The 57,671-nt window shown below is 45.0% G+C and carries 56 protein-coding genes and 1 pseudogene (1 of these 57 running past the window's edge); 37 read left to right on the top strand and 20 right to left on the bottom strand.

From position 1 onward, the window contains the following. Positions 1-120: 120 nt before the first annotated feature. The gene (locus Q9M42_RS14450) at positions 121-483 is read right to left on the bottom strand and encodes a hypothetical protein (protein ID WP_322527167.1); all 363 of its coding nucleotides are present in this window, start codon (positions 481-483) and stop codon (positions 121-123) included. Positions 484-671: 188 nt separating this feature from the next. On the opposite strand from Q9M42_RS14450, the gene mbcS reads away from it, so the two are divergent. Together mbcS and Q9M42_RS14460 are read left to right on the top strand one after the other, a co-directional pair. Further along, positions 672-2,261 (top strand): acyl-CoA synthetase MbcS, encoded by a 1,590-nt coding sequence (gene mbcS, locus Q9M42_RS14455; protein ID WP_322527227.1) that lies wholly within the window; start codon positions 672-674, stop codon positions 2,259-2,261. A gap of 229 nt (positions 2,262-2,490) precedes the next feature. Next, positions 2,491-4,098, top strand: coding sequence for a solute:sodium symporter family transporter (locus Q9M42_RS14460; protein WP_322527168.1), 1,608 nt, complete (start codon positions 2,491-2,493; stop codon positions 4,096-4,098). A 52-nt stretch (positions 4,099-4,150) separates the two neighbouring features. Here the strand turns inward: Q9M42_RS14460 and Q9M42_RS14465 are convergent, their stop codons facing one another. Continuing rightward, positions 4,151-4,804 carry a TVP38/TMEM64 family protein gene (locus Q9M42_RS14465; protein WP_322527169.1) on the bottom strand — a complete coding sequence of 218 codons (654 nt, stop codon included), beginning with the start codon at positions 4,802-4,804 and terminating at the stop codon, positions 4,151-4,153. Positions 4,805-5,038: 234 nt separating this feature from the next. On the opposite strand from Q9M42_RS14465, the gene Q9M42_RS14470 reads away from it, so the two are divergent. The 3 genes from Q9M42_RS14470 (at position 5,039) to Q9M42_RS14480 (ending at position 8,210) form a co-directional block, all read left to right on the top strand. Then, positions 5,039-5,677 (top strand): HD domain-containing protein, encoded by a 639-nt coding sequence (locus tag Q9M42_RS14470; RefSeq protein WP_022794018.1) that lies wholly within the window; start codon positions 5,039-5,041, stop codon positions 5,675-5,677. 119 nt (positions 5,678-5,796) lie between these two features. Next, a complete protein-coding gene (locus Q9M42_RS14475; protein ID WP_322527170.1) occupies positions 5,797-6,984 on the top strand; it encodes an MFS transporter in 1,188 nt (395 codons plus the stop codon). 533 nt (positions 6,985-7,517) lie between these two features. Next, entirely contained in the window at positions 7,518-8,210 is a 693-nt protein-coding gene (locus tag Q9M42_RS14480; RefSeq protein WP_322527171.1) for a C40 family peptidase, read from the top strand. Positions 8,211-8,264: 54 nt separating this feature from the next. Here the strand turns inward: Q9M42_RS14480 and Q9M42_RS14485 are convergent, their stop codons facing one another. After that, positions 8,265-9,851, bottom strand: a complete 1,587-nt coding sequence (locus Q9M42_RS14485; RefSeq protein WP_322527172.1) for an L-lactate permease — start codon at positions 9,849-9,851, stop codon at positions 8,265-8,267. A gap of 255 nt (positions 9,852-10,106) precedes the next feature. Between Q9M42_RS14485 and Q9M42_RS14490 the strand changes: the two genes are divergently transcribed. Next, a complete protein-coding gene (locus Q9M42_RS14490; protein ID WP_322527173.1) occupies positions 10,107-10,514 on the top strand; it encodes a hypothetical protein in 408 nt (135 codons plus the stop codon). 41 nt (positions 10,515-10,555) lie between these two features. Continuing rightward, positions 10,556-10,723 carry a hypothetical protein gene (locus Q9M42_RS14495; RefSeq protein ID WP_322527174.1) on the top strand — a complete coding sequence of 56 codons (168 nt, stop codon included), beginning with the start codon at positions 10,556-10,558 and terminating at the stop codon, positions 10,721-10,723. Positions 10,724-10,808: 85 nt separating this feature from the next. Here the strand turns inward: Q9M42_RS14495 and Q9M42_RS14500 are convergent, their stop codons facing one another. From Q9M42_RS14500 to Q9M42_RS14510, 3 genes are all read right to left on the bottom strand, one after another. Continuing rightward, positions 10,809-12,284 carry a protein adenylyltransferase SelO gene (locus Q9M42_RS14500; RefSeq protein ID WP_322527175.1) on the bottom strand — a complete coding sequence of 492 codons (1,476 nt, stop codon included), beginning with the start codon at positions 12,282-12,284 and terminating at the stop codon, positions 10,809-10,811. A 196-nt stretch (positions 12,285-12,480) separates the two neighbouring features. Further along, positions 12,481-13,215 carry a YqcI/YcgG family protein gene (locus Q9M42_RS14505; protein ID WP_322527176.1) on the bottom strand — a complete coding sequence of 245 codons (735 nt, stop codon included), beginning with the start codon at positions 13,213-13,215 and terminating at the stop codon, positions 12,481-12,483. A gap of 103 nt (positions 13,216-13,318) precedes the next feature. Continuing rightward, the gene (locus Q9M42_RS14510; protein ID WP_322527177.1) at positions 13,319-14,200 is read right to left on the bottom strand and encodes an aldo/keto reductase; all 882 of its coding nucleotides are present in this window, start codon (positions 14,198-14,200) and stop codon (positions 13,319-13,321) included. Positions 14,201-14,441: 241 nt separating this feature from the next. Between Q9M42_RS14510 and alr the strand changes: the two genes are divergently transcribed. After that, entirely contained in the window at positions 14,442-15,530 is a 1,089-nt protein-coding gene (gene alr, locus Q9M42_RS14515; protein ID WP_322527178.1) for an alanine racemase, read from the top strand. Between the two features lie 52 nt (positions 15,531-15,582). On the opposite strand, the gene Q9M42_RS14520 is transcribed toward alr, so the two are convergent. Beyond that, positions 15,583-16,536, bottom strand: a complete 954-nt coding sequence (locus Q9M42_RS14520; protein WP_322527179.1) for a Gfo/Idh/MocA family protein — start codon at positions 16,534-16,536, stop codon at positions 15,583-15,585. A gap of 103 nt (positions 16,537-16,639) precedes the next feature. After that, positions 16,640-17,560, bottom strand: a complete 921-nt coding sequence (locus tag Q9M42_RS14525) for a prenyltransferase (RefSeq protein WP_322527180.1) — start codon at positions 17,558-17,560, stop codon at positions 16,640-16,642. Between the two features lie 298 nt (positions 17,561-17,858). On the opposite strand from Q9M42_RS14525, the pseudogene Q9M42_RS14530 reads away from it, so the two are divergent. Beyond that, positions 17,859-19,176: pseudogene (locus Q9M42_RS14530) on the top strand (short-chain fatty acid transporter). A gap of 30 nt (positions 19,177-19,206) precedes the next feature. Here the strand turns inward: Q9M42_RS14530 and Q9M42_RS14535 are convergent. Then, complete coding sequence (locus Q9M42_RS14535; protein ID WP_322527181.1) at positions 19,207-20,088, bottom strand: LysR family transcriptional regulator; 882 nt, start codon at positions 20,086-20,088, stop codon at positions 19,207-19,209. Between the two features lie 114 nt (positions 20,089-20,202). Here Q9M42_RS14535 and Q9M42_RS14540 point away from each other — a divergent pair, with 114 nt between their 5' ends. The 10 genes from Q9M42_RS14540 to Q9M42_RS14585 all read left to right on the top strand — a co-directional run bounded on the left by Q9M42_RS14540 (position 20,203) and on the right by Q9M42_RS14585 (position 31,409). Beyond that, entirely contained in the window at positions 20,203-20,901 is a 699-nt protein-coding gene (locus tag Q9M42_RS14540; protein WP_322527182.1) for a CoA transferase subunit A, read from the top strand. A gap of 13 nt (positions 20,902-20,914) precedes the next feature. Next, the gene (locus Q9M42_RS14545; protein WP_322527183.1) at positions 20,915-21,577 is read left to right on the top strand and encodes a 3-oxoacid CoA-transferase subunit B; all 663 of its coding nucleotides are present in this window, start codon (positions 20,915-20,917) and stop codon (positions 21,575-21,577) included. Beyond that, complete coding sequence (locus Q9M42_RS14550; RefSeq protein ID WP_322527184.1) at positions 21,574-22,761, top strand: acetyl-CoA C-acetyltransferase; 1,188 nt, start codon at positions 21,574-21,576, stop codon at positions 22,759-22,761. The genes Q9M42_RS14545 and Q9M42_RS14550 overlap by 4 nt, the downstream gene beginning before the upstream one ends. 164 nt (positions 22,762-22,925) lie before the next feature. Then, positions 22,926-24,293, top strand: a complete 1,368-nt coding sequence (locus Q9M42_RS14555) for a sigma-54 interaction domain-containing protein (protein WP_322527185.1) — start codon at positions 22,926-22,928, stop codon at positions 24,291-24,293. A gap of 226 nt (positions 24,294-24,519) precedes the next feature. Further along, the gene (locus Q9M42_RS14560) at positions 24,520-25,296 is read left to right on the top strand and encodes a 3-hydroxybutyrate dehydrogenase (protein WP_322527186.1); all 777 of its coding nucleotides are present in this window, start codon (positions 24,520-24,522) and stop codon (positions 25,294-25,296) included. Positions 25,297-25,332: 36 nt separating this feature from the next. After that, positions 25,333-26,616: a GntP family permease gene (locus tag Q9M42_RS14565; protein ID WP_322527187.1), complete on the top strand. Its 1,284-nt coding sequence runs from the start codon at positions 25,333-25,335 to the stop codon at positions 26,614-26,616. Between the two features lie 228 nt (positions 26,617-26,844). After that, complete coding sequence (locus Q9M42_RS14570) at positions 26,845-28,128, top strand: extracellular solute-binding protein (protein WP_322527188.1); 1,284 nt, start codon at positions 26,845-26,847, stop codon at positions 28,126-28,128. A 78-nt stretch (positions 28,129-28,206) separates the two neighbouring features. Then, a complete protein-coding gene (locus Q9M42_RS14575; RefSeq protein WP_322527189.1) occupies positions 28,207-29,505 on the top strand; it encodes a sugar ABC transporter permease in 1,299 nt (432 codons plus the stop codon). A gap of 5 nt (positions 29,506-29,510) precedes the next feature. Further along, positions 29,511-30,353, top strand: a complete 843-nt coding sequence (locus Q9M42_RS14580; protein WP_322527190.1) for a sugar ABC transporter permease — start codon at positions 29,511-29,513, stop codon at positions 30,351-30,353. A 33-nt stretch (positions 30,354-30,386) separates the two neighbouring features. Continuing rightward, positions 30,387-31,409, top strand: a complete 1,023-nt coding sequence (locus tag Q9M42_RS14585; protein WP_322527191.1) for a LacI family DNA-binding transcriptional regulator — start codon at positions 30,387-30,389, stop codon at positions 31,407-31,409. 129 nt (positions 31,410-31,538) lie between these two features. Here the strand turns inward: Q9M42_RS14585 and Q9M42_RS14590 are convergent, their stop codons facing one another. After that, complete coding sequence (locus Q9M42_RS14590; RefSeq protein WP_322527192.1) at positions 31,539-32,168, bottom strand: flavodoxin family protein; 630 nt, start codon at positions 32,166-32,168, stop codon at positions 31,539-31,541. 77 nt (positions 32,169-32,245) lie between these two features. After that, a complete protein-coding gene (locus Q9M42_RS14595; protein WP_322527193.1) occupies positions 32,246-32,461 on the bottom strand; it encodes a glutaredoxin domain-containing protein in 216 nt (71 codons plus the stop codon). 91 nt (positions 32,462-32,552) lie between these two features. Here Q9M42_RS14595 and Q9M42_RS14600 point away from each other — a divergent pair, with 91 nt between their 5' ends. After that, the gene (locus tag Q9M42_RS14600) at positions 32,553-33,233 is read left to right on the top strand and encodes a Crp/Fnr family transcriptional regulator (RefSeq protein WP_322527194.1); all 681 of its coding nucleotides are present in this window, start codon (positions 32,553-32,555) and stop codon (positions 33,231-33,233) included. 129 nt (positions 33,234-33,362) lie between these two features. Here the strand turns inward: Q9M42_RS14600 and Q9M42_RS14605 are convergent, their stop codons facing one another. The 4 genes from Q9M42_RS14605 to Q9M42_RS14620 all read right to left on the bottom strand — a co-directional run bounded on the left by Q9M42_RS14605 (position 33,363) and on the right by Q9M42_RS14620 (position 36,224). Further along, on the bottom strand, positions 33,363-34,028 hold the full coding sequence (locus Q9M42_RS14605; RefSeq protein ID WP_322527195.1) for a haloacid dehalogenase type II: 666 nt from the start codon (positions 34,026-34,028) through the stop codon (positions 33,363-33,365). A gap of 63 nt (positions 34,029-34,091) precedes the next feature. Beyond that, entirely contained in the window at positions 34,092-34,865 is a 774-nt protein-coding gene (locus tag Q9M42_RS14610) for an SDR family NAD(P)-dependent oxidoreductase (RefSeq protein ID WP_322527196.1), read from the bottom strand. A gap of 104 nt (positions 34,866-34,969) precedes the next feature. Next, on the bottom strand, positions 34,970-35,398 hold the full coding sequence (locus tag Q9M42_RS14615; protein WP_322527197.1) for an OsmC family protein: 429 nt from the start codon (positions 35,396-35,398) through the stop codon (positions 34,970-34,972). 163 nt (positions 35,399-35,561) lie between these two features. Next, entirely contained in the window at positions 35,562-36,224 is a 663-nt protein-coding gene (locus tag Q9M42_RS14620) for a TVP38/TMEM64 family protein (protein ID WP_322527198.1), read from the bottom strand. Positions 36,225-36,479: 255 nt separating this feature from the next. Here Q9M42_RS14620 and Q9M42_RS14625 point away from each other — a divergent pair, with 255 nt between their 5' ends. After that, the gene (locus Q9M42_RS14625; RefSeq protein ID WP_322527199.1) at positions 36,480-36,914 is read left to right on the top strand and encodes a hypothetical protein; all 435 of its coding nucleotides are present in this window, start codon (positions 36,480-36,482) and stop codon (positions 36,912-36,914) included. A 308-nt stretch (positions 36,915-37,222) separates the two neighbouring features. Then, positions 37,223-37,672: a hypothetical protein gene (locus Q9M42_RS14630; RefSeq protein WP_322527200.1), complete on the top strand. Its 450-nt coding sequence runs from the start codon at positions 37,223-37,225 to the stop codon at positions 37,670-37,672. A gap of 190 nt (positions 37,673-37,862) precedes the next feature. Here the strand turns inward: Q9M42_RS14630 and Q9M42_RS14635 are convergent, their stop codons facing one another. Together Q9M42_RS14635 and Q9M42_RS14640 are read right to left on the bottom strand one after the other, a co-directional pair. Further along, entirely contained in the window at positions 37,863-38,351 is a 489-nt protein-coding gene (locus Q9M42_RS14635) for a hypothetical protein (protein ID WP_322527201.1), read from the bottom strand. Between the two features lie 135 nt (positions 38,352-38,486). Next, positions 38,487-39,314 (bottom strand): manganese catalase family protein, encoded by an 828-nt coding sequence (locus Q9M42_RS14640; RefSeq protein WP_322527202.1) that lies wholly within the window; start codon positions 39,312-39,314, stop codon positions 38,487-38,489. Between the two features lie 390 nt (positions 39,315-39,704). Here Q9M42_RS14640 and Q9M42_RS14645 point away from each other — a divergent pair, with 390 nt between their 5' ends. Beyond that, positions 39,705-40,130 (top strand): MaoC family dehydratase, encoded by a 426-nt coding sequence (locus Q9M42_RS14645; RefSeq protein WP_322527203.1) that lies wholly within the window; start codon positions 39,705-39,707, stop codon positions 40,128-40,130. A 55-nt stretch (positions 40,131-40,185) separates the two neighbouring features. On the opposite strand, the gene Q9M42_RS14650 is transcribed toward Q9M42_RS14645, so the two are convergent. After that, positions 40,186-41,841 carry an alpha-keto acid decarboxylase family protein gene (locus Q9M42_RS14650; RefSeq protein WP_322527204.1) on the bottom strand — a complete coding sequence of 552 codons (1,656 nt, stop codon included), beginning with the start codon at positions 41,839-41,841 and terminating at the stop codon, positions 40,186-40,188. Between the two features lie 114 nt (positions 41,842-41,955). Then, positions 41,956-42,696: a type I methionyl aminopeptidase gene (gene map, locus Q9M42_RS14655; protein WP_322527205.1), complete on the bottom strand. Its 741-nt coding sequence runs from the start codon at positions 42,694-42,696 to the stop codon at positions 41,956-41,958. Between the two features lie 158 nt (positions 42,697-42,854). Between map and Q9M42_RS14660 the strand changes: the two genes are divergently transcribed. Genes Q9M42_RS14660 through Q9M42_RS14670 form a run of 3 tightly spaced genes read left to right on the top strand, consistent with a single transcriptional unit; the run spans position 42,855 to position 44,419 of the window. Continuing rightward, on the top strand, positions 42,855-43,052 hold the full coding sequence (locus Q9M42_RS14660) for a DUF255 domain-containing protein (RefSeq protein ID WP_322527206.1): 198 nt from the start codon (positions 42,855-42,857) through the stop codon (positions 43,050-43,052). An 18-nt stretch (positions 43,053-43,070) separates the two neighbouring features. Then, a complete protein-coding gene (locus Q9M42_RS14665) occupies positions 43,071-43,745 on the top strand; it encodes a hypothetical protein (protein WP_322527207.1) in 675 nt (224 codons plus the stop codon). A 44-nt stretch (positions 43,746-43,789) separates the two neighbouring features. Then, on the top strand, positions 43,790-44,419 hold the full coding sequence (locus tag Q9M42_RS14670) for a hypothetical protein (protein WP_322527208.1): 630 nt from the start codon (positions 43,790-43,792) through the stop codon (positions 44,417-44,419). A gap of 18 nt (positions 44,420-44,437) precedes the next feature. Here the strand turns inward: Q9M42_RS14670 and Q9M42_RS14675 are convergent, their stop codons facing one another. Beyond that, entirely contained in the window at positions 44,438-45,583 is a 1,146-nt protein-coding gene (locus Q9M42_RS14675) for a recombinase family protein (protein ID WP_322527209.1), read from the bottom strand. A 340-nt stretch (positions 45,584-45,923) separates the two neighbouring features. Here Q9M42_RS14675 and Q9M42_RS14680 point away from each other — a divergent pair, with 340 nt between their 5' ends. The 11 genes from Q9M42_RS14680 to Q9M42_RS14730 form a co-directional block, all read left to right on the top strand. Beyond that, positions 45,924-46,985 carry a hypothetical protein gene (locus tag Q9M42_RS14680; protein WP_322527210.1) on the top strand — a complete coding sequence of 354 codons (1,062 nt, stop codon included), beginning with the start codon at positions 45,924-45,926 and terminating at the stop codon, positions 46,983-46,985. A 143-nt stretch (positions 46,986-47,128) separates the two neighbouring features. Next, complete coding sequence (locus tag Q9M42_RS14685) at positions 47,129-48,199, top strand: hypothetical protein (RefSeq protein ID WP_322527211.1); 1,071 nt, start codon at positions 47,129-47,131, stop codon at positions 48,197-48,199. Between the two features lie 277 nt (positions 48,200-48,476). Continuing rightward, positions 48,477-48,677 (top strand): DUF255 domain-containing protein, encoded by a 201-nt coding sequence (locus Q9M42_RS14690; protein WP_322527212.1) that lies wholly within the window; start codon positions 48,477-48,479, stop codon positions 48,675-48,677. Positions 48,678-48,733: 56 nt separating this feature from the next. Beyond that, positions 48,734-50,593 carry a thioredoxin domain-containing protein gene (locus tag Q9M42_RS14695; RefSeq protein ID WP_322527213.1) on the top strand — a complete coding sequence of 620 codons (1,860 nt, stop codon included), beginning with the start codon at positions 48,734-48,736 and terminating at the stop codon, positions 50,591-50,593. Continuing rightward, complete coding sequence (locus Q9M42_RS14700; RefSeq protein ID WP_322527214.1) at positions 50,590-51,189, top strand: hypothetical protein; 600 nt, start codon at positions 50,590-50,592, stop codon at positions 51,187-51,189. The genes Q9M42_RS14695 and Q9M42_RS14700 overlap by 4 nt, the downstream gene beginning before the upstream one ends. A gap of 80 nt (positions 51,190-51,269) precedes the next feature. Further along, a complete protein-coding gene (locus Q9M42_RS14705; protein ID WP_322527215.1) occupies positions 51,270-52,007 on the top strand; it encodes a sulfite exporter TauE/SafE family protein in 738 nt (245 codons plus the stop codon). A gap of 27 nt (positions 52,008-52,034) precedes the next feature. After that, positions 52,035-52,604 (top strand): TetR/AcrR family transcriptional regulator, encoded by a 570-nt coding sequence (locus Q9M42_RS14710; protein ID WP_322527216.1) that lies wholly within the window; start codon positions 52,035-52,037, stop codon positions 52,602-52,604. A gap of 83 nt (positions 52,605-52,687) precedes the next feature. After that, positions 52,688-55,765: an efflux RND transporter permease subunit gene (locus Q9M42_RS14715; RefSeq protein ID WP_322527217.1), complete on the top strand. Its 3,078-nt coding sequence runs from the start codon at positions 52,688-52,690 to the stop codon at positions 55,763-55,765. Between the two features lie 5 nt (positions 55,766-55,770). Continuing rightward, positions 55,771-56,253, top strand: coding sequence for a DUF6884 domain-containing protein (locus tag Q9M42_RS14720; protein ID WP_322527218.1), 483 nt, complete (start codon positions 55,771-55,773; stop codon positions 56,251-56,253). Beyond that, positions 56,250-56,945 (top strand): M50 family metallopeptidase, encoded by a 696-nt coding sequence (locus Q9M42_RS14725; protein ID WP_322527219.1) that lies wholly within the window; start codon positions 56,250-56,252, stop codon positions 56,943-56,945. Before Q9M42_RS14720 ends, Q9M42_RS14725 begins: the two co-directional genes overlap by 4 nt. 153 nt (positions 56,946-57,098) lie before the next feature. Then, a protein-coding gene (locus Q9M42_RS14730; RefSeq protein WP_322527220.1) for an ArgE/DapE family deacylase crosses the window boundary here: on the top strand, positions 57,099-57,671 show its 5' end (the start). Its footprint extends 735 nt past the window's final position; only the first 573 of its 1,308 coding nucleotides appear in the window; its start codon is at positions 57,099-57,101; its stop codon lies beyond the right edge, outside the window.

Below are 57,671 nucleotides of genomic sequence, written 5' to 3' on the forward strand. Positions count from 1 at the left end.
TTTCTTTTTATCATAGCACGAAAAAAACTGCCGACAAGCTCTAAAATGAGAGTCATTGTCGACAGTCTGAGAGAGGCTCGTAAGCCTCTCTTTTTTTATTAATATTTTATTGAAAAATGATTAGCTGTTTAAATTGCCTCCGCGGACTTCCTGCAGCTGGCGGACAGCTTCAATTTGCTCATCGTTCAACTCCGCGTAGTTGCCGGCAGCGTCTAACGTTAATATAACGGACGTTCCATTTAGGGAGTATTTATTCGTAAGATCTCCGAACTGCTTGGATTCCACTTTATAATCTGCTTCTTCATACTGGTTTTCGTTCGCAAGTGCGTAAATATCAAGCTCCGGGATCATTTCGAGCATGATGGCGTCGTTGCCCATGATACTGTAGATATCATTTTGTCCTTCTACTTCGCGGACTTCAATTTCCTCGTTAGGTTTACTGATAATAATATGCATCGTGACATTCATCCTTTCTGCTTCCAAATCAATGATAGTTACCGTACAAAGATGTTCCTCTCCTGCTATAACCGTTTCCTTCTTCCCACAAACATGAAAAAAAGATAAAATCATAATTGAAATAATCAGATTTTTGCAGGCGTATAAGTAGACAGACGCTATTGTGGCACATATGATGGAAAAAGATAAAATAGTGGTAAGGGAGATGTATGATGATGATTGATGCAAATCAGCTGACACCAAATGAAACCTATAACTTAATCGAAGAAATGGAACGCTATGATTCAGATCGTCTGGCATTGAAATGGCAGGATGATAAAGGCAGCCGCCGCGAGGTTACATATCACGAACTGATCCAGCAGGCCAATCAGTATGCTAACGTACTTACTGGCCTTGGACTTTCCAAAGGTGACAAGGTGCTCGTTATGGTGCCGCGTCTCGTGGAAGCCTATGTTACTTATTACGCGTGCCTGAAAGCAGGCCTTGTGATTATTCCTTCGTCAGAGATGCTCCGGGCGGACGATATTAAGTACCGGGCCGTCCATTCCGGTTCCCGCGCGATTATTTCATACGCTCCGTACGCAGATGAAATTGACCGGATGAATCCTATGCCGGAGACACTCGAGCATAAGCTGATGATCGGGGGCAGTAAAGAGGGCTGGAGAGAGCTTGAAACAATGGCAGAGGAAGAGTCCCAAAGCTTTAACATGGTACAGACTCATCGTGATGACACTGCCTTTCTTCCGTACACGTCGGGCACCACAGGTAAGCCGAAAGCTGTTGTGCACAGCCACGGGTGGGCCTACGCCCACCTCCGGGTAGCCGCAGACGAATGGCTCGACATTCACGAAAACGATGTTGTCTGGGCTACCGCCGGACCAGGCTGGCAGAAATGGGTCTGGAGCCCGTTTTTATCTGTACTCGGCCAGGGTGCCACCGGATTTGCCTACAACGGACGTTTTGATCCGGAAACGTACCTGCAGCTGCTTCAGGATGAAAAAGTAAATGTGCTTTGCTGCACGCCGACAGAGTACCGGCTGATGGCTAAAATTGAAGGGCTCGAAAAGTATGATCTTTCAGCGATGCACAGCGCAGTATCTGCAGGAGAGCCTTTGAATGAAGAAGTCATTCAAGTGTTCCGTGACAAGTTTAATTTGCCGGTTCGTGACGGTTACGGGCAGACAGAAAGCACTCTGCTTATCGGAACGTTAAAGGGCGTTCCTGAAAAAATAGGCTCCATGGGCAAACCAATGATCGAACAGTTTATTGAAATAGTGGATGAAAACGGAAATCCTGCGAAGACTAATGAAATTGGCAATATCGCTGTGCACCGTGATCTTCCATCGCTGTTTCAGGGCTATTACAGAGAGCCGGAACGTACGAGTGAATCCTACCAGGGTGATTACTTTTTAACCGGTGACAGGGCAATGAAGGATGAAGATAATTACTACTGGTTCCAGGGACGCAGTGATGACATTATTATCAGTTCAGGGTATACGATCGGACCGTTCGAAGTAGAGGATGCACTTACAAAACACCCATCTGTCAAAGAATGTGCCGCTGTGGCAAGCCCGGATGATATCCGAGGTAACGTCGTGAAGGCGTTTATCGTGCCTAACGGCCAGGTGGAAAATGAAGAAGATTTAACGAAAGAACTGCAGAATCACGTAAAGGAAATGACTGCTCCGTATAAATATCCGCGTCGCATTGAGTTTGTTGAATCACTGCCAAAGACAAGCTCTGCAAAAATCCGCCGCGTAGAACTCCGCGAACAGGAGCGCGCGAAGGCGAACAAAGAACAATAGCTGAAACAGCCTGAATTGACTGCCCTGCAGCATATGCTGCAGGGCAGTTTTATATATTTACGAAACCTGTTTCGCAAATATATAAGATAAGGGGGAATTAAAAATATTTTTAGGAAAGCGTTTACCTTACTGATGTTTTCGGTTAGAATAAAAACAACCCCGCTGAGGGGAACGAATTGAAACAAAAATAGTAACAATTGTTTCAATTTTAGAAATACGGTGTAAGCATATGATTAAAGGGGGGCTTATTATTTTATCTCTTATTACATTTATTATTATCGTCGGGGCAATTTGGCTTTTTGCTTTTACCCGAAGCCGCTCAGTTAAAACGGACAGCGCTGAAGGGTACTTTCTTGCCGGCAGAAGTTTAACGGGTATTACGATTGCCGGAACAATTATTATGACGAATTTGTCCACAGAGCAGATTGTCGGGCAAAACGGCCAAAGCTATGCTTCCGGGATGGAAGTAATGGCCTGGGAAGTAACCTCAGCTATAGCGATTGTATTACTGGCACTTGTGTTTCTCCCTAAATACTTAAAATACGGTGTGGATACTGTTACAGATTTTATCGAAACCAGGTACGATAAAACGACGAAACGAATCGCTTCTTTTCTGTTTATTTTCACTTATATGACTTCTTTTTTACCTGTGGTATTGTACTCTGGTTCACTCGTGTTTAACCAGATTTTTGCAGTTGATCAGCTGCTTGGTGTAGAGCCCTTAACAGCCGTAGCTTTTATCGCTGGATTAACAGGCCTGATTGGCCTTCTTTACCTTTTAATGGGTGGTTTAAGGTTAAGCGCTTTCAGTGATACCGTCTATGGGATTGCTCTTTTGCTCGGTGGACTTACTATTCCTGTTCTTGGTCTGATGGCCTTAGGTGATGGTAACTTTTTCCGTGGAATGGAAACGATTCAGGCCAATACACCTGAAAAATTAAACTCTATTGGCGCTATTGATTCTTCTTATGTCCCGTGGCCGACGCTCTTTTTAGGAATGTTTTTTAATAACTTGTTTTTCTGGTGCACAAACCAGATGATTGTACAAAAAGCGCTGGCAGGAAGAAACTTAAAGGAAAGCCAGAAGGGTGCTTTATATGTAGGATTCTTTAAAATATTTGGTGCATTGTTTCTCGTGTTTCCAGGAATTATTGCGTTTAATTTGTTTGGCGGTGAACTTAGAACAGCAGATAACGCGTATCCACGTCTAGTTACTGAAGTACTGCCGCCGTCGGTGGAAGGGATTTTTGCAGCAGTCATTTTCGGTGCTATTTTAAGTTCATTTGTCGGTGCGTTGAACGCAACCGCTACTCTGTTTACGCTGGACTTTTATAAACCGCTCATTAAAAAGGATGCAAGCGACAGACAGGTAGCACGGGCTGGTAAATTAATTACGGTCATTGTAGCTTTAATTGCTATTTTAATTGCTCCGCTCATTTCGTTTGCGCCGTCGGGGCTTTACAACGTCGTTCAGTCTTTTAACGGATTATACAGTATGCCGCTGCTTGTCATTATCATACTCGGATTCTATTTCAAGTATGGTACTGCATTTGCCGCGAAAGTAACGTTTATTACTCACGTTGTGCTTTACGGTATTTTCTGGATATTCATGGATTATCATTATCTGTACGCCTTTAGCGTGTTGTTCTTTGTTGATATTCTTGTCCTATGGCTGGTAAGCCGGTGGAAGCCGCTCGACAGGCCGTTTGAGTTCCAGGAAAATATCAACAAGGTTGATATGACTCCGTGGAAGCACAGAAAGTGGGTGAGTGCAGTCATCATTATTACTGTGGTAGCAACCTACCTGCTGTTCTCTCCTATTGGTCTTGCCGGGTAACAAGAAATAGATATTGAAAGTGCTGGAGTGCCGATGAGGTGCTCCAGCTTTTCTATGGATGCAGGCCAAGCCATTTTTTAATTTTCTTTCGAAGAAAAAAGCCGGCAGTACTCAAAATGAGAAGAAGAGCGAGGACAATCCAAAGCAGAAGACGGTTGCCGGAGACAATACTCTGGCCGAACGTGCCGTATATCATCATCCCCGGGATGATACCGATCATGGTTGCAGAAATGAAGTGTGAATACTTGATTTTCGAAAAACCGGACAAGTAGCTTAGCATGCTGAATCCCATCAGCGGGAAGAAACGAAGCACAAGCACTACAAAAAAACCACGATTTTCCATCAAATATTTTATTCTGGGGTTCCAGGGGATCTGACGTTTGCTGAATATGGTTCTTCCCATGAAACGTCCGATAAAATACCCGCTAGTGGCTCCGCCGAGGGCGCCTGTCCATATAAACAGTACCCCGGGCCATATGCCGTAGGTGATACTTGCAGTAATGGATAGCAGGGAGGAAGGAAAATAAATAAAAGGGCCCAGCGTGTAGGCAAGCAGAAAAACGAAAGGCGAAATCCATCCAAACGAAGTGATGAAGTCCTGAATTTCTGTTGGACGAATGCTCAATCTGACGTTGAAAAGGTAATACAGCCCGATTAAAGAGGCAATAAATAAAAAGCCTTTGATAACATTTATACTTGAGCGCACGTTTTCCCTCCTTTGGCTGCAGAAGCGGGTAGTTTATAAAGATTAATTTTTGTGAAACAGGCGGAAATGTTTTTGCGAATTTAGGCTATTTCAGCTTAACATGCGGGGGTACATACCAACGAAAATTAATGAACAGCAATATATGAATTGTTAAAATAACGCATACATGAAGCCCCAGAAGGGAAATCCAGTAGAACGGCCATATAAACATAAAACAGGAGAGGATGAACGAACATGGCAAATAGTGTAGCAGGAGTAAAAATTCCTGACAGTAAAATAGCAAAAGAAGCAGCTGATCTGTTGAGGGAATACGGGTCCGAACTGCTTTGGAATCACTCGAACCGCGCATATCTTTTCGGGGAAATTCAGGGAAGGGAAGCCGGACTGAAGTATGATTCGGAGCTGTTATATGTGAGTGCATTGTTCCATGATCTCGGGCTGACGACTCAGTACAGCAGTCCTGATAAACGGTTTGAGGTAGACGGGGCCAATGCAGCTCGCAGCTTCCTGCAGCAGCATAACATGGAGGATGAATCCATTCGTCTTGTGTGGGACGCTATTGCTCTGCATACGACAATTGGGGTTGCAGAGTATAAAGAGTCCGAGGTTTCCCTCCTTTATTCAGGAGTGGGCCTTGACGTCATGGGAGACGGATACCACCAGTTTCCTGAAAAATTACGGGAAGAGGTCGTGAGCGCATACCCGCGGAATAATTTTAAAGAAAAAATTCTTCCTGCTTTTTATGAAGGGTTCAAGCATAAGCCCGAGACGACATTTGGAAATATTAAAGCTGACGTTTGTGAGCGGTTTATGCCGGATTATAAGAGTCCTGACTTTTGCGAATGTGTTCTGCATTCGCCGTGGAAAGAATAAAATCTGGGTAAACAAACAGGTGCTGCCGTTTCGACGGCAGCATTTTTTTATAGGGGTGGACAATTGAGGTTAAACGCTTTACCATAGTCTCTCATAGTTAAAAAAGAGAGGTGGCAACGATGGGTATTCTTCGTACGAACCGGGCCATTATTATTGCTTTTATGATAGGGACTTTTTCTATTGGTATGACTGAATACGTGATTACTGGTCTTGTCACTCAATTATCTAACGATTTAAACGTACCTGTTTCTCTTACTGGTCTTCTGCTCAGTGTGTATGCTATCAGTGTGGCAGTTTTTGGACCTATCTTTCGTATTACGACAATGAAGTTTCCGGTCAAGCCAGTCCTAATTTCCTGTATGGCAGTCTTTGTGCTAAGCAATATTTTAGCAGCAGTGGCAACGTCTTTTACTGTGCTTGTGGTAGCGCGCCTGATTTCAGCGGCGATTCACGCTCCGTTTTTCGGTCTCAGTCTTGCGATGGCCCACCATATTGTGGCCCCGTCAAAAAGAGGGCAGGCCATTGCTGCTGTGCAGGGCGGCTTAACGATCTCGATTATGCTTGGGGTGCCGTTCGGGTCTTATCTTGGCGGCGTGCTGGAATGGAGAATTGTATTTTGGATGATTGCTGTTCTTGGATTGATTACGCTACTCGGGCTTGTGCTGACCCTGCCAAATGAAAAGCCGGCAGAGATACCAAAAGTGAAATATGAACTGGGTGTCTTTAAAGAAAAGAAATTTCTTATGACGCTTGCCATCGTTATTCTCGGCTATTCCGGTGTTTTTACTACGTATGTGTTCAAGGAACCGATTCTGCGTGAAATCGGTGGTGTGAACGTCCTAGGGGTGACATTCGCGTTATTTGCGTTCGGCACTGGAGCGGTCGCCGGGAATTTTCTTTCGAGCCGTATCCCGCTTAATCATTTAACGAGCAGGCTGCGTATTGCGTTTCTGCTTTTGACACTCATTTTGGTTTTCTTTATACCAATGATCAGTGTTGTCGGCACGTTATTTATCGCAAGCTTTTTACTCGGAATGTTTGCGTTTGGTACGGTGCCGCTGTTAAATGCCAAACTGCTGATTACCGGGCAGCATGCCCCTTCTCTTGCCGGAACAATAGCTGCGGCCGCCTTTAACCTGGCAAATGCGCTCGGAGCTACGCTGGGAACAATTGTATTGAACACGGGAGCGACGTTTTTTGTACTGACCCTCTGCGGGGCGGCCCTTTCTGTCATCGGTATTCTGCTCACAGTACTGCTTCATCGGATGGAAATGAAGGAGGTCGCCGAGTCTTCAAGTGCAGCGTAAACAATTGAATTAAAGCGCCAGGGCTGTCTTCGGGATAATCCGGAACAGCTCTTTTGTATTGATTCAGGCCAGTCCATTTATTTAAAAATAGAGATTAACAAAGAAGAATATGCTGACTTATATCCGATTTTTTCAGAATAGAACCTTGATTTTTTCAGAATAGAACCTTTTGATGAAGTGTTATATCATTCTTTTTCTTAGGGTGATAGCATTTATGATGTATTTAAAAATATATTAAATTTTATTTACCTAATTAATGTATAAAATATTACTTTTATTAAAATGAGATTACAAATGTCCTAATGTCGTTGTTTAACAAAGCCGGGTCAGATATACTCGGTCATGTTGAGTCGCTGATTCAACGCACATAAAAAATCTTTAAATTACTTAATGGAGGTGCAGCTTCACTCCGTCGTAACCAGCCGTTGTTGCTCCAGTCTTGTGGCAAAAAGGCAAGTAAACATATAAGAAAAATAAACAATACCTACTTAATCAAGTTTCGGTGATGGGTGTGGCGACGAGTGAACATTATAATGAAAAAATATCTCTTTGGAACAGCAGTTACAGCAGGAGTTCTATTTGGTGCTCCGCAGGCAGCAGATGCAGCTATTGATGACCACGGATCTTTATCCTACGGAGACACTAATTCCTCTGTAAACGACCTACAGGAAACCTTAAAGGATGAAGGGTATTTCCACGGATATACCGGCTCGCGATTCGGTCCGAAGACGTTGAGCGCGGTAGAGGAATATCAATCCGATCACGGCCTTTCATCCCCGGCTGGCAGTTATTACGGGGTAGCCGGTCCATCGACGCAGGATTCTTTAATGGGATCAGGCTCTTCGGGTGAACAGGTAGCGGGAGTATCTACAAGCAGCAACTCTGGTATTACGAGTACGGCTAAGCAATACATTGGCACTCCTTACGTGTGGGGGGGGACCTCTCCAGGAGGTTTTGACTGCAGTGGATTTATTCAACACGTTTATGAGCAGAATGGCGAAAGCACACCGCGGACTGTGTCAGGCATGTATAGTGCGAGCTCGAAAGTTTCCAGTCCTTCTCCAGGAGATGTTGTGTTCTTTAACACGAGTGGTGGGGCTTCCCATGCGGGAATTTACGTAGGTAACAATGAATTTGTTCACTCCGGCTCTTCTACAGGCGTAACTACTTCGAGTCTTGACAGCTCTTACTGGGGCCCTCGTTACATGGGCGCCGGCCAGCTTTAAAGTAAGAAAAAAACAGGCATGACGCTTATTAAAGGGTCATGCCTGTTTTTTGTATTAGAATACATTCATTATAATAAACCCTCCAACTCCTGCTAGCACCCCATAAAGAATGGCCGGGCCAAGCGTTTTGCGGATGACGCTGCCTTCTTTTCCCTCCATGCCGACCACTGCACATGCGGCGACAACGTTGTGAATGCAAATCATGTTTCCGGCACCGGAGCCTACGAGCTGTGCACCCAGTACGACACTGGCATCTACTCCAGTAGCATTGGCGATACTGTATTGTACAGGAGAGAATGTAAGAGTAGAAACGGTGGCGCTTCCAGTAATAAATGAGCCAAGCTCCCCGAGAAACGGGGCGACAAGAATCCACATCGGACCGAAAGCGGCTGCCATACCGGCTGCGATATACTCCGGCATACTGGTAATATCGCTGGTGTTGATTCCGGAATTGCTGAACACATGCACCATTACAAGCGTGGCAAATAAAGTAATTCCGGTAATTTTGATAGTGGAAAGAGCTTCTTTTGAAGAAGCGGTGAAATTTTTGAATGAACGCCGTTGAATCAGTACTGCAAGCAGTGCAGTAATAGTAAGAATGGTTCCGGGAGAATACAGCAGCTCCCAATTGGAAGTTACACCTTCAACCCCTAAAATATTAGTCCAGGAAAGGTCAAGAACCGTAGTCGTAAACTCCCGCAGCCAGGGAACAATTCTTGTTAAAAGCAGAAGGGCCACGACAATCAGGTAAGGCGACCAGGCGGTAAGAAGACTCATGTCGGATTTTTTAGTATCGATCTCGAAGTCGTCCTGCAGGGCATCCGTCCAGGTGTCTTTTGGAAGCAGAATCCCTTTTTTAGCGGTGAATGCTGCTGCAGCGAGTCCGGTGAGCGCTCCTAAAATAGCAACAAACTCCGGCCCGAACAAAAACGCGTATAATAATGCTGACGACGTGTACACAGCTCCGACCATCAAGGTCCATGGAAGCATGGGCCAAGCATCTTTCAATCCTCTACCCTTCCCAAAAAACAGGGTGAGTACCACAATTAGAATAAATGGTATAAAGGTGCCGCCAAATAAATCAATTAATGTAACTGTAATACCAACTTCCTGAAAAAAGGCAGGGCCCGCTGTGTCAAGCGTGCTGAGGCCGACAATGACGGGCGTACCGACGGCTCCAAAAGCAACGGCTGAACTGTCTGCTATAAGCGCTGTAGATACTGCAGCAAGCGGCTTAAAGCCCAGAGCAAGCATCAGCGGAGCAGTAATCATCGCTGGGGTGCCGAAGCCAGCAGCCCCTTCGAGTAGAGAGCCAAACAAAAAAGCTACAATAATCAGCTGCACCCGCATATCCTTTGAAATACTTTGAAACCCCTGGTTAATACGGTCTACAGCTCCGTTTCTCCGAAGTGTATTCAACAGTACGAGCGCTCCAAATAAAATAAGCAGAATGGTTAATGTTTTATGAGCACCCTGCAGAATAGAAGAAAGAATAACCTGGCTCCCCATACCCCAGACGGTAACGGCAAGCAGGAGCACAATAACAGAACTGAGAGTCATTCCTTTAATGGCAGGCATGCGAAGCAGGACGAGAAAAATAAATGGAAAAATAACAGCGCTTAGGGCGACGAGCATCAGCATAGACTTGTCTCCTTTAGGTGGGAAAAGTTAAAATAATTCTCTGCTTTGGAGATATGGTCATCAGATGTATTAATTTTATATTAAACGCTTTCATCAATGTATGCAATAGTAGATCCTGACTTAGAGAGGTGTAGAATTTTTTGTCATTTTTCAGACATAAATCAGACAATATACTGTCACAATGGCGGTTAAAATTGATAAGGCCTGACTGTTCCAAATGCTGAATAATATTCATTTAAAAACAGTGTAGCGCCTATGAATTCAGGAAACTTTGGACTACCGATCAGCCACCTGGTATTTGCTTCCAACCCGCTTGGGGCATCGACCCAAATTATTGTACTTATGTTTCAAAACTTTTTAACATTTACATATGGAGTTTTCAATTCTGCAACCACACAGAAAACAGGAATAAAGGAAAATCTGGCCCCGTTATTTAAAATGCCCACGATTTATGCCTTAGCGCTTGGTCTTATGTTTTACATATTTAATCTTTCACTGCCAAAAGCGGCAGAGCAGGTGTTAAACCAGATTGCTGAAGGGTTCACGGCCCTCGCGCTTCTTGTCCTGGGCGCACAGATTGAATATCCGAAGCTGAAACATTTATCCGTGGTTTTCTATTTTACTATCGGTCTTCGTTTAGTGGGGCTCCGCTTATCGCTTTAGGAATTATTTGGCTGCTGCAGCTTGAAGGAATGCTTGCCCAGGTGTTATTTATTGTAAGCTCGTTTACCATGTCCAGAAACAGCGCCCTATTTGCGCTCGAATACGATAATTATTCGGAATATGCCGCCCAAAGCGTGCTTATTTCTACAATACTTGGAGGACTGACGGTTTCCATTGTCATCTTTTTATCACAGGTATGGTTTGGGTAAAACGGTAAAGCTGTCATGACCACTAAAAATAGGAATCCTCCGCTCACTGCTGAGCAGGGGATTCCTTTAACTGCACATCGTCTCTCTACGTACCGCAGTAAGTTCGGTACGGCACAAGTGTGGGAGCGGGCGGTGCCGTATATTTTTCCTGCTCCCTGGTGTGGGCATAAGGCTCTGAAAGTACATCCAGAAGCTGATTCATGAGACTGTAATCTCCATTTTTTTCGGCAGCTTCAAGTGCTTCTTCCACATGATGATTCCGCGGAATTACTGCCGGGTTGTGGTCACGCATCAGCTGGCGGGAAGCTTCTTCAGGTTCGTTTTGTCTACCGAGACGCTCGAGCCATTGTTCCTGCCAGGAGGTAAATCTACTGTCTGTAAACAGCCCGGATTCGTCCAGCTTGTTAAAGGTGAGGGCCCGGAAGGTATTTGTGTAATCTGCTCCGTGTTCCTGCATAAGGTTGAGCAGATCTGTAATAAGTGCTTCGTCTTCCGTTTCTTCCACGAAAAGACCGAGTTTTGCACGCATGCCCTGAAGCCAGTACTCATTAAACTGTTGCGGGAAACGGGAGATTTCTGCCTGCGCGAGCTCGACGGCTTTTTCCTGGTTTTCGTCAATGAGCGGCACGAGGGCTTCGGCAAACCGGGAAAGGTTCCACTCTGCCATAATCGGCTGTCGTCCGTAAGCGTAGCGGCCACGCGCATCAATGGAACTGAATACGGTCTTCGGGTCATAGCTGTTCATAAACGCGCATGGACCATAATCGATGGTTTCGCCGCTGAGTGCCATATTATCACTGTTCATTACACCGTGAATGAAACCGGCAAGCTGCCATTTGGCAATCAAGGAAGCCTGGCGTGTAACAACTTTCCGGAGCAGCATCAGGTACGGCTTTTCCGTTTCTTTGACTTCTGGATAGTGCCGGTTGATCGTGTAATTGGCCAGGGCCTTTAGATCATTCATCGATCCGCGGTTTAAAGCATATTCAAACGTGCCAACGCGCAGATGACTGGAGGCCGTGCGTGTTAATACCGCTCCCGTCAGTACACTTTCTCGAAAAACAGGTTCACCGGTTTTAACAACGGCGAGACTCCGGGTGGTCGGTATGCCAAGAGCATGCATGGCTTCACTGATAATATATTCGCGAAGCATTGGGCCGAGAGCGGCTCGTCCGTCCCCGCCGCGTGAATAGGGCGTACGGCCGGATCCTTTCAGCTGGATGTCGACTCTGCGGCCATCCGGCGTTATTTGTTCCCCGTGAAGCAGGGCGCGCCCATCCCCGAGCATCGTAAAATGACCAAACTGATGACCAGCGTAAGCCTGGGCAAGCGGGAAGCCGTTTTCCGGCGTTTCGCTGCCTGCAAGTACCTGTACGCCTTTCTCCTCTTTTAATGCCTCACTGTCGAGACCGAGAGAGTCAGCAAGCTGTTCGTTCAGTACAATCAGCTCCGGTTTCTGAGCCGGAGCGGGGATGATTTTGGAGAAAAAAGTATGCGGAAGGGAGGCGTAGCTGTGTTCAAGCTGCCAGCCCGCTTGTTGTACAGTATTTTTGTCAGCCATAAAGACTCCTTTAAAATATATTTTTAAAACGCAGCAAGCTATATCGGACAAATCATTATTTATTGAGTGTACATTTTCATTATACAGGGCTGCGTCCTGGTACTTCAAATCTTAAGATGCGAAGTATATACATATAAAAAGCGCTTCCTGCGTTCAGCAGAAAGCGCGAATATTTAACTGTCCTGATCAGAAATGGTTATACGTCTTTATGATGGAACGGACATTTTCCTTCTATCGGCTTAATATCGTCTCCAATGAAAAACTGCTTCCACTCATTGTGCGTCGGATCGCCGAAATGGCTGATGTCCGGGTGGGTGGGGAGGTTGTCCCATTTTTCCACGCGCGACCGCACCTTCTCTCTCGACATAATGCCGCCTTTTTCTGTGCCTTCGAGACCTTCAAAAATAGCCCGGGGCTGAAAGCCGAGAATCAAACTATTTCCCAGGTCTCTCGTTTTCCGCTGTTTATAGGCCGGGGCGTTACCGAAAACAAAAACAGGCTCGCCGGCAAAATGGTAATCCCAAAGAAAATGATCAGGATCCTTTGGCTTGTCTCCCGGCCAGCTGTACCGGTCCTGTTCATGCAGATGCTGCAGAACGTCCCAGAAATAAGAACGATAATAATCGACGGACTGTTCGTGTGTTTCCGGCTCGACGAAAAGGAAAAGGCCGTGCCGGGTAAAGGGCGGTTCATTCATTAAATGCAGAAAGCTTTCAAGCACATCGCCAAGGTGATCCCACTGATCATGAGTAATATAAGAGTAGCGGAGCTCTCCTTTTCGCTGGGCTTTCATGCCAAAAAAACAGGGGAACTCCGGGTTGGTTACAACACGCTTAAAGGTCTGGTATTCCTCCTGCAGCCAGGAGGGAAGCTCATTGGACGTTTCCATGTCCTCTTTCGTCAGCAGGTAAGGGCTGTTCGTTTTTAACATACTGCTGCTCCTTTCATTCAAAAAGTCAAGGGCGCCTGCCTAGTTTAAAAAAGCCTTCAGCCAGTGCAGCATCATTGCCGGCTGAAAGCTTATATAAAAAGGTTTAGCTGCTGCTGTTCTCCACGGCATTGGTAAGCGTGTTAAATTCCTCGTCGCTCAGTTTGATGCCGGCTGCAGCAATATTATCTTCAAGGTGGCTTACTGTGGACGTTCCGGGAATTGGCAGGATAACGTCAGAGCGCTTCAACAGCCATGCAAGCGCAAGCTGGGCTGGTTTCGCATTGTGTTCCTCTGCGAGCTGGGCCAGCGGTCCGCCTTCCTGGGCCAGTTCCCCGGTAGCAAGAGGGAACCACGGGATAAAGGCAATATTATTATCAGTACAATAGTCGAGCATTTCTTCGGATTCACGATTGGCCAGGTTATAGCGGTTTTGCACAGAAGCAATGGAAGTCACCTTTTGCGCTTCTTTAAATTGCTCTGTATTCACTTCACTGAGTCCAATGTGACGAATTTTTCCTTCCTCCTGCATTTTTTTGAGCTCGCCTACCTGATCTGCAATCGGCACTTCAGGGTCTACCCGGTGCAGCTGCATAAGGTCGATGCGTTCAAGACCCAGATCCATCAGGTTCAGCTCCACCTGCTGACGCAGGTATTCCGGACGTCCCACCGGGCGCCAGTCATTCGGTCCTGCACGGGTGAGGCCGACCTTTGTCGCGACCGTCATGTCATCATTGTAGGGATGAAGAGCTTCTTTAATGAGGCGGTTGGCTGTGAACGGGCCGTAGGCATCTGCCGTATCAATAAAGTTCACTCCGAGCTCTGATGCCCGACGGAGCACACGGACGGCTTCATCAGGGTTGGATGGTTCCTTCCATACTCCTTCACCTGTTAGCTGCATGGCGCCATACCCTAGACGGTTTACCTCTATATCGCCGCCGATCCGGAATGTGCCGGCCTGATCTGCGGTAATGTTTGAATTACTCATATATGAGCCTCCTTCGATGAAAACAAAAGTTTGTACACCTTAATCATCATACCCGCGCCGGGGTCTTTTTAATCAAATGCTTTTCCTCAAAAGAATAATAGCTGACAGGAAATGCATTTATATTAAAAAAGATGAAAGAAAGGTAGTTTTCGAGCGGGCACGTAAAGGTATAGAACAGAAGACGCATGAAATTATTCTCAGATCTATTGAGTAATATTCAACAGAGAAGGGCGTGTAATGGATGAATTCTTCATGGATTGAAATTAACGTAAAGGCTGTACGAAACAATATTCATCAAATTAAAGACCGGATGCCGGATAAATTTTTTGCAGGCATCGTTAAAAGTAATGCCTACGGCCATGGACTGGTGCCGATGGCCAAGTACATTGAAAACGAAGTTGATTATTTAGCGGTAGGGGTGGAGGAAGAAGGCGTTGAACTGCGAAACAATGGCATGAAGGCTCCCATATTAATTTTAGGTCCTTATTTCAACGCAGAAAGTGTAATCGATTACAATCTGACGCCAACCGTTGATACGATTGAAAAGATGAAAAAATTAAATGAAGCGGCAGAGAAAAAAAACGTGGAGGCATATCCCTTCCATTTGAAAATCAATATTTCTTTAAACCGTTTCGGTCTGGATGAAAAGGATTTAAACTCATTTCTGGAGGTTTACCAGGCATTAAACTCAGTAAAGATGGAAGGTGTTTACTCTCATTTTGCCGCAAACAGGCATGCAGAAAAGATTATTTCTCAGAGTAACCGCTTAAAGCAGTGCGTAGAAATCATCACGAAAATTTACCAGATTCATCCCACTTACGTGCACATGGCTAACAGCGCGATAGCTGTCAAACATCCGGATCTTGGCTTTAATATGATACGTATTGGCAATGCCATGTTCGGCCAGGCAGCGAGCAGAAATGGTCTGCGTTTTGAAGAAACGTTTGAGCTGAAAACACCTCTTCTTGAAACGAGGGAAATTGAAGCAGGAAGCACAGCGGGCTATGGGGACACAAAGCCGTTGGATGAACCAATGACTGTCGGACTTATTCCGCTCGGAGAAGCCCACGGCTTTAACTTTGCCCGTGAGAAACAGTCCGATACGTTAAAAAAGCTCGCCTTTAACATTCTGCGGGATGTGCGTTCCTACGTCCGTCCCCCGGCGAAAATATTTTGGGGAGAAGACCCGGTTTCGATAGTAGGTAAGCCGAGTTCGCAGTTTTCACTGGTGGATGTCACAGGGAAATCAGTCAGCGAGGGAGATGCTTTAACGGCAAGAGTTTCAATCATGAATGTGCAGGAATCCATTGAACGGAAGTATATAGAATAACAGTAAAAAACGACCCGCGGCCTCCAATCAAAGGAGACCGCGGGTCGTTTTTTTATGAATTGATAAGCTGCTCCAGCACAGAAGCATTTTCCGCGAGGCCATCGGAAGGCCAGCTTCTTCCCTCCAGGAGACCGAGGGAAAGCGATTGCATGCCGGTGATGTAATAGTTATCTGAGATCGTTTCACTGTAGGATTCCCCGTTTGCCAGTTCAATAGAGACTTTACACGGTTGTTCTGTCGGCACAAACGCCTGGTGGGCCCGAAGTACACCTTTCGTTCCAACCACCTCGTAATCGTTTCGGAGCGCCGCATTCATACCGGAGTCGAAATGGGCGAGCCTGCCGTCGGGAAATGTAAGAATTCCTGCTGCTGCCCAGTCACTGCGTACGTTTTCATGAAATGAATAAAAAGCTTTCGCTTGCTCTGGTTCCCCCATAACTTGACGAATGGCATGAATACAGTAGCAGCCGACATCATACAGACTTCCGCCCCCGTCAGCCTGCGAATGAAGCCGGATGTTGCCTTCGGTACGCTGCAGCGGGAAAGTGAACGATGAGCGCATCGTCACCACGTCTCCGATCGCATTACCTGCAAGCATTTTTTGTACAAGCTGGTGCTGGGGGTGGAACCGATACATAAACGCTTCCATAAACTGAACACCGTGTTCTTCGCAGGCGTTTTTTATTTCCTCGGCCTCTGCCTGTGTCAGTGCCGCCGGCTTTTCGCATAATATATGCTTCTGCTTTTCGGCAGCTTTGATGCTCCATTCTTTGTGCAGATGGTTGGGAAGAGGAATGTAGACTGCATCGATGTCCGGGTCTTCAAGCAGAGCATCGTAGCTTTGATACACGTTCGGAATATTAAAAGCTTCAGCGAGTTCTCCGGCTTTGCCGCTGCCGCTTGCGATCGCATATGCTTCGGCGTTTTCCGTATGCTGCAGTGCAGGCAGCACCTTTCTTCTGGCGATATCGGCTGTGCCTAAAATTCCCCATCGAATAGTTTTCATCAAAAATCCTCCTAATTAATTACAAAATGCAGTCTCGTGACCACATTGTACACTATTACAACAGAAGCTGCCTGTCATGCAGCAGAAGCTGGTGTCCGTGCGGTTAAAATATTCCCTGCAAAAGAAGAGCCGCTGCCAGGAAAAATCCACACAGGACGGTGCTCTTAATCGATGCACCCATAAGTGGTTCATAGGATTCGGAAGGGTTGGTATCTTCGAGGGCGGCATATGCCTTTGCGAGCGGCCAGGCAGAGGCGATGGCAATCAGCGCATACCAGGGGAGAGATCCGACGAGAATACCTAAGGGGACCGTGAGCATAGCAAGAAGGGTAAAGGCTTTCGAGAGAAGCAGTCCTTTCCTTTCCCCGAGTACGACAACGAGCGTATTTTTTCCGGAGTCACGGTCAGCACGCCAATGAAGAAAATGATGATTGTAAAGGACCATCGTAGTTAATATGCCTATCGGCAGAGAGAGGAAAAAGGCCCGAACGTCAAAAAATCCCGTCTGCACGAAATAGCTGCCCATTACGGGAAGCACCCCGAATGAAAGCAAAATAGCGACTTCCCCGTATCCTTTCCCCCGGTAACCAAACTTAAAAGGAGGAGCTACATAAAAATAAGCAAGCAGTCCGCCGGCGGCAGCTAGTATCAAAAGCGGCCATCCTTTGGCAATACTTAAAATGAAACCACATAAAAGAGCGATTGCCAGGAAAGCCCATGTAACAAATGCGAATGTTTCTTCAGAGACCCGGCCTCCTGTCAGCATGCCGGAATTTGTAGAAACATCGTTTGCCGTATCCTGTGCCTTTGTATCGACACCGTTACGGTAGTCCCACAAATCATTCACCATGTTGGAAAACAGGTGGGCGCTGAATGCTCCGATCAGTGTAATAATAAACCAAAGCGGCTCAAAGACCCCGTTCCATGCGAAAGCCCCAAGTGCTCCTAACAGGACAGGCATCAGCATAACGGACAAAAAGCTTGCCCGCGCGGCCTCCAGCCAGAAAGAAATTGTATGTTTCATAAGCATCGTCCTCTCAACGCGAAATAAGCATAAAGAAATGAAATAAAACTGCTTATGAATTATATCAAAAAGAAAAGCCGAACACCTGATTAGTGTTTTATGTTTAATGTGCTTTCCTAAAGATTTAATTTACTATTTATCAAGATGCCCATTAGCACTAGAAGTATTTCGACAGTTTTTATTCTAGAAACAGTTAACTTATATTGAAAACGAATAGATATATAACCCGAAGGTATTTCACTTCGAGGAAATGTTTCTATAAAGTTTGTTGTAAGCGATTACACCGGGAGGGATTTAATTGAAAACACTAACGAGATTTTCGACCAGTCTAGTGCAACGCTATCTACCGGATCCTTTTCTTTTTGTGCTTATTTTGACTATTGTAGTTTTTTTGTCAGGATTGTTTCTTACTCCCAGTACCCCGATCAATATGGTTACTTATTGGGGGAGAAGGTTTTTGGGATCTATTAGAATTTGCGATGCAGATGGTTCTTGTATTAGTAACTGGATATGTTCTTGCGAGTAGCCCTTTTTTTAATCGTTTGCTTAAAAGGACTGCTTCAGTAGCTAAAACGCCAGGACAAGCTATAGTATTGGTGACTATAGTAGCCTTGACAGCTAGTTGGATTAATTGGGGTTTTGGCCTAGTCATAGGAGCTTTGTTTGCAAAAGAACTTGCGAGGAAAGTACCTAAAGTAGATTACCGCTTGTTAATTGCCAGTGCATACAGTGGATTTATAGTTTGGCATGGGGGCCTTGCCGGTTCCATCCCTTTAACAGTTGCAACTCCGGATAACATTTCAGAGGATACAATTGGTTTAATATCGACAAACCAAACGATTTTTTCTGCTTTTAACCTGGCTATTGTGGCTGCGCTTTTTATTGTTGTGCCAATTGTTAATAGGATAATGTTGAATCAAAAAGATGCTGTGACGATAGAGCCAGCACTGCTTGATGATAAAGCAGCGACAACTCAGACTTCAACAGAAGTCTGGACACCGGCTGAAAAACTGGAAAACAGCAGATGGTTCGCCATGATTATAGGAGGTTTTGGATTAGTTTTTCTAGTTTACTATTTTTTCACAAATGGATTTCTATTGGACTTAAATATTGTGAATTTTATGTTCTTAACATTAGGCATTTTGTTTCACGGAACTCCAAAAAACTTTTTAAACAGTGTAGCGGATGCTGTAAAGAATGCTGGAGGCATTATTATCCAATTTCCATTCTATGCAGGTATTATGGGAATGATGGTTACCTCTGGTCTTGCAGTACAAATTTCAGAATGGTTTATAGCATTTTCCACAGAAGCAACATTCCCACTTTTTTCTTTTCTTAGTGCCGGCATAGTTAATTTCTTTGTGCCTTCCGGAGGAGGACAGTGGGCTGTTCAAGCTCCTATTATGCTTGAGGCAGGAGCAGCACTTGGTGTTGATCCTGCGAAAACAGTAATGTCTGTTGCTTGGGGAGATGCCTGGACGAACATGATACAACCATTTTGGGCTTTGCCAGCACTTGCAATTGCCGGTTTACGCGCTAGAGACATTATGGGATTTTGTGTATGGATTCTTGTGATTAGTGGAATTGTTATAGGTGCAGGTTTGACTTTTTTATAAAATTTAATAAAGTACAGATTTTTTTCACTATTACGCAAAAGCTTCCTCCACAAATGAAATCCATGCCTGGGCGGCCTGCGTCTGATAGCTTTGCTTCCGCCAGATGAGCGCAAGCCGCCAGTGCAGTAATTCATCGTCCACTTTGAGCACGGAAACATTTGTGGTATCTGCTTTATGGACAACTGTTTCGGGAAGAAGGGCGACGCCTAGTCCCGCCATCGCACTCTCAAACAAAAAGTCCCACTGGGAGCTTTCATAAAGAATTTCGGGTTCAAAGCCGGCCTGGATGCATGACTCAAAGACCCGGTCGTACAGAGCAAACCCCTGCTGAAACATTAAAAAGGATTCATGTTTTAAATCCTGCATTTGTATGCTTTCGCAGCCGGCAAGTGGATGATCCAGTGAAGTAACGACGAGAATCCTCCGATCGATAATTCCGCGAATCTCAAACTGTTCTTCATCCACTGGAAGAATGGCTACACCTACATCGATATTTCCTTCGAGCAGGGACTGTTCCATAATTTTCGCGCCTTCTTCGACAATGTGCATGCCGGCGTCCGGATAGGCAGTGCGGAAGTCGGCAATAATTTCGGGGAAAAAGCTGGAGCCGATGACGGGCGGGAGCCCGAACGTAAAGCTGCCTTTTTTATGAAGCTTAATTTCTTCTGCTTCCTGCCACAAATCCTCTGCGCTACGGAGTACTTTCCGAGCGTGCTGACGGATAATTTCGCCTTCTTTTGTAACTAAAAGATGCCGGGTGGAGCGGTCAAGCAGACGGAGGCCGATTTCTTCTTCAAGCTGATGAATCGTTTTGCTTAAAGCAGGCTGTGAAATATGAAGCTTTTCGCTGGCCCGGGAAAAGCTTAGCTCCTTGCAGACTTCGAGGAAAAAACGAAGCTGTTTGATATCCATGCGCCACCTCTTATTCCATTTAGTAATAAATTTATATTATTTATCTATTTTACTTATGAAAGCGCTATTAGTAAAGTGGAAGTACCAATTAAAGGACTGAAAGGGGTTCATACAATGACGAAGATACAGACGTCTTTTGAAGAGAGCGTTGCCCGCATTCAGGACGGTGCTACGCTGATTGTCGGAGGATTCGGCCTTTGCGGTATTCCGGAAAAAGCCATTCAGGCACTGGCTGAAAAGGGAACGAAGAATTTAACAGTAGTCAGTAATAACTGCGGCGTCAACGACTGGGGTCTTGGACTGCTGCTGGAAAATAAACAGATTAATAAAATGGTGGCTTCCTATGTAGGAGAAAATAAAATTTTTGAAGAGCAGTACTTAAACGGGGAACTCGAGGTGGAACTTGTGCCTCAGGGGACACTTGCAGAGCGTATCCGGGCAGGCGGCGCAGGTATTCCCGGCTTTTACACGCCGACCGGGGTAGGAACTCCGATCGCCGAAGGCAAAGAGCATAAGGTTATCGGCGGCAGGCAGTGCATCCTTGAAGAAGCTATTCAGGGGGACGCGGCGCTTGTTAAAGCGTGGAAGGGCGATGCCTACGGAAACCTCATTTACCGGAAAACAGCCCGTAATTTTAATCCGCTCGCGGCAGCAGCAGGGAAGTTCACCATCGCAGAGGTGGAAGAGCTGGTTGACGTCGGTGAACTCGATCCGGACTTTATCCACACGCCGAGCCTGTACGTTCAGCACCTGCTTGTCGGAGCATCGTATGAAAAACGCATCGAACGAAAAACGGTCCAGCAGGCACAATAGGAGGAGGAAAAGAATGAGTAGTCAAAGAGAAAACATTATACAACGGGCAGTAAAGGAAGTCGAAGACGGCACGATTGTGAATCTTGGCATTGGCATGCCGACAATGATCGCCAACTACATTCCGGCAGATAAAGATATCTTTCTTCACTCCGAAAATGGTCTGCTCGGCATCGGGCCGTATCCGGAGGAGGAAGACGTTGATGCGGATCTGATTAATGCTGGAAAAGAAACAGTAACAGTGAAGCAGGGAGGTTCTTTCTTTGATAACGCGGAATCCTTTGCTATGATCCGCGGCGGCCATATTGATCTCGCAATTCTCGGGGGCATGGAGGTTTCCGGGCAGGGAGATCTTGCGAATTGGATGATTCCCGGGAAAATGGTCAAAGGCATGGGCGGTGCCATGGATATTGTGCAGGGAGCGAAAAAAGTAGTTATCATCATGACTCATACGAACAAAGAAGGGGAATCGAAAATTCGGACGGAATGCGCTCTGCCGCTGACTGGGGAAAGGGTAGTAAGCAGGTTGATTACAGATATGGCCGTCTTTGATTTCACGCCGTCGGGCATGGTGTTGAAAGAAGTATTGAACGGAGCAGACGTGAAAACAGTGGAACAGTATACAGAAGCGTCTTTTACAATTGATGAAGCTCTAATAGACCGGGAGGGGAAACAATGAAGATGGAAGAGGTTCTGATTGGGGGAGCGGTACGGACGCCGGTCGGCGGCTTTATGGGCAGTTTAAAGGATGTACCGGCTGTAGATTTGGGCGCGCTTGTGATTGAAGAAGCGCTTGAACGTGCCGGTGTCCCGAAGGAAGAAGTAGATGAAGTCATTATGGGAAACGTGCTGCAGGCAGGTCTTGGGCAGAACCCGGCAAGGGTGGCTTCTTTAAAGGCCGGTCTTTCTGAAAATGTACCTGCTATGGCCATTAATAAAGTGTGCGGGTCCGGTTTGAAGGCTGTCCATTTAGCGGCTCAGGCCGTGTTGACCGGCGATGCGGAAATCGTCGTTGCCGGCGGGATGGAAAACATGAGTCAGGCTCCGTACCTGCAGATGAACGCGCGCAGCGGCTTTGGGATGGGGGACCAGAAGCTGGTTGACAGCATGCTCCACGACGGACTGATGTGCGCGGTGGAAAACTATCATATGGGTGTGACAGCAGAAAACATCAATCATGAGTACGGCTTTACACGGGAAGAACAGGATACATTCGCCGCAGCTAGTCAGCAGAAGGCAGCGGCAGCGAGAGATAATGGGATGTTCAAAGAAGAAATCGTGGCTGTCCAGGTGCCTCAGCGAAAAGGAGATCCCCTGTCAGTGTCAGAAGATGAACATATCCGAAGTGACACGACAGTGGAAAAGCTGAAAAAATTAAAACCGGCGTTTCAAAAAGATGGAAGCGTGACCGCAGGAAACGCTTCCGGAATCAATGACGGGGCAGCCGCCGTTATTGTGATGAGTGAAAAGAAAGCGAGGGAACTTGGCATTACAGGCATGGCCCGGATCACCGGCAATGCCAGTGCTGCCGTGGATCCGAGCGTGATGGGACTGGGACCGGTTCCGGCCATCCGCAAAGCCTTAAACAAAGCGTCCGTCTCGATGGAAGACATCGATTTGATTGAAGCAAACGAAGCGTTCGCCGCCCAGTCACTTGCTGTGCAGAGAGATTTGAATATCGATTCGAATAAATTGAATGTAAATGGAGGGGCGATCGCGTTAGGGCACCCGATTGGGGCAAGCGGCACAAGAGTTTTCGTGACCCTGCTTCACCAGATGAAGCGCCAGCAGGTGGATACAGGACTGGCGGCGCTATGCATCGGAGGCGGCCAGGGCGTTGCTACCATCGTGGAAAGAGTTTAAATAAATACGTTAATATGGGCAAATATAAAACATCTCCGGGCCGGCGCATACTCATCGGCTGCCGGGGATATTTTTTTCAATAAAGGTTCCGAGACTATTGAAAAAATCTGCAGGGCCGTTACCATTTAATCAGAAACGTCAACCGCGATAACGGGGTGGAAAAGATGAAACATTTAGAAGGGCTGGAACATATTTACGACATATTATTTGGGAGTCTTCACCATTGTGTGGTCATTGTCGATGAGCAGGGGGTCATCACGTATATGAATGAATGCTACTATGATTTTCTCGGCACAAGTAGCGCAATAGCGGTCGGCCGCCATGTAACTGAGGTGATTGAAAATACACGCATGCATATCGTAGCTGCTTCGGGAGAAGCAGAGAAAGCAAACATGCAGTACATTAGAGGTAATTATATGATTGCCGACCGCGTACCTTTATATGATGATGGCCGTATTATTGGAGCGCTGGGACTGGTCATGTTCCGGGATAGAAAAGAATGGGCGGAGATGAATCAGCATATTAAAACATTAATGCTGGAACTCGAATCGTATCAAAAGCAGGTGGAGCAGCTGAATGGCACATCTTATTCCCTGCACGATGCGATCAGTGTGTCCCCGGAAATGGAAGAAGTAAAAAGAAACGTGCGTAAGGTAGCTTCAAGCGACGTATCTGTACTTTTGCGTGGGGAGACGGGGACCGGTAAAGAATTATTTGCCCAGGGCCTGCACAAGCTGAGCGAAAGAAGCACGAAGCCCTTTGTGAAAGTGAATTGTGCTGCCATCCCTGGTGATCTGCTTGAGTCGGAGCTGTTTGGCTATGAGGAAGGAGCTTTTACCGGTGCAAAAAAAGGAGGCAAGCCGGGAAAATTCCAGCAGGCTGACCAGGGCACCATTTTTCTGGACGAGATAGGGGATATGCCGCTGAATACCCAGGTGAAAATTCTTCGTGTGCTTCAGGAGGGAGAGCTTGAGCCGCTTGGTGCACAAGGTCCGCGGCAGGTAGACGTGCGGGTGATTGCTGCTACCAATCAGCCGCTCGAACAACTGATAGAAAAGCAGCAGTTCCGGGAGGATTTGTACTACCGGATTAATGTTATTTCATTTACGGTACCTGCTCTGCGTGACCGTCCGGAGGATATTCCCCTGCTCAGCAAATTTATGCTTCAAAAAGTTACGGAAAGACTGGGCAAACGAATTACGGCGTTCGATCAGCAGGTGCTTGACCGCTTTTTAGATTACTCGTGGCCGGGGAATGTACGGGAACTCGAAAATACGGTTGAAGCAGCCGTGCATCTCGCTGAAGGAGAAACAATTCATCTGAGTGACCTTCCTGCACGCATGACGGAGGTGCGGCAGGCAAACCGGGAAAGCGGAATAAAAACATTGAAACAAGTAATTGCTGAAGCAGAAAAGGAAGCGGTAAAGCAGGCGCTAAAGGAAGCGGAGGGCGACAAGCGGACAGCCTGCGACCTGCTTGGAATAGGAAAATCCAGTCTCTACAATAAAATCATGAAATACAGCCTGGAATAACAGCTGTTTTTTCCATGTTTGCGGAAACCATTCCATTGTTTTGGAATGGTTTTTATTTTTTAAGCTTGTTCCCGTGAAAGAATACATTAGCGACGGGGATTTGAAGCAGAAAGCATTCAAATGAATCTTGGCATGGTTTTTGCAAATATTATAGACAGTAAACGAATTTGAAACAGAATTCGTTTTTGTAAGCGATTACTTAAAAATTTATTCAGGAGTGATACAAATGGTTAAAGGTAGAGTGGTATTTATTACAGGTGCAGCAAGCGGCATAGGCCTTTCAATCGGAAAAGCATTTGCCCGGCAGCACGCGAAGGTAGTACTGACAGATATCGATAAAAACAAAGTACAGATTGCTGCCAGTGAGATCGAAGATGAAGGCTTCACCTGCATCGGACTGCCCTGCGATGTTACCAATGAAGACGCGGTGGACGAGGCTTTCGCGGAAACGCTTCAAGTGTTTGGCCGGGTGGATATTCTCATAAACAACGCCGGAATGCAGTACGTGGCAAAGCTTGAGGATTTTCCAACCGAAACATTTGAAAAAATGACCAAAATTATGCTGACAGCACCTTTTTCCATGATGAAAAAAGCGGTTCCGATTATGAAAGAACAAAAGCACGGCCGAATTATTAACATGTCGTCGATCAACGGCGTAATCGGATTTGCCGGAAAAGCGGGATACAACAGCGCAAAGCACGGGCTGATCGGGCTTACAAAAGTAGCAGCTTTAGAGGGAGCAGAGCATGGAATCACAGTAAACGCCCTCTGCCCGGGCTACGTCGATACCCCGCTCGTCCGTAATCAGCTGGAGGATCTGGCGGCAGACCGGGGTGTCACTTTAGAAAAAGCACTGGAGGAGGTTATTTATCCGCTCGTACCGCAGAAGCGTCTGCTCGATCCACAGGAAGTGGCAGACTATGCTTTATTTTTAGCCGGGGACCAGGCGAAAAGCGTAACCGGGCAGAGTGTATTAATTGATGGAGGTTATACGGCGCAGTAGTCTGCGTTTGTTTAAGATAGAAAAGGAGGTAAAATAATGCTTGGAATATTATTAGGCTTAATTACATTAATGGTTCTCGCCTACTTAGGCTGGTCCATCATCTGGGTGGCTCCGGTGGCAGCAGGTATAGTAGCACTTACCGGCGGACTCGATCTGCTTGATGCGTATACGGGCACATACATGAGCGGCTTCGTCGATTTCGCGCAAGAATGGTTTCCGGTATTTATGCTCGGTGCCGTCTTCGGAAAACTGATGGAAGACACCGGAATGGCACGCTCTGTCGCTGTAGCGCTGACAAAGCTCATTGGGAGGAATCGGGCGATTTTAGGCGTCCTGGTGGCTTCTGCGGTGCTTACATACGGCGGTGTCAGCTTGTTCGTGGTTATTTTCGCTGTATATCCGCTTGCTCTTTCCTTATTCAGGGAAGCAAATATCAGCAGGAGGCTTCTGCCTCCAACGGTGGCTTTAGGGGCATTTACATTTACAATGACAGCGCTCCCGGGCACGCCGCAGATTCAAAACCTGATTCCGATCGAATACTTTCGTACAAGCGCGACGGCTGCTCCTTTAATGGGGCTTATCGCAGCAGTAGTAATGGCTGTGGGAGGCTATCTCTATTTACGGTGGCGTGAAAAACAGATGACGGCTAAAGGAGAGCTTTTCACCGAACCTAAGGACAAAAGCATGATGGAAAAAGAAGAGAAGGCACCACCGTTCATGCTGTCGATACTTCCGCTGATCACAGTGCTTTTAACACTGAACCTCCTCGGATGGGACATTGTGGTGGCGCTTCTGACAGGCATAGTACTTATTATGCTTCTCAATCTGTCTAAATTTAAAAAGTTTGTGCCTGCCGTTAACGGAGGAGCAAGCGGCTCCGTGCTTGCCATCATCAATACGAGTGCTGCTGTTGGTTTTGGCAGTGTAGTAAGGGAAGTGCCGGGATTTGACCAGTTAACCTCTATGTTGATGGGATTGCGCGGAAATCCATTAATTTCCGAGGCTGTGGCAGTTAATATTCTTGCCGGATCGACAGGATCCGCGTCTGGAGGAATGGGGATTGCACTCGAAGCGCTGGGGGAAGAATACTACCAGATAGCGATGAATACAGGAATTGACCCTGAAGCATTCCACCGTATCGCTTCACTTTCTTCAGGTGGACTCGACGCTCTTCCTCACAACGGAGCGGTGCTGACCCTTTTAACAATCACAGGCATGAGCCATAAAGACAGCTATAAGGATATTTTTGTTGTCGCTGTATTGATTCCGATCATTTCCGTTATTGTCGTTATTCTACTGAACACGATCGGTATTCTGTAATAAAGAAGAAAAAGACGTTCTGTAGATTTACAGGGCGTCTTTTTAACTTAAAAGTTAGGTATTTTATCATAACTTTTGCAAACGTTTGCTCAAATTTATTATCTTTTAAATAATTTGTTATTGCAATTAATAACGATTGTAAATATAATAAGATTAAATTTGAAAGCGATTTCATAAAATTATTTATGCAAACGTTTGCTTTCTTAATTTAGAATAGGGGGAAATGACATGAAGAAAAGACTTAGATGGCTGGCGATTCCTTTCTTAAGCGGAGCAGTTATACTCACGGGATGTGCACCAGACAGAGACGGAGGTGCTGAGGAAAACGGCGGCAGTTCGGGGAATGAAGAGCCTGATAAACCAGAAAGCTTAAAAATATGGGCAAATGATGATGACCGGCAGGTAAACGCATATAAAGAAATCACAGAAAATTTCACTGAAGAAACCGGTATTGAAGTTGAAATTGCACGCCAGGACTTTGATGGACAAACAGAAAAAATTTCTTTGGACGGCCCCGCAGGCAATGGTCCCGATTTATTTTTTCAACCGCATGACCGGATTGGCGATATTCAGCTCCAGGGGCTTGCCTCCCCGTTGGATGCAGAAGATGAAAGGCTGGAGGAATACCAGGAAGAAGCGGTACAGGCAATGACATACGACGGAGAGCTTTATGGAATTCCGTCGGTAACAGAAACTTACGCGATGCTGTACAATAAAGAAATTTTGGAGGAGCCGCCGGAGACTCTGGAAGAACTCGAAGAGGCAGCCGAAGAGCACACGGATGCCGGTAATGATGAGTATGGATTTCTTATGGAAGCAGCCAACTTTTATTTCACCTATCCGTTTGTAACAGCTTACGGGGGATACGTTTTTGAACAAAATGAAGACGGTACCTACAATACGGAGGATATTGGACTTGCCACTGATGGAGCTGTAGAGGGCGGAGAAATGATCGGTTCATGGTACGAAGAGGGCTATATCCCTCAGGGAATAACTGCAGACGTGATGAATGGTTTGTTTGAAAGCGGAGACGTTGGGGCAGTAGTCAGCGGACCATGGTCTCTGCGGGGGTATGAAGAAGCAATAGGTGAAGAAAACCTTGGAGTAGCAACTCTGCCAACGACAGAGGACGGTGAAGAACTAACTTCATTCTCGGGAGTAAAGGGATGGATGGTTTCTAATTTCGTCGAAGAGGACCGCAAATATTGGGCGGAAGAGCTGGCATTATTTATGACCAACGAAGAAAGCTCAAAAACATATTTTGAAACTGCTGGAGAAGTCCCGGCGAATACAGCAGTCGTAGAGTCAGATCTGATTCAGGAAGACGAATATTTTGCGGGATTTGCTGAGCAAACCAGACATGCAGAGCCAATGCCAAATGTACCGGAAATGACGCAGGTGTGGGATCCAATGGCAGATGCTCATGAATACATCGCAGAAGGAGCCGCTGCAAAAGAAGTGCTTGAAGAAGCTGAAGGCGAAATAGAGCAGGAAATTGAATTGCAAGAATAACTATAGGCTTTCAAATGATAACGCGGGCTTTTGAACATATCTGATGGCCCGCGTTTAATATTTACACAGGAGGTTCTTATGCAAAATGAAAGGGCACTTTCACATAATAATAAACAGTCCCGGCACAGTGTACGTCTCGCTGTACTTTTAAGTATCATCCCTGGGGCAGGGCAATGGTATAACAGGCGATGGATTAAAGGAACAATTCTCTTTTTTATGGCGGCCGCATTCATTATCTCTTTTTTTCAGTTTATTAGTGTAGGACTTTGGGGTTTGCGCACACTTGGTACTATTCCTGGGCTTGATGATTCCCGGGCATTAATTATTCAAGGAATACTATCATTGTTTTTAATAGTGGTCGGAGCAGGATTTTACATTTTTAACCTCGTGGATGCCCGTCAGGACGCTGTCAAGATTTCTGAAGGCTGGGTCCTTCCCTCGGTAAAAGAAGCATTTAAAAACTGGTGGGATGCTATTTTTCCGTATGCGCTTATAACGCCTGGCTTTTTACTGCTTATATTTGTCGTCGTTTTTCCACTGCTCTTTATGATATTACTCGCTTTTACTAATTACGACCGGTACAATGCACCGCCCGGAAATCTGTTGGAATGGGTGGGATTTGAAAACTTTCTAAACATTATCAATGTACCTATTTGGCGGGAAACTTTTATATCTGTACTTTCCTGGACACTCGTATGGACATTTGTTGCTACTACTCTTCAAATTATACTGGCCCTGGTGTTAGCTGTGTTTGTAAATGATGAAAGAATAAAGGGAAAAAAGTTGATCCGAACGGTATTTATTCTTCCGTGGGCAGTACCTGCCTTCGTGACGATACTTATTTTTGCAGCGTTGTTTAATGATAATTTTGGGGCCGTCAATCAAGGAATCATGGAACCATTATTTGGGCAGAGTGTCCCATGGCTCACAGATCCATTATGGTCCCGCACGGCTCTGATTATGATTCAGGTATGGCTCGGTTTTCCATTTGTATTCGCTTTATTTACGGGGGTTCTGCAAAGTGTGTCTAAAGAATGGTACGAAGCAGCGGACGTCGACGGCGGATCAAAGCTTCAAAAATTTCAATTTATCACTCTGCCCCACGTATTATTTGCTACGGCACCTCTTTTGATCATGCAGTATTCGTTTAATTTTAATAATTTTAATATCATTTACTTATTTAATGAAGGCGGCCCGGCAGTGAGAGGGCAAAATGCCGGAGGAACGGATATATTAATTTCCTGGGTTTATGAACTTACTTTCCAGAATAATATGTTTAACATGGCGGCAGCCATATCATTAATTATGGGTCTGATGATTGCAGCATTTGCTATTCTTCAATTCAGACGCACAAAATCATTTCAGGAAGAGGGGTAGAGGTAATGTCGGCACGTATGAAATCCCGTTTGGAAGTAACCGGAATTTATGCAGTGATAGCTGTAATGTTCGTCATTATTTTTTATCCGCTGCTTTGGACCTTTGGGTTGTCTTTGAACGAAGGCACTAACCTGTATTCTTCGAGCATCATTCCAAAAAACCTTTCATTTGAGCATTACATTTGGCTTTTCACAGATCCCGCAAGTAATTATGTGACGTGGTATAAAAACACGCTTATCGTTGCCGCTACGGTTTCTATTGTAGCTACATTTTTTGTAGCTTTGACCGCATATTCATTTTCAAGGTATCGTTTCCGTGGAAGAAAGTATGGCATATACACATTTTTAATTCTACAAATGTTTCCTGTTTTAATGGGCATGGTTGCTCTATACATTTTATTAAACACGGTAGGGCTGCTGGATTCACTTTTAGGACTGATTTTGATATATTTAGGCGGAGCGATACCGATGAATGCGTTCCTTGTAAAAGGATATTTTGATACAATTCCTAAGGAATTGGATGAATCAGCAAGAATTGATGGAGCAGGGCACTTCTCTGTATTGTTCAAAATTATGCTCCCGCTTGCAAAGCCAATACTCGCTGTAGTGGCATTATTTAATTTCATGACGCCATTTATGGATTTTCTGCTGCCAAGCATTATACTAAGAAGTGAAGAAAATTTTACGCTGGCGCTTGGTTTATTTAATTTTGTTAACGACCAATTTTCAAATAATTTCACTCGCTTTGCAGCTGGTTCTGTATTAATTGCAGTGCCAATTGCAACGGTTTATTTACTTTTACAGCGGTGGTTAATTTCAGGGCTCACCTCTGGAGCAACAAAAGGATAAACCATGAGAGCTGGCAGGAAAGAGGGACCCCTAGTGGCTGTAACGATAAAAGATGTGGCAAAACGTGCGAATGTAGCGGCGTCTACGGTATCGCGGGTCATTGCTAATAGCTCTAAAATTAGCCCCGGCACAGCACGCAGGGTTCGTGAAGCAATCAAAGAGCTTGATTACAATCCAAATTACCATGCCAGAAGCTTAGTTAAAAACACAACAAACACTATAGGAATCGTGATGCCGAGGTCGGCCCAGTCGACATTTCAAAATCCCTTCTTTCCAGAAGTAATCAGGGGGATTACGTCTGAAATACATGATAAGGATATAGGATTGTATCTATCCACAGGGCAGACGGAAGATGAAATTTATAATGAAGTGGTGAAAATGGTAGTGGAAAGCCGGGTGGATGGAATTATTCTTTTGTATTCTCAAGAGAACGACCGCATCATGCCTTTTCTATTAGAGAAAAATTTCCCCTTTGTATTAATTGGACGTCCTTCTAAACAGTTAAACCAAATATCCTACGTTAATAATGATAATGTGAAAGCAGGGGGAATGCTCACAGAATACCTGCTGCTCCTTAATCATAAAAAAATCGGTTTCATCGGTGGAAATGAAAACTCGATGGTAACGAAAGATCATTTAGAAGGATATGTAAACGCCCTGGCGAAAAGATCGGTTCCATTCCGGGAAGAATATGTTGTTTATCGGGAAGAAATTAAAGAAGGCGGACAGGAAGCAGCTATCGAATTAATGTCACTTTCGAGCCCGCCCACTGCAATAATTGCTGCAGATGACATGATGGCTTTTGGGGTACTGCGAATGATCCAGGACATGAACAAAAAGGTGCCAGATGATGTTTCCATTGTCAGCTTTAATAATTTTATGCTTTCTGAGCTCTCCGCCCCGCCTCTTACTACAGTGGATATCCACATATTCGATTTAGGGGCGCGGGCAGCGGAGAGCTTAGTGAATTTAATGCATTCAGGCAACAAAGATATTCAGCACACAATCGTGCCGCATCATTTGGTTAAAAGAGACTCGTGCACAGTATGGGATTAAAGAGAGGCTTTTGTCCGGGCCCATCATTGTACGAATAAATAACGCTTTGCTACTGAACAATAAATGATTAAATAAGCATAAAACCCCTCTGGCTTCTGCACAGAGGGGTTTTTCTGCCCTAAATTAATGTTATTCACTATTCGTATTTCCTTCTGGCGGAATAGGGTGAGCCTGGAAGAACGAGGCCAGATGCCATGTGTTGTAGGCAAGCATCTTTACGTGTTTTTTTGTAAACGCGTTTTCCTTTCCGTGACCGTCCATATAGGAGGGGCCCGGTCCGGCTTCACCTACCCAGTAAGCATCCACATTTGGGGGTATGACAAAGCCAATGTGGGAAAGCCCGTACAGGATAGACGCGGAGGCGTGCTTTGCCCCGTCTTCATTTCCCGTAACGACCACGCCCCCGACTTTATTGTAGTAAACGGCCTGGCCGGAGGCGTTAGTTTCTCCGCTGCTGCCATAAAGCCGCTCAATGGCGAGCGTGGCCAGACTGCTTTTTTCTCCCAGCCAGAGGGGTGTTCCGATAATAACAATGTTTGCCTTCTGCACTTCTTTAAAGATTTTCGGCCACTCGTCTCCATTCCCCATATCACCGCTGATGCCATAGGGAATATAATAATCAGCAAGACGGATGGTCTTTGTTTCTGCACCTTTACTTTTTAAAATATCGAGAACTTCATCCGAAAGAGCTTCAGTGTGGGAAGGCTCTGGGGAACCTTTCAAGGAAGCGTTGAGTACCACTGCGTATAGACGGCTCATGAAACATCTCTCCTTGTTATTCATCGCATAGATGAAAGTGTGGTACAAATCACGGCTGGATGAAATGACTAAAATGATCAACAGTGAGAAGCGAGCACGGAAGAAAGGGGAATCTGTTTCTTGCGGCAAAGAAGGACCGGGGCTTTCACTTCTCCAATGGATGCTAATAAATCGTTCACCGCCTGCTCGTCGGTGAAAAGGTTCTTTTCTCTGAAAGAAATATGATTTTTTTCAAGCGTTTCCCGCCAGTGCCAACAGTCCTGACAGCCGTCAATGGTGTAAAGTGTCACCATTGGAATCCCCCCTTTTATGCTATGATACAAGTACCAGGCATGGACGTCCGTAAGATAACTTACATTTTATAGAAAGAGAGGGCAGAAAAGCATGGATAAACTTTCAGAGATTTCTCAGATCAGCTTGTTCGAAGAACTGAAAAAGGATGAGCTTCGTACGATCGATAAAATGAGTGAAATGCGCCCAATCAAAAAGGGAGCAGTTATCGTTTCCCCGGAAAGACCTATCCCGGCCCTTTTTTTATTAAAGCAGGGCCAGGTGCGGCTGTACCGGATGAATCATCAGGGCCGCCAGTTTACAGTGGATATTTTGACGAATGGGAATATTTTTGGGGAAACGAGCTCCATTTCATTAACAGACGAAAATGTATACGCTGAAGCTATGACGGATACCTACGTGTGCATTATAAATGTGGATGAGTTTGAACTATTCATTGAGCGGCATCCAAAGATTGCGCTGAAGCTGATCAATATATTGTCCAACCGGCTGAAGGAAACCTACTCCATGAGTGAAAAAATCGCGTTATCAGATGTGAAGTACCGGATTTTGTTTCTGCTGTTAAAGCTGAGCGAAAAGGAAGGCAAGCGGCATCATGAGTGGCAGTCCATTGAGATGAAATTAACACATGCGGATATTGCAAACATGGTGGGGTCTACAAGGGAAACGACGAGTGCGGTATTGAGCTCATTTAAAAAGCAGGGGATTATTAAACAGGAAGGCTTTCTATCCATTAATGCAGACAGGGCTTACAAAATATTGGATGAAATATGAAGCGGCAAATGAATGTTGCTTTTGATAAACATGTATAACTATACCCTTTATACAAGAAAAAACCCGCCCGGTTCGTGTGTTTAATGCGACTCGGGCGGATTTTGTGTTTTGAGATCTGATTAAAGAAACTCAGCCTTCGATTAACGGATTGAGCGTGGTGTAGTGATAATCCGGAGGCAGCTGAAGCTCCTCTGTTGGCTGTTCACTTCGGTTGATCCAGGCCGTAGTGAAGCCAAATGCTTTAGCGCCGCTAATGTCCCAGCCGTTGCTCGATAGAAAGGTAATTTCATGACGAGGTACGCGGGCGGTATCTAAAATAAGCTGGTACGATGCCGGGGAAGGCTTGAATTGTTTAATGTCATCAACACTGATGATGTGATCGAGGTAGTCGTTTAACCCAGCCTGTTCAAGCAATGGCTCGAGCATGTCTCTTGACCCGTTACTGAACACGATCAGGGTGGCAGACTGGTCTTTGAGCTTCTGCAGTACATGCATGCTTTCTTCAAAGAGCGATAAATGATTGTAGGCCTTCATCAGCTTTTGTTCAGTTTCCTGGGTCCATTCGGCATGATGGGCAGCTAAAGAGAACCGAAGCGCATCTTTTGTAACAGAGGAAAAGGGTACATATTTTCCCATGGCCTGACGGAGAAAGGAATACTGGATCTGCTTTTGTCTCCAAAGCTGGCCGATGCTCTCCCCATGTCCGGGGAAATACTCCTCGCAGGTGGTATCGACTGATTGAATATTAAACAGAGTTCCATAAACGTCAAAGGCAAAAATGGAGTTTGCAGACATCGAAAGGCTCCTTTTCAATTTATATTTTCGAAGTAAACATAGTTTAAAAGGCGGGCGGCCGTTTTACAGTCCAAATGAAGTCATGCCGCCGTCAATGTAAATGTTCTGGCCGTTGACATAGCTCGACCCGGGAGCAGCCAGATACAGGACAGAGGTTTTGAGTTCGTCGAGACGGCCGGTACGCTGGACCGGGGTGCGCTGTTCAACGGAGTGCCGGAAGTCGTCGTCTTCAAGGGATTCGGCATTGAAATCTGTTTTAAAGAACCATGGGCTGATCGCGTTCACCGTAATACCGTACGGGGCAAGCTCGCCCGACAACTGTTTGGTAAAATGGATAAGGCCTGCCTTGCTCGGGCCATAGACAGAACTGAAGAACAAGCTTACGCCGCCGGCAACCGAAGCCGTATTCACAATGCGGCCGTAATTAGCTTTTTTCATGTGGGGAACGACGGCCTGGGTCATTAGAAAGGCAGACTTCAAGTTCGTATTGAACACGTGCTCCCAGTCTTCTTCGCTTATATCTTCCACCTTACCATAAGCGGCGGTGCCGGCATTATTAACAAGCACGTCGATCCGGCCGAAGTCGTTCATTATACGTTCCACTGTCTCGGACACCTGATCTTTGTCCGTCACGTCGCAGGTGAGAGGAGTCACTTCGGCATTCGTTTCGTTGCTGATTTCATCAGCTGCTTCTTCAATTTTGCTTTGGGTACGGCCGAGAATAACCACGTGAGCTTCAGCGCCGGCGAGTGTTTCGGCCATTGCTTTTCCAATGCCGCTGCCGCCCCCGGTGACAACGGCCACCTGGCTGGAAAGAGAAAATAAGTTCATAGACATACTATCGATCCTTTCATTTTTGGTTCTAAAGAAAATAGAAAAAGAGAAAAACAGGAATACCCTGTCCGGATACCCCTGTTTCTATTCATTCAATCCACGGGTTTTTATGCTTTGGCCCAATTTGCCTGCATATCAATGTCTGCAGCTACCATCGTCGTAAAGACCGGGCAGCGGGCGTCAACTTTTTCCTGAAGTTCCTGGATGCGCTCATCGGACTCGCTCGTGTGCACTTTTGCGTTGACTGTGATGGTTTGAAAATAAGGACGTACATCGCCTTTGCCCATCATACCGTTGGGATCGAGCTCGCCTTTAACATCAAACTCAATACCCTGAAGATCAAAATCGATTTCTTTCGCCACAAAGTTGGCAATCGCATTTTCGCATCCGGCTAACGAAGCAAGCAGCGTACCAAGTGGGTTCGCTCCTTCATCGGTACCTCCCATGCTGGATGGTTCGTCGATGACGATCTTATGATCTCCAGCAGTGCTTTCAGTGTTCATTCCTTTAGATACGGCGCTAATGTGTTCAATCATGATAAAAATCCTCCTAATGAATAATTGGTGCTGTTCGTTGTATTGCCTTCAACCTATGGCCTGAAACAGGGGGTGTAATATAGATTACATTTGCTTTTCCCGGTGATTTGTATTGTCTGGAGAGGGACTCATTCATCTGTTCCAATATTTTGGCCATGCCTTTTTAGGGCTTGTCAGGAGAAAGGCCGAGCCATCGTTTTACGGGCTCGCGGAAGTAATACGTGATGCCGATTAATAATAAAAACAAAGCTGCGGCAATGATGAATATAAAAATATTGCCCGAAGCAATACTGGCACCAAGAAAGCTGTAGGCAAATGTTCCGGGGATCATCCCGAGAACGGTGGCAAGAATGAATGAAGAAAAACGCACTTTGGCGATCCCCCCTGCGTAGCTGAGTAAATCAAAGCTCACAATAGGAATGAGACGCAGAACAAAAATATACAAGAATCCGCGTTTTTCCATCTGACGGAACAGCTTTTCCGACCAGGAGAAGCTGTCCATTTTTAATACGGACCTGCCAAACAGCCTGGCCATCACATAGCCTGTGGATGCGGCTCCCGTTGCCCCGATAATGATATAAAGAACACCTGGCCAGACACCGAAGGCAAGACCTGCTCCAAGCGACAGTACAGAGGTCGGGAAGAAGACAAACGGACCGATAGTGTAAATAAAGAAGAAAATAATCGGCCCCCACCATCCAAACGACAATACGAAGTCACGGATATCGGGCGGACGGATCTCCAAATGAAAATGAGTGAAGTAAGAAACGGTGCCGAATGCCAATAAAACTAAAACAATTTTCAGCCAGCGCGGAAGTGGGAGCACAAGTCTTCATTCCTTTCGAAACACAGGTGTACCAAGTGGTACCCATTATAAAAGCATTTATACCTTTAGTAAGCGGAGAATACTATTGTTGAAACAATGTATCACGGTGGAAAGTAATTATTCAAAGCATACGTACCAAAATGTAAGGGAACTTACACAATATTTAAAATTGGAACAAGATGCATAGTAAGCTAGCTTACATTAATATTTATACACAAAGGATACAATGAACATAACAAAAAAGGAGGGGTCGAAATGGGAAGAACAGTTCTCTTTGGCAGTCTCGGCGGTATTGCAGGCGGAATCTTATTTGGGATTATTATGCAGACAATGGGGCAGATTGAAATGCTGTCAGCAATGATGGGATCGTCAGGTCTTCTTGCAGGATGGATAGTTCATCTAATGATCAGCATCGTGTTCGGTGCCGGCTTTGGGTTGCTCGCGCTCCGGTTTTCCTCTCTTATTAGTTTGACGGTTTTATATTCGGTCCTGATTTGGATTATTGGCCCTCTTGTAATGATGCCTTTGTTAATGGGGCAGGGAACGTCTCTTTTACAGGCATTCGCTCCTGCCCAGTTAATGGGACTCGCCACCCACTTCTTTTATACGGTTGTCGTAGCGGTTGTGTATGCACTTCTTGTAAAAGCCGCTCACAGAACAGAAGTGAAAACCACTGCAGCTTCAAAATAACAGCGGGACAAAGTGATAGTGAATATGTATAGAAGCCTTGGCTAGCTCACGCCAAGGCTTCTCTATGCAGCCCCCCGCCCGGGCACGAGCCTGGAAAACGTGTATGAAATCTAATGCATAGCCTGTTTCTCGACAGGGTCCTTGAATAATATTGATTAATATTTCCATTTTTTAATTCTGTGATCAACATTTGTTTTCAAAACCGTAACATTAGAGAAAAAATTCTTAAGTTAAAAAGCAGTCTTATCATCAGCTCTTAAGGGAAATAAAGATGAAGGGGAGAAGTCATTAAAGGAGCGTATATTATTATGAGCAACCACCACGATATGGATGAGCTGCTGCAGCAGTTGGAAGAGGACTACGTTCAAGCTGTGAAAAGCAATGAAAGCAAAAATATTGAGGACTTTATTGAACAGTTTTTGTATGATTCCTGGGCATATAACGAAAATAATATAGAAAATATCAAAAGTGTTTTAAGCCGTTACACGAGAAATGAAATTTATCAGGCTACGTTCAGCGGTTCATTTAACGAAATGGTTGAGCATCTGCAGCAAAAATTGAAGCAGCTTGATCAAAGCGGAAAGTACCCCGTCGTTCAGACAAATAACGGAGCTTCCGTGCTGATAGCTTTTGTGGACGGCTTGATTATCCAATACTATGTAGGAATTTATAGTGTAAGCCAATTAAGAAGCATGACGCCTTTTTTCAAGCGCCTTATTCTTGAAGCTTTGAAGATGGAAGTCGATACGAAGAAATAGGAAAAGCCATGGCGTCTGCAGCCGTGGCTTTTGTACAATAAATATGTGTAAACACGGGCACTGGTTTATAACTATCTGCCGGTAAAATAAAAAGAAGCAAAGGATGTCTGCTGTGTATATGTTTGAATACGAACTTGAGCGCAAGCAGAACACATGGGCAGCGCCTCCCCAAATCCTTCACCTGGATAGTTTAACCGGATCCAAACGGTCCATGGGGATTATGGGAATAGGAGCTGTTCTGATTCTTATCATCCCGGGAGAGGCTTTGTTTGGCTTCGTCCTTCGTTTTCTGAACTTCCTGTACAGCTTCCTTGCCTTCCGTTTGCACAGTGTCCTCAATCTCTTCGCTGGCTTCTTTGGCGGTGGCGGCGATTGTCTTCGATTCCTGCTGAATTTGTTGAAGCTGCACAATGAGATCTCTGCCGTATTTTTCATAAATCGTCTGCAGTTGAACAACTGTCGTTTTAAAGAGCTTAAGGGAACGCTGGAGTCTGTTTTTTACTTCTTCCATATCAATGCCTTCACCGGCGTCCCGGGTACGGGCTCCTAAGTTTTTATTTTCGGCGGTTTCTTTTTCTGGGCTGGATGACCTCACTGTAAGCCAGGCAATGCCGCTTCCAACAATGACTGTAGACAAAATCGCAAGCGGAATGGCGTTTTGTTTAGACATATTCGTCATTGGTACCTCCTTTTAAATGTAATTTCTTTGCTGTGGCGCATATCTGGTGATAAATAAATAAGGAAGAGAAAAAGATCTCTTCCTTATTGGTGAAATTTATAAAATAAACTGCGCTGCTAAAATAAACTGCGCTGCTTATTTTTTGTCCATGTCCGGAAGGGTGTTGTGCATATAGTCAGGAGCCGGTTTCAGCTCCGGCTTGCCACCATGGGCCTTTGGCTCGGATATATACTCAAAGGACTGGCCGTCCGGAGCTTTATCTTTCAGCCAGTTGAGATTCGCGCTTTGCTCTCCTTCCGAGAAGTTCATCAGCTGATGGGAAAACTCGGTTGCTTCCCACTGGGCCGGTACGGTGGATGGTGCCGTGAAGCCTTCTTTCTGCTCGAGTTCTTTAATCGCTGCTGCCCATTGGTTCTGGTGCATCGTGTCCCGGGCGAGTAAGAAGGAAAGCATCTGGCGGACACCTTTGTCTTCGGTCATTTCATACAGGCGTGCCACCTGAAGGCGTCCCTGCGATTCTGCGTTAAGATTGGCACGGAAATCACTGAGTACATTGCCACTCGCAATAATATAGCCGGCGTTCCAAGGGACACCGTTGCTGTCTTTAGGCACAGCTCCAAGTCCGGAAACGATCGCATGCTGAGGGTTCATGTCGCCCATAATGGATTCGACAATGGGATTTTTCGCTGCTTCTTCCTGTTCTTCCACAGGCGCGTCATCAAGCAGCTGGGCGATCATGGTCGCGATCATTTCGATATGGCCGAATTCTTCCGTGCCGGTATCCATCAATAAATCCTTATACTGCTCGTTGCCGCGGGTGTTCCAGCCCTGGAACATGTACTGCATCGCTACCGAGATTTCTCCGAACTGACCGCCGAGAATCTCCTGCAGCTTTTTGGCAAAGACGGGATCCGGACGATCTGGTTTCGCGTGAAATTGAAGCTCTTTACGGTGAAAAAACATAAATGAATAACCCCTTTTTGTAGTAAATAGTTAGTTGGTCTAATTAGGTGTGTATCGTCCGATCTATGAATAAAACAACATACTACCCTGGCGCCTGGTGGCCCGGCCTCCTTTCCAAAATCATAAAAAAGAGCCAGAAAAAGGAGGTGTCTCCCTTCTCTGGCTCATAACTCAGCTTTTTATCTGGTTATTCCCGCCATGCAATATGTTGTACTGCTTATGTTATAGCCAATAATCAAAAGGTTTAAACGTAGATGCTCTATTTATTTTAAAAAGCCTGCAGAATTTTTGAGCTGAGCAGATTTTAATAAGCCAGGGGGAAGTGTGCTAATATAGACCTGCTGTTATTGTGAGTGATCGAATAAGATAGTTAGAGAAAGGAGGGGGAAAATGAAGCTTGATACATTTACCCCGGGGCAGATATTTGAAACAGATGCATTCAGGGTAACGAAGGAGGATATCCTTCGGTTCGCGCGCGAATTTGACCCACAATATATGCATATGGATGAAGAGAAAGCTGCAGCAGGAAGATTCAACGGTATTATTGCCTCAGGTATTCATACGATCAGCATCACGTTCAAGCTCTGGGTGGAAACAGGGATGTACGGAGATGATGTCGTCGCGGGTACGGAGATGAATCATATTAAATTTATGAAGCCGGTGTACCCGGGCGACGAACTGCGGGCTTATGCTGAAGTGATGAAGATAGAAGCAAAAAGAGAAACGGAAGGTATTCTTACGGTGATGCTCAGAACATACAATCAAAAGAACATAAAGGTATTTGAAAGCGAATTGTCGGCCCTGATCAAACGTTAATTCCATATAGAAAAAGCCAGCCCGTTATCATAAAGGGCTGGCTTTTACGTATTTGCTATGAACCGCCGCCTTCGGCAAATTCACGAAGCCGTTTCAAGTGGATCGGGGCATCCATCTGATCATCAACGTTCATTTCAATAAAATGAAGTGTATCTTTCTGATCGATCTGTGTGACAGCCTCCTCTAAGTCAGCAGAGGTGGAGACACTTATCGTTTCAGCATCCGGGTAAAAGCTTTTCACAAGCTGCACGTACTCCCAACGCGGAATGTCATTGTAGCGGGCGTGTGTATTTTCTGTATTCAAATAACGTTCTACAGTGTAGCCGTCATTGTTTAAAAAGAAAATCACCGGCTTAAGATTCTGTTCGGCCATCGCGCTCAACTCCTGGGCGGTCAGCTGAAACGATCCGTCCCCGATAAATAAAAGCACACGCCGCTCCGGAGCAGCAAGCTGGGCACCGAAAGCTGCCGGCAGGGCGTACCCGATGCTCTGCCATGAGCCCTGGGAAATAAACAGCGTATTCTCAGGCAGGCGTACATGCGGCAGACCGTAGGAAAAGGTGCCGGTTTCAACGACAACAATATCCTCGGACCGGAGCGCTTTTTGAATAATTGGATAGTACGTTTCCGCCAACAGTCGTTCAGAATAATTTTCGGAAGGAAAATCGTAGAAGGACGGAAAATACCCTGGTTTTTCAAATGTACGGCACTCCATTAGTGTGAGGGCATCAATCACTTCTTCAACCGCGGTATTGTAACGGGCTTTGTTTTGAATGGAAATGTCCTGTGGCTGGATATCAATCCGTTTTTCCACCGGGAGATCGGCGGTGAATTTCGCCATGTTAAAGTCGGATTCAAGCAGGCCGGCAGTAATAATTAAATCGGCGTTTTCGACGTAATCACGCACCTGCTGGCTGCCGAAGGCACCGCCGTATATGCCAATGTAGAGCGGGTGCTGTTCATTAAATCCGCTTTTTCCCTGCATCATCTGGGCTGTTGGAATATTTAAGTGCTCCGCCAGCTGTAAAATCATGTTCTCCATATGATAGCGGGACGTAAAAATATCTACAAGCAGCACCGCTTTTTCTGCCTGAGCGATTGTTTCTTTCATCAGCTGGGCTGTTTCCTGCACGACCAGCTCATCGCTCGTATAAGAGAGCTCCTGCTGCACTCCCGGCATTTCAATGGAAGTGGCTGCTACGTCCTGAGGGACGTCAATATAGACCGGCCTTCGTTCGCGGACAGCGGAAGCGATTGCTTTCGGAATTTCTGCGGTGGCGTTTTCAGCAGTGATTTTCACTGCGTAGCACGTGATTTCCTGGTGCATACGAAGAAATACCGAGTAGTCACCGTCCATCAGGGTATGATGGGCTTTAACACCACTTTTCTGCATGGAAGAAGCAGGGGAGCCGACAATTTGAATTAAAGGGATATGTTCACTGTAGGCACCGGCTACAGCGTTGGAAGCGCTCAATTCCCCGACGCCAAACGTGGTGATCAGGGCACTGAGCCCTTTGACGTGCGCATACCCATCAGCGGCGTAGCCGGCATTCAACTCATTCCGGTTATCGACAAAACGTATGCCGCTGTGCGTTTCGAGTTCATCCAGCAGAGCGAAATTATAGTCGCCCGGTACGCCGAATATTTCTGTAATGCCTTCTTTTTCAAGGCAGTCGTATAAAAAGGAACTGACTGTTTGTTGTGCTGCCATAATGTACCTCCTGAACTGGATAATAATAGCCTGTTCCCGTATCAGCGGAAATTTAGACATAAACCAGAAGGAGAATTGCCCGCAGCAGTAAATAAATACAAAAGAACCGCGCTTTTATAATGTGGTAATAATCGGTCCGTCCTTAGTAAGAATAATTGTATGTTCATATTGAGCCACATAGCTGTCATCAGTCAAAAGGGTCCATCCATCGTCAGACTGGAAAACCTCCTCTTCAGATGTAGAGATAAAGGGCTCAAGGGCAATAACGGTCCCGTCCTTAAAAATTTCATCGTCCCAGCGGGAAAAGTAGCTGAAAATATGCTCCGGCGGCTCATGAATCGAGCGCCCGATACCGTGGCCGGTAAGGTTTTTAATAACAGTCAATCCGTGCTTTTTAGCTACATTGTGTACAGCCTTTCCGAGAGTGCTTTTTTTCGATCCCGGCTTTGCCTTTTCCAGCCCGGCCTCAAAAGCTTCTTTCGCAGCGTCACAAATTTTTTGTAAAGCTGGTTCAGCATTACCGACCACAAAGGAAACTCCGGTATCGGCGAAATAACCATTCTTCGAGCCTGAGACATCAATATTGATAAGATCTCCTTCCTGAATGGTCCGCTCGCCCGGTATCCCGTGCGCCACTTCTTCATTGATGCTGATGCACGTCTGACCAGGGAAATCATACACTCCCTTTGGAGCAGATTGGGCTCCTGATTGTTCGAAAAGCTCTTCTGCAATATCGTCAAGTTCCTTTGTTGTGATTCCCGGTTCAGCTGCCTGAACCAATTTATCTCGAATCGCTCCGCATATTTCACCAATTTCCCGTAATCCCTGAAAATCTTCTTCCGTTTTTGCAATCATTGTGTATCCTCACTTTTTAAGCATTTTATGATGAACATTTCATATAGATTCTATCATAAAAAAATTTATGGGGAAGCTGCCTGTGTGATGAAAATGTCTTCATTGTTTGGGCGGCTTCTTTTTCGTGAATAAATACTAATAAGAAAGGACGTGATTGGTTGAATCGTCTACAATACGAAAAATCGCCCTATCTCCAGCAGCATAAAAACAACCCGGTGGACTGGTATCCATGGGGGACGGAGGCTTTTAAAAAAGCAGAGGCAGAAAACAAACCATTGATGGTCTCTATTGGCTACTCGACCTGCCACTGGTGGCAGAATCTAAATGCAACTAAATTAATGATTAATTATGAATAAGGAAGGGGGGATTTTTGTATGAAAACTTATATAGAAACAGAAGAATTAAAAAAGTTATATTTAACAAAAACAGAACTAGAAAATCTAATAAAAAAAATTATGCTTAAGTTCAATAATATAGGTGAAAATGTTATCAAGATAGAAACAAGAGTCGGAAATACAAAAATTTATGGAGAGTCTATAGAAGAGATAATACTCTCCGAACAAGTCCCCAAAAAAACTGATAATCTTGAAATCATTTGCTTACATACAGGAGATTTGCAACATTCAGAATTTATTAGCGTCGTAATTAGAAATGGTTATTGTATTATAACTGTTCAGGGTAATAACGAGGATTGGACACTCGGTGCTGTTAATTCATTGAAAAAAGAGTTAAAAAAACAAAAAAATTGGATTCTAAAATACCATATAGATTCAATTTCTCATTTTTTAATTATATTTTTTCTTATAAACCAATTGTACTTTTTTTGCATTGATTTTTTCGAATATACTTATAGTGAACTTGTAATTTCATTACTATTATTAATCATGACTTTAGCAATTTATATATTAATTGAACTTAAAATTTTATTTCCACCTGTGGTTATTTATTTAACTGAAGAGCTAAAGACAGACCCTAATATTACCATTGGTATTATTAGTATTATATTCAGCGTTCTTTCCAACTTAATTACTATATTATTAACAAGTTAAGTTAGTGAATTTAATAAATTTTTTAGATTGGAGTGATATTTGTAATGCCATTATTCAAAATAGTGGGGAGAAGAGTTACTACAATTGAGTTACAGAATTTTTTAGCTTATGTTGAAAATAATGAAATATATTTCAACTCTGAATTAAAGAAAACTGAAGAAATTTTACGCTCGATGAAATATAGAGATGAATTATCTGATGAAGAATTTGATAATGTTCTTGATGAAGCGGTTGATAATCATAATTTCTATAATGAAGTTTTTCCTGAAATAATGAGAAATTCTACTTTAATTAGCTTGTTTTCTTTTTTCGAAAACACTTTAGTTTCATACTGCGAAAAATATAAAGGAAGTGAAAAGAAACTTGAAGACATGAATGGCGGTAGTACAATTGATAAAGTTAAGAAGTACATAAAAGAATTTATAAATAAAGAATTTGATTCGAATAGTAAAGAGTGGATGTTTATAAAAGATTTACAAAAAGTAAGAAACTGTATTGTACATCAAAATTCAATTATTGAGGATAGTAAACATAAAAAAGCTATATACAATATAATAGAAAAGAATAGCAAATTAGAAATTTATAAAGGAAAAATTATTATAAGGGAGGGGTATTTAGAAGAAGCAATTAGTAATATGCGAATATATTTTAATAACTTTAACGAAGCCCTCTAAATAGAGGGCTTTTGAATTTTACATAAATTCGATTTTTAATCTTATTTCATCATCGACCCTATCATAATAGATACAATCAATAAGTTCCTTCAGGTATTCGTTCGTTTCAGAACTGAACGGGTCAGTAAGATCGTATTCCCGTCTAGCGATTTCCAGTCGTTCAATTTTATCCTCAAGCGATTCCGTTGAAGCATAAGCAAGTTCTTTTTCCGCTTCACGAAGTTCCCGCTGTTTTTCTTCGATTTTAGCCGTCTGTTCTTCGTGCTTTCCGTTCATTTCTTCCTTATCAATCATTCCGTCAATAAACAGCGACTTAATACGTCCAATGCCTTCCTTCAGCTTATCTATTTCCGTATGCAATCCGCTAATTTTTCGATTCAGGCGTTCCACGGAATCGTTTTCCCCCATATCACGCTTTTCCATAAGACGGGGAATGTATTCTTCGATATTTCGACGCACATAATCAAGTACAATGCTTGCGTCACAGCCACGGCAATTACAACGATTTCCGAAAGGGTCAGGCGTTATGCACGTTCGAACGTAGCATTTCCAACCTGCTTTAACGAGTTGCTTTTTCGTGAAGTTCATCAGGGCGTTACAACGATTACAGCGCATTAAGCCTGTTAAAGCGTAACCTGAATAACGTGCTTTAGGCGGAATCCTCCGCTTTTTCGTCATTTGTATCTGAATTTGTTCATAAACGTCTTTGCTGATAAGCGCAGGGTGAGCATCGTCCACGACAACCAACCATTCGTTTTCAGGCTTATAACGTAAAGTCTTGGATTTCTTATGCTTATGCCCGCTTCCTTCGCTTTTGCCGTAGACGATACGTCCTACATAAGTCTGATTCTGTAAAATACGCCCTATCTTGGTAACGGTGAAATAATCGTTCCTTTTCGTAGTAAAACCAAGCCGATTCATTTCGAACGACGTGTTATCCATCGAATAACCCTTTTCGTGATAAAGGTAAAAGATCATTCGAACGGCTTTCGCTTCTTCTTCGTTTATAATCAGCTTCTTTGTCCTATGGTCATAATCATAGCCTAAAGGCGGCGTTCCATTTACCCAATTTCCAAGACGGGCAGAACGCAATTTTCCTTCATTCAGACGCTTCTTCGTTTGTAAATATTCGTAACGCCCTAAAGTCGCCTTAACGTCATTCATAACGTTCAAGGTGAATCGGAAGGTGAAGTAAAACCACTTGAAGACGTTGATAAAGAGTTTATGGAGACAGAAATTGTAAAAGAAAAAACTGATCGTGATTTTGTTGAAAATGCAAAAGGATTTCAAGCTATGCAAGTTAAGGCGGAAAACGTTGTTAATTAAAAATAGCGACTGGCAGAATATAAAGAAAGAACATAAGATGTTAATGCTCGAAGGGTTGATTGCGAAAACTAAACGAAAGAAAGTTTACATGTACGTTTCCCGTTAAGGAAGCATACTTTTTTTATGTTATATTTACAAATAAATCAATTTTTTTTGAACTGAATAAGGTGGGAATTGCATGAGTACATTAATGGAGGAAAGTAAGGGTCTTTATCATATAATAAGAACGTTATCGCCTAAAGAAGAAAATGAAATATTAAATCATGCTGAAAATGTAAATTACATAAATAAACAAATTAGTTTTTTTCTAAATTTAGATACAGCTTACAAAGAATATTTAAATTGGGAATCAGAACGTAATCATTATAAATTAGAGAGGTTTGTTATAAATTATTTGAGTGCTTTCGGTGAGTTTATTAATAAGTGGGCTAAATATGCTAAAAGAAAGCAAAAAGAAAATAGTTATAGTGTATTATTCGATTATTGGGAAGAACTTCGAACATCGCTATTTGATAGAAGTTTTGAATACAAACTTGTATATGAATTAAGAAATTATACTCAACACGGTGGAGAGCCTTTTACAAGTATAACTTCTTCGGAAAACGGAGACTCCATACATATGGATAAAGATTTTTTCATTAAAGATTACACTGGCATGAGTAAACATTTAAAAAGAGAATTAAATAAAATGGACGAAAAAGAAATATCAGTGAATAATGCTATTGAGAAAGTGAATAGTGAGTTATATCGCTTACAAGAGTTGATGTCTTCGAAATCAATGGAAGAAGAATGTGAAGAAAATGAGGAAATTTTAGCAAGTGCTGTTTGGATAATGGACTTCTACAATAAAAACCAAGAAAATAATGGAGAATTGCAAATTAATTTTACGGACACTACCTCTGCTTTAATAAGAGGCGATGATTCACTGCATTTTAGTACGACTGAAATACCTTCCAAAAATGCAAAATTTATTGCAACCTCCATTAAAGCTGAATTTTATTTGAGAGGGGAGAAATTTGCTAAGTCTCCAGTCTTGCCCTTTGAATTAAATAATACTATTTACAGAGGAAAAAAAGTAGGTTTTCACCGAAGTATAGAGTGGGAACAAATTCTTGAAAGTGAAAACATAAAAAATAAAAAATACTATGCTCTATATGTTCCAAAAGTTTTGAATAACGAAGAAAAGAAGCGAATAAGAAAAGAATATTTAAATACAATGAGAAGTTATTTAAAAGAATAAAATTGGTAAAAGTTAAAATTTGTTTATATGTTAATCCAATTAAATCGTGCTAGATTAATTTACTTTTTCGATTAAAAATTTGTGTGTTTATGTTTATGTTAATATTACATATAAATCAAATTTTAGAATAAGGTGGGAAAAATATGGCTTCTCTAGTTGAATTTGAAGAAAATAAAATTTCTGTATTAAGAACATTGTCTCAAGAAGAAGAAGAAACAATATTAGGCTATATAGAAGACGTAAATTTTATAGATCAAATTAGAGGGTTCTATCAACATTTAACCGTAGCTTATAACGATTACTTAAATTGGAAGAGTGAACGAGACCGATTCAAAAAAGAAAGATATGTTATTAATTATATAAGCGCTGTCAGTGAATTTGTGGAAAAATGGGAAAAATACTCAAAAAGAAAATCTGAACGTAATGAAAATAATAAATTGGCAGAACATTGGAAAGAGCGTATTACAAATTTATATGATAATAGTTTTGAGTATAGATTTTTATATAACCTTAGAAATTACACTCAGCATGGTGGAAGCGCAATTACTGGGACAAATTCATCTGTAAGTGGTGACTATCTTTACATGAAGAGGGAAATGTTTTTGAATGATTTTAAAGTACAAAAAGTTTTGAGAGAAGATTTAGAAGCTATGGAAGATAAAAATATTGTAGTGAACACTGCCATTGATAAAGTCCATAAAGAATTAGAAGAATTTCAAAATGCAATGGCTACAAAAGATTTAGAAGAAGAAGATAACAGCGGGGATAGCCAGAAGATTTTATTAAGTTCGATATGGGTTTTAGAATTTTATAATAATAACCAAATCGGATATGGGAAATTAATGTTGGATTTAAATGATTCACAAGAGAAAGTTAATCAAGGGGAGGAAAGTTTTCAATTTCAATTTCGTGAAATACCTTATGAATACGCTAAAGGACTAGTAAGGTCTGCATATATTGACTTTTATCTAAAAGGAAATGAGTTTTTTAATTCTTCAAACATTCCTTATGAAGATAACGGAAAAATTTATCAAGGTGCAAAAGTATTTAAAGCCAATGGAGTTGAATGGGAAAAGATTAAAGAGATTGTTAATATTGAAAATAATAAATATTGTGCCTTATATGTTCCAATCGTTCTAAATAAAGATGATAAAGAAGATTTAAATTATCAATTTTCTAATTCTATGGAAAGATTTATACAAGATAAATCATAGTCAAAACAAATTTCTGTCTTGATTTTTTGTAAATTTTGAAAATAAATATATGAAGCGAAAACATTAATTTCTAATTTCAGACGAAGCAATTGATAACTTCAATTTAGCGTGGAATAGAAGAAAACAGGCGTCTTCCTAAATGGAAGGCGTCTTTTTATATCGTAGAATAACGGGTAAAGGAAACGTATTCCCTTAAAAAATCTATAACGGCACACCGACGCCGTTCAACCAAAAGGGAACGCACACAAAAATTTGAAGACGAAAGGGTTGTTGATCTATGAAGGAATTTCTTGAACGTGAACGTTACAGTGAAACGTACAATTGGTTATATCACGAAAAGTCTCCATATTTACAGCAACACGTTAAAAACCCTGTTAACTGGTTTCCGTGGTGCGCTGAAGCTTTCCAAAAAGCGAAACGAGAGGGCAAGGCATTGTTGGTTTCCGTCGGCTATTCTTCCCCCTTCGGGGTTAACTAAATGAATTAAAAATAAGAAGATTGGTTGCAATTAAATCTTGTCATTGGTGCCATGTAATGGAAAAGGAGAGCTTTGAAAATGCAGAAGTGGCAGCGGTCTTAAATGAAAAGTATGTACCGGTAAAGGTAGACCGGGAGGAGCGCCCGGATGTAGACGCCATCTACATGTCAGCGTGCCAGGCTATGAACGGGCACGGCGGCTGGCCGCTGAATGTCTTCATTACACCGGATCAGAAGCCTTTTTATGCAGCCACCTACATTCCGCGGAACCAAATGGGCAGCATGCCCGGGATTATGGACGTCCTGAGCCAGCTTTCAGACATTTACCGGGATGACCCTGAGCGAGTGGCACAGGTGGGAAATGATATTTCCAAAGCACTAAAGCCGCGGGCTGTGGAAACGAGGCAGCTGAATATCAACAATGTGCACACAGCGTTCCGTGCCTTTACGCAGCAATTTGATTCCTCGAACGGCGGATTTGGGTCCGCCCCGAAATTTCCAAGTCCGCATATCGTAATGTATCTGCTGCATTACTATCATCAGTTTGAAAGCGAGGGAGCGCTGTACATGGCCACCTCCACGCTCGATGCAATGGCTTCGGGAGGTATCAGAGACCATATTGGCGGCGGGTTTTCCCGTTACGCCACAGATGAAGCGTGGCTTGTGCCCCATTTTGAAAAAATGCTGTACGACAACGCGCTGCTTCTGATGGCTTATACGGAGGCCTACCAGCTGACAGGTCAGACGAGATATAAGGAAGTGGTGGAGGAAATAATCGAGTATGTTCATCGGGATCTCACCCATGAAGAAGGAGCGTTTTTCTGCGGGGAGGATGCCGACAGCGAAGGGGAAGAGGGGAAATTTTACGTCTGGACCCCGGAGGAAATTGAAGACGTGCTCGGGGAAAAGCGAAGCGAACAGTTTGCGATTGAATACGGTATCGACCCGGCTGGAAACTTTGACGGAAAAAGCATCCCCAACCGGATCAACCGTCCGACTGCCGGCTGGAGTGATGCCGAACGTCAAGAGGCGCTGCAGGCCTTATACGAACACCGGGAAAAGCGTGTGCGTCCGTTTCGGGATGAAAAAATACTTACGTCCTGGAATGGCTGGATGATAGCCTCTATGGCTAAAGCTGGGCGGGTGTTCCAGGAGGAAACATGGACAGGGTTCGCTGAGCAGGCGTACCGTTTTATTGAAAACCGGCTTCAGGATCAAAGCGGACGGTTCAAAGCCCGCTGGAAGGATGGCGACGTGCAGTACGATGCATATGTGGATGATTATGCCTATATGATATGGGCAAGTACAGAGCTTTACGCTTCGACGTGGAAGCCGGAATATATTGAGAAAGCATCCGCCTGGGCAGAAACGATGATTGATTACTACTACGATCAGGAAAACGGTGGGTTCTTTCTGACCGCATCCGACGGGGAATCACTTCTGTTCCGGCCGAAGGAAGCTTTTGACGGAGCCGCGCCTTCTGGAAACAGTGTAGCTGCAGTACAGCTGATGAGACTGGCCCGTCTTGCTGGCAATATGGAATTTGAACGAACAGCCGAAAAAACATGGGAAGCTTTTTCGGCTTCGATCGAACAGGCGCCAACTGCCTTTGGACATCTCATGCAGGGGCTGGTGCTTTTTCACGGAGACAGAAAGGAAGTAGTTATACGACCTGCGCAGGATGACGAGGCGTTTCGGGTGAAAACATACATCCAGCGCGCGTTTCATCCAGAAGTGACAAGTGTGGTCGCCGAAGAAAATACTGATCTCAGTCGGGCGGCTCCGTTTGCAGAAGACTACCCCGTGCAGAAAGGAAAGACTACTATTTACGTCTGCAGGGACTTTTCCTGCCATGCGCCTGTACACAGTACAGAAAGCATGAAATATTTATTCGGTGTCAGGCAGGATGAACAATGACCATTATAACGGTGGAAGCAGAAAACAATGTGTGGATTCCGGATCTGTCCGAGCGGCTTAAGCGTTATTTTCCCGAGGCCAGGCTGATCGAGCGTCTTGCGGAAATTCCTGAGGATCCGTGGGAGTGGGTCGAGGCTGAACGACAGCGGAACCGTGAGGCAAAGCAGTGGGAAGAAGAAGGAGTACCGGTCATCGTGGAAGGAGACGTGCTCGCTCCTTTTATGAAAGCCTGGATGAACTATTTCCGCAAGCCCTGGCCCGAGCTTTATGAGCTCGATGATTATTATCGCAAGCGTCTGCAGGACTTTCGGCTTCATCTGTCGCAGCGGTATGTGTTCATCCAGCAGGAGGAAAAGAAAAAGTGGCGCTGGCCGAAGCGGAAATCTCCGCTTGAAGAAGAGAAGGAAGCCAAATACCGGTACTACAACGGAATGAAGTCGCATACGCCAGAGCTGATAGATCTGGTGGCGTATGACTGGCTTGGAACGTATCCTGAATATCTTGAACAGCACTGGCCGGCAGAACATCCCAGACGGGAGTGGCCGATGCATCTGTATGAGTTTATGATTTATTTTGCAGCGAATCAGCGGGCGTGACAAATGTCACTCCCGTTTTTTCTATCTTAGTTTAAAAAGTGATACAATAGCATAAGTATGCAATGAAGGGTTCTGAGAGCATGAGTGCCGTTGTGGAATTTGTTTTAATCGCAGTAATTATTTTTACCGGAAGCTTTATTCAGGGCGTCAGCGGCTTTGGTTTCGGGCTGTTCGTGATGAGCTTTGTGCCGTTTTTCTTTACGCTGCAATTCAGCTCACTTCTCGTTATTACTCTGTCGGTTATCACCGCACTGAGCATTATAGGTAAGGTGTATAAGCACATTCAGTGGGCGCAGCTCGGATATCTGCTGGCAGCTACTGCAGCAGGAAGGTTTGCAGCTTTTTTTATTCTACATAACTTTGGAGAAATGGACATTCTGAAAAAAGTACTTGGCTTTGTGCTTCTAGGCATGGTTGTGTATACCTTTGCCCAAAAGCCGGAGAAAAAGCTGCGGACGGTGTCGAAGGTGATTCCGCTGGCACTTGGTTTTTGCGGTGGGCTGGTAGGAGGCGTTTTTGGCGTTGGCGGGCCTTTTTTCGTCGTTTATTTTCTATTAACAACAGCCAACAAATATCATTATACAGCGAACCTGCAGATTACATTTCTAATCGGAAGTCTTTTGACGGTCTTTGCCCACGCGGGTGCCGGCGACTTTTCGAGGGAGCTGCTGCTTTATATTCCTATAGGAATCGTATGCGTGCTGCTTGGCACAAGCATTGGCATTCGCTATTTCGAAAAGCTGCCGCAAAAGCACATTCGTACGCTCACGGCCGTCATTATTGGCATAGCAGGCCTCAATATGCTGTTTTTTGCTTAAAACTAAAATGGAAAGGAGAACTCCCTGATGCCGAGGCAGCGAACGATTGACCGCAGAACGCTTTTTCAGGAAACGGAAAGGTTAATCATGGATGAAGGCTACCATTCCTTTCATTTCAAAGCCCTGTCGGAGCGTCTCGGGGTGGCGAGAAGCACCATTTACAACTATTATGCTAAAAAAGAAGAATTAGTGACGGCCTATATGCTCGACAAGCTTGAGCAGGTATTTTCCCAGCTCGATGAAGCCGACCGGCAGACGGACTTTTCAGTGCGGATAAGGGCCTATATCCGGGTATGGGTGCAGCAGGCATCAGTTCATCAGGCATTTGACATTTTCCCGGTCATGGACCACCATGCTTCGGCCCAGGTGGAAATAAATGTAGAGCAGCTCCAGCAGTATCTGGGTCAACTGGGGAGCCGGGCGTATACACTGATCGAAGACGGGAAAAGGGTAGGAGCCATCCGCGGGGATCTTCCGACGCATGGCATCACGCGGATGCTGATGGTGGCGGTGCAGGCCCCGGACCCGTCCCTAAGTGAGGAAGAATGGGTGGAGACTATTTATAATATTTTTTTAAACGGCATCAAGCGCCCGTAAATAATTTTTAAATTTAAATGACACTAGTGTCATTTTCGTTCAAAACGACGTATACTGAGGGTAATGATACTGGGGGGAGAAATGTGAAAAAAATAATTGCAAAACCAAAGCTGATTTTATTATTTATTGTGATGCTCATTATTGTCGGCACACTGTCTTTTTTCCAGCTGCCGCAAAAAGAAATTCCATCAACAAATCCACCGGTGGGCCAGGTAACCACGGTTTACCCCGGAGCCTCGGCAGAAGAAGTGGAAACAACGGTCACGAACCAGCTTGAAGAAGAGCTTGATAATGAATCGGCCACAGTGTCGATTTCTTCAGTGTCTTCACCCGGGCTGTCGTCCATTACTGTAGAGCTTGATGAGAGTACGGAAAATCCGGAGCAGGTATGGAACAGTCTCGAGCAGAAGCTGTCGCAGGTAAGCACCTCGTTTCCGGATGACGCAGAAGAGCCGTCCATCAACAGTGAGCTGAGTCAGCAGGGACTCGCTATCTACCAGCTGACGGTAGAGGAAGAATCGGTTCCGGAGGCGGTGCAGCTCATTGAGAGCTGGGAGCAGCGGTTCACCGGAATACCTGATATCGACAGTCTGGAAATCACTGGCGACGTGGAGCGTGAACTGCAGGTCCGTCTCGACAGTGAAGCAATGGAGGAGGAAGGGCTGCAGTCCGGTCAGGTTATCGGGGCGCTCTCCTCCGCCTCGGAAGTCGTTCCACCTGGAGAATGGCAGCAGGACGGGGAATTGTATCAGGTGGAGCTTGAAGCACTTGAAAACGTAGCGGACTGGGAAAGCATTGAAATAAGTCCGGGTCAGCAGGGCAATGGGGAAAATGCCGTGCTTGGCGATGTCGCAACAGTAGAAAACACATACGCTCCGATCGAGGAACAGGTGGAGTATAATCAGCAGTCGGCTCTGTCGGTAACATTCTTTCTCGCGGAAAACGCGAGCGTGCCACAGGCGCAAAGCAATTTAGATGAAGTGATAGCGGATTTTGAACAACAACTGCCCGAAGGGATGGAGCTGACCCAGCTCTATACGCAGGGCGAGGTCGTGGAGGATTTATTTTCAAGTCTGGCGATATCCTTTGTAGTGGCATTTGTATCAGTATTAATCGTATGCTCCATCGGTCTGCGGATCCGGACCGCGCTGTCGGTAGCCATATCGATCCCGGCAGCGCTTGCGATCGGGATGATTCCTCTTCCGTTTACGGATGTTGGCCTGAATCAAATTTCTTTAATTGCTTTTATTATTTCGCTCGGGATTCTTGTGGATGATGCGATTGTTGTAAATGACAACATTGACCGCCGGCTCCGGATGGGCGACAGTCCAATTGACGCAGCCAGCAACGGGTTGCGGGAAGTGCTTGTCTCGGTTGTCGTATCGACGCTTGCCGTCGTATTCACTTTTTTCCCGCTTTTATTTCTTCCAGGCGCGGCGGGTTCATTTATCCGACCGCTGCCTGTCGTACTGATTACGGTATTGATATCGTCTACGCTGCTTGCGATCTTTTTTATCCCTATTTACCGGGGCATTGTAGAGAAAAGAAGAAAAAAGAAGGACAAGCGCCCGTCGCCGGGATTTCTGGGCACATTTCTTGACCGCTCAGCGAAGTGGTACAGCAAACGCGTGCTGGCGCGTGTCGTGAAACGGCCGGTTATTGTGTCGCTTGCCGGCCTGATACTCGGAACCTCGGCATTTGCGCTCGTCCCTTACACGCCGCTCGAGTTTTTCCCGGATACGGAACGGGAGGAAGTATTTATCGAAGCCTCTGTGCCGGAAAACACCCCGCTTGAAGAAACAGAAGCGGAGGCGGAGGAAGTCAGCAGCTGGCTGGAGGACCGAGAAGGAGTAACGTCGGTATCTTCATATGCAGGGACGGAAATCCCTACCGTATTTTCGGGAGGATCGGGAAGCGGCGCCGCCGGGCCAAATGATATGAATTTTCTCGTATACGTAAACCCTGAAGAAATTCCGGCAAGGGAAGGAAGCGAAATATGGCCGGGAGAGATTCGAAACACCTTTGACAACGTCGAAGCCCAGGGGTCGATTGTTGAATCGGGTCCTCCGGTGGGAGCCCCAATTGCCGTTGAGCTCTCCGGCGAAGAAACGGATGAATTATTTTCTGCAGCAGCGGAGGTGGAAGCGCTGTTTGCAGAAACAGAAGGTGTTGACTTAGCGGTTTCGAACGCCAATCAGAATGTAAACCAGTGGCGATTTGAGCAGGACAGGGAAGCCCTGGAAGGTACAGGTGTAACCAACGAAACCATAAGTACAGAGCTCCGCCTGCTCGGGGAAGGAATGCCGTTTGGTCAGTGGAACGCGGATAATGAAGTCATACCAGTTCAGGTAATGTACGATAACGGGGAGCAGGTAACAAGCAGCGACCTGGATCAAATCGTTATGGCCAGAGACGAAGGCGGAGAAGCGGTTACTTTAAATGACCTGGGACGTGGTGTAGAGGAAACGACGACTTCCGCTATCCCGCACGAAAATACGGAACGGACCATTACGGTCCGTGCTTATCCGGGAGATGCTTCCGAGGACGAAATTTTAGCGGAAGCCGAGGATTCTCTTGACTCAATTGAAAATGAGTACGGCGGTGTGAACGTCCAGGTAGGTGGCGAAACGTCCGAACGAAACGATGTATTTATTGATATTGGACAGATATTCATCGTCGTGGTGTTCCTGCTGCTCATATTGTTTGCGCTGCAGTTCTATTCGCTGCGTATCCCGTTTATCGTTTTGAGTGCAGTGTATGTAGCAATTGCGGGGGTCATTCTCGGTTTGTTCCTGACACAGACAGGGCTAGGATTCATGTCGATGATGGGTGCAGTCAGCCTCGCGGGTATCGTCGTACGGAACGCGGTCGTTATGATAGAATTTATGGAACAGCGCATACGAAGCGGTGAGTCCGTGCGGACAGCCGTCGTGGCAGCCGGAGAAGAGCGGTTCCGGCCGATTCTGTTGACGAGCCTGACATCCATCGCCGGTCTTCTTCCGATTGCTCTGGGGGACAATCCATTGTTTCAGCCGCTCGGAACAGCAATTGTGACGGGTCTTGTCTTTTCGACAGTACTGACGCTTTTATTGGTGCCAGCCCTCTACACCTGGAAAACAGAAAGCGACCACAAACGGCGTGCGCAAAAATCAAGGAAATAAGGTGAATGGCATTGAGACAGCTCGCGATAATTCCCTGCGGGGCGAAAAAAGCCTGGGACACAGAGCCGGATCTTGGGCCCCTGCCTGTGGAGCACGTCTACCAGAGTACGTTCCATCAGCTGTGCCGGGCTTACGCAGAGGCATTCGCTGACCAGTGGGCCGTGCTCTCTGGCAAACACGGTTTTATGTACCCACAGGAGCTTATTAACACAAATTACGATGTTACATTTGGAAAAGGACAGCAGGAGGAAATCTCCCGGGCTTACTGCATGCGGCAGTGGCAGGAAAAGCAGATGAATGAATACGACCGGTATGTCGTGCTGCTCGGCAAAAAATATGATCCGGTCATCACGAGGATAGTGCCCATGGAGAGAACCGTTTTTCCGCTCCGGGAATACCGCGGGATGGGATACATGCAGCAGGCGTTAAAGCAGGCGGTAGAAAGTCATAACCCGCTTCCCCTTCACGCCCGGGAAGAAAAGTCATGATGGAAACGATCCTGTTTTTTCTGACAGCAGCTGTCGTCTTAACGGCACTTACGTACACACCGGTGCTCGGCACCTATTTATCTCTGTTTCAGACAATGGTACACGAAAATGGGCATGCCTTCATGGCGCTTGCCACCGGCGGAAAAGTGCGCTCGATCTCTTTATTTTATACGAGGGAGGGACTTGCTGAAACCGGTCATAAAGGGAAGCTTGGCCAGGCACTCACAACGTTCGCCGGCTACCCATTTGCAAGCGGGATGGCTCTTCTTTACAGCTGGGTATTTACCTCCGGCTGGTACAGCGGACTCATGATAGCCCTCGTAGCTCTGTTCATTTGGAATACGCTTCTCTGGGTGCGTAATCCTGCCGGGATCATCTGGGGACTGGCAGCTTCGGGCGGGGGTCTGTACCTGCTCATTGAAAATATGGTCATGCTTATGATGTGGATTATGTTTATCCTCGGCGTACTTCTGGTTATTCAATCAGTCAGGTCGGCCTGGATCATTCTGCAGCGGAGTCTGCAGATGCCGGGGGACGCCGGAGATGCTACCGGAATGCACCGGGTGAGCCGCATCCCCGCGCAGGTATGGGGTGTACTCTTTTTTACACTGGCGCTTGCAGCTGCCTGGTTTTCAGCAGGTTTTTGGCTGCAGTGGGACAGTTCCATATTGATTCAGGGGGAAAACGCTTAGTCGTTTTCTCATTTTTTTATGCAGAAACGGGCGGCGTTTACAGCCCGAAGCTGTTTTTATAAAAGGAATACTTATAAACCGGAAGCATACTTTGAAGTGAAAATGGGAAAAGTCGAAGAGAGAAAAAGAGTTTTTAGAAATGAGGGAGAGCGAGTGACCGAGACCATCAATGCCAGTCAAAAAGTATTAGCTTCCGTTGATAGGCTGTGGGAAGAGGAAATAGAGTTTTTACAGACAATCGCGCGGTTTCCGAGTACGATCGAATATGAAGGATCGCTTCAATTATACTTAAAGAATTTTTTTCAGAACGAGCTGGAGATGGACGTGGAAACAGTAGATGTCGATGAAAAAGAAATCAGCTCTCTTCCGGGGTACTCCCCAAGCGAGTGGTCCTACGCGGGCCGGCCGGTAGTAGTGGCGAAGGCACCGCGCAGTTCCCGGAACTCCGAAGGCAGCAGTTTGCTTTTCCAGGGACATGTGGACGTTGTAAGTCCTGAGCCAAAGCACAAATGGAGTGTGGATCCATGGGGAGCGCAGCGTATTGGAGACCGCCTTTACGGACGAGGGGTGCTCGATATGAAAAGCGGTGTGGCGGCAATGATTTATGCCTATAAAGCCATACGGGATGCAGGCTACGAACCGGCAGCTGATTTCTCCATCAAAACCGTTATCGAGGAAGAGGCAACAGGCAATGGGACGCTCGCTGCAGCGAATGCTGGGCACCTG

The sequence above is a fragment of the Marinococcus luteus genome, assembly GCF_034497705.1.
GTDB classification, from domain to species: Bacteria; Bacillota; Bacilli; order Bacillales; family Marinococcaceae; genus Marinococcus; species Marinococcus luteus_A.

What these genes read in the sequence shown, in the direction of transcription:
- mbcS (WP_322527227.1), top strand. Translation starts at nt 672, where the DNA reads ATGATTGATGCAAATCAGCTGACACCAAATGAAACCTATAACTTAATC.
- Q9M42_RS14460 (WP_322527168.1), top strand. Translation starts at nt 2,491, where the DNA reads ATGATTAAAGGGGGGCTTATTATTTTATCTCTTATTACATTTATTATT.
- Q9M42_RS14470 (WP_022794018.1), top strand. Translation starts at nt 5,039, where the DNA reads ATGGCAAATAGTGTAGCAGGAGTAAAAATTCCTGACAGTAAAATAGCA.
- Q9M42_RS14475 (WP_322527170.1), top strand. Translation starts at nt 5,797, where the DNA reads ATGGGTATTCTTCGTACGAACCGGGCCATTATTATTGCTTTTATGATA.
- Q9M42_RS14480 (WP_322527171.1), top strand. Translation starts at nt 7,518, where the DNA reads ATGAAAAAATATCTCTTTGGAACAGCAGTTACAGCAGGAGTTCTATTT.
- Q9M42_RS14485 (WP_322527172.1), bottom strand. Translation starts at nt 9,851, where the DNA reads ATGCTGATGCTCGTCGCCCTAAGCGCTGTTATTTTTCCATTTATTTTT.
- Q9M42_RS14490 (WP_322527173.1), top strand. Translation starts at nt 10,107, where the DNA reads ATGAATTCAGGAAACTTTGGACTACCGATCAGCCACCTGGTATTTGCT.
- Q9M42_RS14500 (WP_322527175.1), bottom strand. Translation starts at nt 12,284, where the DNA reads ATGGCTGACAAAAATACTGTACAACAAGCGGGCTGGCAGCTTGAACAC.
- Q9M42_RS14505 (WP_322527176.1), bottom strand. Translation starts at nt 13,215, where the DNA reads ATGTTAAAAACGAACAGCCCTTACCTGCTGACGAAAGAGGACATGGAA.
- Q9M42_RS14510 (WP_322527177.1), bottom strand. Translation starts at nt 14,200, where the DNA reads ATGAGTAATTCAAACATTACCGCAGATCAGGCCGGCACATTCCGGATC.
- alr (WP_322527178.1), top strand. Translation starts at nt 14,442, where the DNA reads ATGAATTCTTCATGGATTGAAATTAACGTAAAGGCTGTACGAAACAAT.
- Q9M42_RS14520 (WP_322527179.1), bottom strand. Translation starts at nt 16,536, where the DNA reads ATGAAAACTATTCGATGGGGAATTTTAGGCACAGCCGATATCGCCAGA.
- Q9M42_RS14525 (WP_322527180.1), bottom strand. Translation starts at nt 17,560, where the DNA reads ATGAAACATACAATTTCTTTCTGGCTGGAGGCCGCGCGGGCAAGCTTT.
- Q9M42_RS14535 (WP_322527181.1), bottom strand. Translation starts at nt 20,088, where the DNA reads ATGGATATCAAACAGCTTCGTTTTTTCCTCGAAGTCTGCAAGGAGCTA.
- Q9M42_RS14540 (WP_322527182.1), top strand. Translation starts at nt 20,203, where the DNA reads ATGACGAAGATACAGACGTCTTTTGAAGAGAGCGTTGCCCGCATTCAG.
- Q9M42_RS14545 (WP_322527183.1), top strand. Translation starts at nt 20,915, where the DNA reads ATGAGTAGTCAAAGAGAAAACATTATACAACGGGCAGTAAAGGAAGTC.
- Q9M42_RS14550 (WP_322527184.1), top strand. Translation starts at nt 21,574, where the DNA reads ATGAAGATGGAAGAGGTTCTGATTGGGGGAGCGGTACGGACGCCGGTC.
- Q9M42_RS14555 (WP_322527185.1), top strand. Translation starts at nt 22,926, where the DNA reads ATGAAACATTTAGAAGGGCTGGAACATATTTACGACATATTATTTGGG.
- Q9M42_RS14560 (WP_322527186.1), top strand. Translation starts at nt 24,520, where the DNA reads ATGGTTAAAGGTAGAGTGGTATTTATTACAGGTGCAGCAAGCGGCATA.
- Q9M42_RS14565 (WP_322527187.1), top strand. Translation starts at nt 25,333, where the DNA reads ATGCTTGGAATATTATTAGGCTTAATTACATTAATGGTTCTCGCCTAC.
- Q9M42_RS14570 (WP_322527188.1), top strand. Translation starts at nt 26,845, where the DNA reads ATGAAGAAAAGACTTAGATGGCTGGCGATTCCTTTCTTAAGCGGAGCA.
- Q9M42_RS14575 (WP_322527189.1), top strand. Translation starts at nt 28,207, where the DNA reads ATGCAAAATGAAAGGGCACTTTCACATAATAATAAACAGTCCCGGCAC.
- Q9M42_RS14580 (WP_322527190.1), top strand. Translation starts at nt 29,511, where the DNA reads ATGTCGGCACGTATGAAATCCCGTTTGGAAGTAACCGGAATTTATGCA.
- Q9M42_RS14590 (WP_322527192.1), bottom strand. Translation starts at nt 32,168, where the DNA reads ATGAGCCGTCTATACGCAGTGGTACTCAACGCTTCCTTGAAAGGTTCC.
- Q9M42_RS14595 (WP_322527193.1), bottom strand. Translation starts at nt 32,461, where the DNA reads ATGGTGACACTTTACACCATTGACGGCTGTCAGGACTGTTGGCACTGG.
- Q9M42_RS14600 (WP_322527194.1), top strand. Translation starts at nt 32,553, where the DNA reads ATGGATAAACTTTCAGAGATTTCTCAGATCAGCTTGTTCGAAGAACTG.
- Q9M42_RS14605 (WP_322527195.1), bottom strand. Translation starts at nt 34,028, where the DNA reads ATGTCTGCAAACTCCATTTTTGCCTTTGACGTTTATGGAACTCTGTTT.
- Q9M42_RS14610 (WP_322527196.1), bottom strand. Translation starts at nt 34,865, where the DNA reads ATGTCTATGAACTTATTTTCTCTTTCCAGCCAGGTGGCCGTTGTCACC.
- Q9M42_RS14615 (WP_322527197.1), bottom strand. Translation starts at nt 35,398, where the DNA reads ATGATTGAACACATTAGCGCCGTATCTAAAGGAATGAACACTGAAAGC.
- Q9M42_RS14625 (WP_322527199.1), top strand. Translation starts at nt 36,480, where the DNA reads ATGGGAAGAACAGTTCTCTTTGGCAGTCTCGGCGGTATTGCAGGCGGA.
- Q9M42_RS14630 (WP_322527200.1), top strand. Translation starts at nt 37,223, where the DNA reads ATGAGCAACCACCACGATATGGATGAGCTGCTGCAGCAGTTGGAAGAG.
- Q9M42_RS14635 (WP_322527201.1), bottom strand. Translation starts at nt 38,351, where the DNA reads ATGACGAATATGTCTAAACAAAACGCCATTCCGCTTGCGATTTTGTCT.
- Q9M42_RS14640 (WP_322527202.1), bottom strand. Translation starts at nt 39,314, where the DNA reads ATGTTTTTTCACCGTAAAGAGCTTCAATTTCACGCGAAACCAGATCGT.
- Q9M42_RS14645 (WP_322527203.1), top strand. Translation starts at nt 39,705, where the DNA reads ATGAAGCTTGATACATTTACCCCGGGGCAGATATTTGAAACAGATGCA.
- Q9M42_RS14650 (WP_322527204.1), bottom strand. Translation starts at nt 41,841, where the DNA reads ATGGCAGCACAACAAACAGTCAGTTCCTTTTTATACGACTGCCTTGAA.
- map (WP_322527205.1), bottom strand. Translation starts at nt 42,696, where the DNA reads ATGATTGCAAAAACGGAAGAAGATTTTCAGGGATTACGGGAAATTGGT.
- Q9M42_RS14665 (WP_322527207.1), top strand. Translation starts at nt 43,071, where the DNA reads ATGAAAACTTATATAGAAACAGAAGAATTAAAAAAGTTATATTTAACA.
- Q9M42_RS14670 (WP_322527208.1), top strand. Translation starts at nt 43,790, where the DNA reads ATGCCATTATTCAAAATAGTGGGGAGAAGAGTTACTACAATTGAGTTA.
- Q9M42_RS14675 (WP_322527209.1), bottom strand. Translation starts at nt 45,583, where the DNA reads ATGAATGACGTTAAGGCGACTTTAGGGCGTTACGAATATTTACAAACG.
- Q9M42_RS14680 (WP_322527210.1), top strand. Translation starts at nt 45,924, where the DNA reads ATGAGTACATTAATGGAGGAAAGTAAGGGTCTTTATCATATAATAAGA.
- Q9M42_RS14685 (WP_322527211.1), top strand. Translation starts at nt 47,129, where the DNA reads ATGGCTTCTCTAGTTGAATTTGAAGAAAATAAAATTTCTGTATTAAGA.
- Q9M42_RS14690 (WP_322527212.1), top strand. Translation starts at nt 48,477, where the DNA reads ATGAAGGAATTTCTTGAACGTGAACGTTACAGTGAAACGTACAATTGG.
- Q9M42_RS14695 (WP_322527213.1), top strand. Translation starts at nt 48,734, where the DNA reads ATGGAAAAGGAGAGCTTTGAAAATGCAGAAGTGGCAGCGGTCTTAAAT.
- Q9M42_RS14700 (WP_322527214.1), top strand. Translation starts at nt 50,590, where the DNA reads ATGACCATTATAACGGTGGAAGCAGAAAACAATGTGTGGATTCCGGAT.
- Q9M42_RS14705 (WP_322527215.1), top strand. Translation starts at nt 51,270, where the DNA reads ATGAGTGCCGTTGTGGAATTTGTTTTAATCGCAGTAATTATTTTTACC.
- Q9M42_RS14710 (WP_322527216.1), top strand. Translation starts at nt 52,035, where the DNA reads ATGCCGAGGCAGCGAACGATTGACCGCAGAACGCTTTTTCAGGAAACG.
- Q9M42_RS14720 (WP_322527218.1), top strand. Translation starts at nt 55,771, where the DNA reads ATGGCATTGAGACAGCTCGCGATAATTCCCTGCGGGGCGAAAAAAGCC.
- Q9M42_RS14725 (WP_322527219.1), top strand. Translation starts at nt 56,250, where the DNA reads ATGATGGAAACGATCCTGTTTTTTCTGACAGCAGCTGTCGTCTTAACG.